Annotated in this window: 53 protein-coding genes and 4 tRNA genes (1 of these 57 running past the window's edge); 26 read left to right on the top strand and 31 right to left on the bottom strand. The window is 60.0% G+C overall.

Translation table 11 applies throughout. The features are described from left to right. The 5 genes from clpB to HYI44_RS13295 form a co-directional block, all read left to right on the top strand. Positions 1–341, top strand: partial view of an ATP-dependent chaperone ClpB gene (gene clpB, locus HYI44_RS13315; RefSeq protein ID WP_122839016.1) — the 3' portion only. 2,224 nt of this gene lie to the left of the window's left edge; only the last 341 of its 2,565 coding nucleotides appear in the window; the start codon falls outside the window, past its left edge; it ends in the stop codon at positions 339–341. Between the two features lie 300 nt (positions 342–641). Then, a tRNA-Asn gene (locus HYI44_RS13310) sits at positions 642–717 on the top strand. 9 nt (positions 718–726) lie between these two features. Continuing rightward, positions 727–803, top strand: a tRNA-Pro gene (locus tag HYI44_RS13305). 5 nt (positions 804–808) lie between these two features. Then, positions 809–884, top strand: a tRNA-Lys gene (locus HYI44_RS13300). 97 nt (positions 885–981) lie between these two features. Then, positions 982–1,058: transfer RNA gene (locus HYI44_RS13295), tRNA-Pro, on the top strand. 133 nt (positions 1,059–1,191) lie between these two features. Here the strand turns inward: HYI44_RS13295 and HYI44_RS13290 are convergent. From HYI44_RS13290 to HYI44_RS13275, 4 genes are all read right to left on the bottom strand, one after another. After that, on the bottom strand, positions 1,192–1,581 hold the full coding sequence (locus HYI44_RS13290) for an EF-hand domain-containing protein (protein ID WP_201148854.1): 390 nt from the start codon (positions 1,579–1,581) through the stop codon (positions 1,192–1,194). A gap of 325 nt (positions 1,582–1,906) precedes the next feature. Then, positions 1,907–3,205, bottom strand: coding sequence for an NAD(P)/FAD-dependent oxidoreductase (locus HYI44_RS13285; RefSeq protein ID WP_122839018.1), 1,299 nt, complete (start codon positions 3,203–3,205; stop codon positions 1,907–1,909). 60 nt (positions 3,206–3,265) lie between these two features. Continuing rightward, positions 3,266–3,439: a DUF3094 domain-containing protein gene (locus tag HYI44_RS13280; protein WP_045059374.1), complete on the bottom strand. Its 174-nt coding sequence runs from the start codon at positions 3,437–3,439 to the stop codon at positions 3,266–3,268. A gap of 93 nt (positions 3,440–3,532) precedes the next feature. Next, entirely contained in the window at positions 3,533–4,159 is a 627-nt protein-coding gene (locus tag HYI44_RS13275; protein WP_045059375.1) for a DUF1780 domain-containing protein, read from the bottom strand. A gap of 234 nt (positions 4,160–4,393) precedes the next feature. On the opposite strand from HYI44_RS13275, the gene HYI44_RS13270 reads away from it, so the two are divergent. The 3 genes from HYI44_RS13270 to HYI44_RS13260 are packed head-to-tail and all read left to right on the top strand — an operon-like array spanning position 4,394 to position 8,246. After that, positions 4,394–5,758, top strand: coding sequence for an aromatic acid/H+ symport family MFS transporter (locus HYI44_RS13270; RefSeq protein WP_122839019.1), 1,365 nt, complete (start codon positions 4,394–4,396; stop codon positions 5,756–5,758). Continuing rightward, positions 5,755–6,960 (top strand): benzoate/H(+) symporter BenE family transporter, encoded by a 1,206-nt coding sequence (locus tag HYI44_RS13265; RefSeq protein WP_225569591.1) that lies wholly within the window; start codon positions 5,755–5,757, stop codon positions 6,958–6,960. Before HYI44_RS13270 ends, HYI44_RS13265 begins: the two co-directional genes overlap by 4 nt. Before the next feature lie 17 nt (positions 6,961–6,977). Continuing rightward, the gene (locus HYI44_RS13260; RefSeq protein WP_225569590.1) at positions 6,978–8,246 is read left to right on the top strand and encodes an OprD family porin; all 1,269 of its coding nucleotides are present in this window, start codon (positions 6,978–6,980) and stop codon (positions 8,244–8,246) included. Between the two features lie 8 nt (positions 8,247–8,254). On the opposite strand, the gene HYI44_RS13255 is transcribed toward HYI44_RS13260, so the two are convergent. Further along, positions 8,255–8,491: a DUF2790 domain-containing protein gene (locus tag HYI44_RS13255; protein WP_122839022.1), complete on the bottom strand. Its 237-nt coding sequence runs from the start codon at positions 8,489–8,491 to the stop codon at positions 8,255–8,257. A 187-nt stretch (positions 8,492–8,678) separates the two neighbouring features. Between HYI44_RS13255 and HYI44_RS13250 the strand changes: the two genes are divergently transcribed. Further along, on the top strand, positions 8,679–9,368 hold the full coding sequence (locus HYI44_RS13250; protein ID WP_225569589.1) for an energy-coupling factor ABC transporter permease: 690 nt from the start codon (positions 8,679–8,681) through the stop codon (positions 9,366–9,368). 36 nt (positions 9,369–9,404) lie between these two features. On the opposite strand, the gene yacG is transcribed toward HYI44_RS13250, so the two are convergent. From yacG to pilB, 5 genes are read right to left on the bottom strand one after another with little or no spacing between them, the layout of a single operon-like run. After that, positions 9,405–9,605 carry a DNA gyrase inhibitor YacG gene (gene yacG, locus HYI44_RS13245; protein WP_122839024.1) on the bottom strand — a complete coding sequence of 67 codons (201 nt, stop codon included), beginning with the start codon at positions 9,603–9,605 and terminating at the stop codon, positions 9,405–9,407. Next, on the bottom strand, positions 9,602–10,225 hold the full coding sequence (coaE, locus tag HYI44_RS13240) for a dephospho-CoA kinase (protein ID WP_225569588.1): 624 nt from the start codon (positions 10,223–10,225) through the stop codon (positions 9,602–9,604). The genes yacG and coaE overlap by 4 nt, the downstream gene beginning before the upstream one ends. Beyond that, positions 10,222–11,094: a prepilin peptidase gene (locus HYI44_RS13235; protein ID WP_122839026.1), complete on the bottom strand. Its 873-nt coding sequence runs from the start codon at positions 11,092–11,094 to the stop codon at positions 10,222–10,224. Before HYI44_RS13235 ends, coaE begins: the two co-directional genes overlap by 4 nt. Before the next feature lies 1 nt (position 11,095). Further along, positions 11,096–12,313, bottom strand: a complete 1,218-nt coding sequence (locus HYI44_RS13230; RefSeq protein ID WP_225569587.1) for a type II secretion system F family protein — start codon at positions 12,311–12,313, stop codon at positions 11,096–11,098. A 2-nt stretch (positions 12,314–12,315) separates the two neighbouring features. Further along, on the bottom strand, positions 12,316–14,013 hold the full coding sequence (gene pilB / locus HYI44_RS13225; protein ID WP_225569586.1) for a type IV-A pilus assembly ATPase PilB: 1,698 nt from the start codon (positions 14,011–14,013) through the stop codon (positions 12,316–12,318). Positions 14,014–14,238: 225 nt separating this feature from the next. On the opposite strand from pilB, the gene HYI44_RS13220 reads away from it, so the two are divergent. Together HYI44_RS13220 and HYI44_RS13215 are read left to right on the top strand one after the other, a co-directional pair. Further along, entirely contained in the window at positions 14,239–14,646 is a 408-nt protein-coding gene (locus HYI44_RS13220; protein ID WP_225569585.1) for a pilin, read from the top strand. A 319-nt stretch (positions 14,647–14,965) separates the two neighbouring features. Beyond that, complete coding sequence (locus tag HYI44_RS13215; protein WP_045059387.1) at positions 14,966–15,322, top strand: BON domain-containing protein; 357 nt, start codon at positions 14,966–14,968, stop codon at positions 15,320–15,322. A 256-nt stretch (positions 15,323–15,578) separates the two neighbouring features. Here the strand turns inward: HYI44_RS13215 and HYI44_RS13210 are convergent, their stop codons facing one another. The 16 genes from HYI44_RS13210 to dksA form a co-directional block, all read right to left on the bottom strand. Beyond that, positions 15,579–15,875, bottom strand: coding sequence for a DUF2845 domain-containing protein (locus tag HYI44_RS13210; RefSeq protein WP_122839064.1), 297 nt, complete (start codon positions 15,873–15,875; stop codon positions 15,579–15,581). Next, complete coding sequence (locus tag HYI44_RS13205) at positions 15,875–18,826, bottom strand: DUF748 domain-containing protein (protein ID WP_225569584.1); 2,952 nt, start codon at positions 18,824–18,826, stop codon at positions 15,875–15,877. Before HYI44_RS13205 ends, HYI44_RS13210 begins: the two co-directional genes overlap by 1 nt. 93 nt (positions 18,827–18,919) lie before the next feature. After that, on the bottom strand, positions 18,920–19,936 hold the full coding sequence (locus HYI44_RS13200; RefSeq protein WP_225569583.1) for a class I SAM-dependent rRNA methyltransferase: 1,017 nt from the start codon (positions 19,934–19,936) through the stop codon (positions 18,920–18,922). 143 nt (positions 19,937–20,079) lie between these two features. Further along, positions 20,080–20,952, bottom strand: a complete 873-nt coding sequence (locus HYI44_RS13195) for an oxygenase MpaB family protein (protein ID WP_045059390.1) — start codon at positions 20,950–20,952, stop codon at positions 20,080–20,082. 100 nt (positions 20,953–21,052) lie between these two features. Next, complete coding sequence (gene acs / locus HYI44_RS13190) at positions 21,053–22,990, bottom strand: acetate--CoA ligase (protein WP_225569582.1); 1,938 nt, start codon at positions 22,988–22,990, stop codon at positions 21,053–21,055. A 160-nt stretch (positions 22,991–23,150) separates the two neighbouring features. Continuing rightward, entirely contained in the window at positions 23,151–24,815 is a 1,665-nt protein-coding gene (pgi, locus tag HYI44_RS13185) for a glucose-6-phosphate isomerase (protein ID WP_122839035.1), read from the bottom strand. A gap of 230 nt (positions 24,816–25,045) precedes the next feature. Next, positions 25,046–25,426, bottom strand: a complete 381-nt coding sequence (gene panD / locus HYI44_RS13180; RefSeq protein WP_003228271.1) for an aspartate 1-decarboxylase — start codon at positions 25,424–25,426, stop codon at positions 25,046–25,048. Between the two features lie 93 nt (positions 25,427–25,519). Continuing rightward, positions 25,520–26,380, bottom strand: coding sequence for a pantoate--beta-alanine ligase (gene panC / locus HYI44_RS13175; protein WP_225569581.1), 861 nt, complete (start codon positions 26,378–26,380; stop codon positions 25,520–25,522). Then, complete coding sequence (gene panB / locus HYI44_RS13170) at positions 26,377–27,177, bottom strand: 3-methyl-2-oxobutanoate hydroxymethyltransferase (RefSeq protein WP_045059395.1); 801 nt, start codon at positions 27,175–27,177, stop codon at positions 26,377–26,379. The genes panC and panB overlap by 4 nt, the downstream gene beginning before the upstream one ends. 375 nt (positions 27,178–27,552) lie before the next feature. After that, positions 27,553–28,038, bottom strand: coding sequence for a 2-amino-4-hydroxy-6-hydroxymethyldihydropteridine diphosphokinase (gene folK, locus HYI44_RS13165; protein ID WP_225569580.1), 486 nt, complete (start codon positions 28,036–28,038; stop codon positions 27,553–27,555). A 3-nt stretch (positions 28,039–28,041) separates the two neighbouring features. Further along, on the bottom strand, positions 28,042–29,442 hold the full coding sequence (locus tag HYI44_RS13160) for a polynucleotide adenylyltransferase PcnB (protein WP_045059397.1): 1,401 nt from the start codon (positions 29,440–29,442) through the stop codon (positions 28,042–28,044). 794 nt (positions 29,443–30,236) lie between these two features. After that, complete coding sequence (locus tag HYI44_RS13155) at positions 30,237–31,676, bottom strand: sigma-54-dependent transcriptional regulator (protein ID WP_122839038.1); 1,440 nt, start codon at positions 31,674–31,676, stop codon at positions 30,237–30,239. A gap of 22 nt (positions 31,677–31,698) precedes the next feature. Further along, on the bottom strand, positions 31,699–34,653 hold the full coding sequence (locus HYI44_RS13150) for a sensor histidine kinase (protein ID WP_163019399.1): 2,955 nt from the start codon (positions 34,651–34,653) through the stop codon (positions 31,699–31,701). Continuing rightward, a complete protein-coding gene (locus HYI44_RS13145) occupies positions 34,637–34,813 on the bottom strand; it encodes a hypothetical protein (protein ID WP_003176118.1) in 177 nt (58 codons plus the stop codon). The genes HYI44_RS13150 and HYI44_RS13145 overlap by 17 nt, the downstream gene beginning before the upstream one ends. A gap of 77 nt (positions 34,814–34,890) precedes the next feature. Beyond that, positions 34,891–35,787, bottom strand: a complete 897-nt coding sequence (gene gluQRS, locus HYI44_RS13140) for a tRNA glutamyl-Q(34) synthetase GluQRS (protein WP_122839040.1) — start codon at positions 35,785–35,787, stop codon at positions 34,891–34,893. A gap of 226 nt (positions 35,788–36,013) precedes the next feature. Continuing rightward, a complete protein-coding gene (gene dksA / locus HYI44_RS13135) occupies positions 36,014–36,454 on the bottom strand; it encodes an RNA polymerase-binding protein DksA (RefSeq protein WP_045059401.1) in 441 nt (146 codons plus the stop codon). 332 nt (positions 36,455–36,786) lie between these two features. Between dksA and HYI44_RS13130 the strand changes: the two genes are divergently transcribed. Together HYI44_RS13130 and sfsA are read left to right on the top strand one after the other, a co-directional pair. Continuing rightward, the gene (locus tag HYI44_RS13130) at positions 36,787–37,959 is read left to right on the top strand and encodes a pyridoxal phosphate-dependent aminotransferase (RefSeq protein ID WP_225569579.1); all 1,173 of its coding nucleotides are present in this window, start codon (positions 36,787–36,789) and stop codon (positions 37,957–37,959) included. Then, positions 37,959–38,672 carry a DNA/RNA nuclease SfsA gene (gene sfsA / locus HYI44_RS13125; protein ID WP_225569578.1) on the top strand — a complete coding sequence of 238 codons (714 nt, stop codon included), beginning with the start codon at positions 37,959–37,961 and terminating at the stop codon, positions 38,670–38,672. Before HYI44_RS13130 ends, sfsA begins: the two co-directional genes overlap by 1 nt. Here the strand turns inward: sfsA and HYI44_RS13120 are convergent. Next, on the bottom strand, positions 38,669–38,986 hold the full coding sequence (locus tag HYI44_RS13120) for a Rieske (2Fe-2S) protein (RefSeq protein WP_225569577.1): 318 nt from the start codon (positions 38,984–38,986) through the stop codon (positions 38,669–38,671). The genes sfsA and HYI44_RS13120 overlap by 4 nt on opposite strands. A 159-nt stretch (positions 38,987–39,145) precedes the next feature. Between HYI44_RS13120 and HYI44_RS13115 the strand changes: the two genes are divergently transcribed. From HYI44_RS13115 to HYI44_RS13100, 4 genes are read left to right on the top strand one after another with little or no spacing between them, the layout of a single operon-like run. Continuing rightward, positions 39,146–40,018, top strand: a complete 873-nt coding sequence (locus HYI44_RS13115; RefSeq protein WP_225569576.1) for a heme/hemin ABC transporter substrate-binding protein — start codon at positions 39,146–39,148, stop codon at positions 40,016–40,018. Positions 40,019–40,068: 50 nt separating this feature from the next. Beyond that, positions 40,069–41,052 carry a FecCD family ABC transporter permease gene (locus HYI44_RS13110; protein WP_201147312.1) on the top strand — a complete coding sequence of 328 codons (984 nt, stop codon included), beginning with the start codon at positions 40,069–40,071 and terminating at the stop codon, positions 41,050–41,052. After that, entirely contained in the window at positions 41,052–41,819 is a 768-nt protein-coding gene (locus tag HYI44_RS13105) for a heme ABC transporter ATP-binding protein (RefSeq protein WP_201147309.1), read from the top strand. The genes HYI44_RS13110 and HYI44_RS13105 overlap by 1 nt, the downstream gene beginning before the upstream one ends. 21 nt (positions 41,820–41,840) lie before the next feature. Then, a complete protein-coding gene (locus HYI44_RS13100) occupies positions 41,841–42,725 on the top strand; it encodes a ChaN family lipoprotein (protein ID WP_201147310.1) in 885 nt (294 codons plus the stop codon). Positions 42,726–42,971: 246 nt separating this feature from the next. On the opposite strand, the gene HYI44_RS13095 is transcribed toward HYI44_RS13100, so the two are convergent. The 3 genes from HYI44_RS13095 to HYI44_RS13085 all read right to left on the bottom strand — a co-directional run bounded on the left by HYI44_RS13095 (position 42,972) and on the right by HYI44_RS13085 (position 45,445). Continuing rightward, positions 42,972–43,244: a TfoX/Sxy family protein gene (locus HYI44_RS13095; protein ID WP_007971093.1), complete on the bottom strand. Its 273-nt coding sequence runs from the start codon at positions 43,242–43,244 to the stop codon at positions 42,972–42,974. Between the two features lie 209 nt (positions 43,245–43,453). After that, the gene (locus HYI44_RS13090) at positions 43,454–43,798 is read right to left on the bottom strand and encodes a pentapeptide repeat-containing protein (RefSeq protein WP_122839047.1); all 345 of its coding nucleotides are present in this window, start codon (positions 43,796–43,798) and stop codon (positions 43,454–43,456) included. Between the two features lie 90 nt (positions 43,799–43,888). After that, positions 43,889–45,445 carry an AAA family ATPase gene (locus tag HYI44_RS13085; protein ID WP_225569575.1) on the bottom strand — a complete coding sequence of 519 codons (1,557 nt, stop codon included), beginning with the start codon at positions 45,443–45,445 and terminating at the stop codon, positions 43,889–43,891. Positions 45,446–45,562: 117 nt separating this feature from the next. Between HYI44_RS13085 and mrcB the strand changes: the two genes are divergently transcribed. From mrcB to HYI44_RS13070, 3 genes are read left to right on the top strand one after another with little or no spacing between them, the layout of a single operon-like run. Next, entirely contained in the window at positions 45,563–47,887 is a 2,325-nt protein-coding gene (gene mrcB / locus HYI44_RS13080) for a penicillin-binding protein 1B (protein ID WP_122839049.1), read from the top strand. A gap of 16 nt (positions 47,888–47,903) precedes the next feature. Next, positions 47,904–48,641: a tetratricopeptide repeat protein gene (locus HYI44_RS13075; protein WP_225569574.1), complete on the top strand. Its 738-nt coding sequence runs from the start codon at positions 47,904–47,906 to the stop codon at positions 48,639–48,641. Then, positions 48,641–48,976, top strand: a complete 336-nt coding sequence (locus HYI44_RS13070; protein WP_045059413.1) for a YqcC family protein — start codon at positions 48,641–48,643, stop codon at positions 48,974–48,976. The genes HYI44_RS13075 and HYI44_RS13070 overlap by 1 nt, the downstream gene beginning before the upstream one ends. Before the next feature lie 122 nt (positions 48,977–49,098). On the opposite strand, the gene HYI44_RS13065 is transcribed toward HYI44_RS13070, so the two are convergent. Continuing rightward, the gene (locus tag HYI44_RS13065; RefSeq protein ID WP_225569573.1) at positions 49,099–49,512 is read right to left on the bottom strand and encodes a DUF4124 domain-containing protein; all 414 of its coding nucleotides are present in this window, start codon (positions 49,510–49,512) and stop codon (positions 49,099–49,101) included. Positions 49,513–49,912: 400 nt separating this feature from the next. On the opposite strand from HYI44_RS13065, the gene HYI44_RS13060 reads away from it, so the two are divergent. The 6 genes from HYI44_RS13060 (at position 49,913) to msrQ (ending at position 55,890) form a co-directional block, all read left to right on the top strand. Beyond that, on the top strand, positions 49,913–51,637 hold the full coding sequence (locus HYI44_RS13060; RefSeq protein WP_045059421.1) for an acetolactate synthase 3 large subunit: 1,725 nt from the start codon (positions 49,913–49,915) through the stop codon (positions 51,635–51,637). Between the two features lie 2 nt (positions 51,638–51,639). Beyond that, positions 51,640–52,131, top strand: coding sequence for an acetolactate synthase small subunit (ilvN, locus tag HYI44_RS13055; protein ID WP_003176102.1), 492 nt, complete (start codon positions 51,640–51,642; stop codon positions 52,129–52,131). Positions 52,132–52,179: 48 nt separating this feature from the next. Beyond that, on the top strand, positions 52,180–53,196 hold the full coding sequence (gene ilvC, locus HYI44_RS13050) for a ketol-acid reductoisomerase (protein ID WP_007948647.1): 1,017 nt from the start codon (positions 52,180–52,182) through the stop codon (positions 53,194–53,196). Positions 53,197–53,341: 145 nt separating this feature from the next. After that, positions 53,342–54,196: a CDP-diacylglycerol--serine O-phosphatidyltransferase gene (gene pssA, locus HYI44_RS13045; RefSeq protein ID WP_225569572.1), complete on the top strand. Its 855-nt coding sequence runs from the start codon at positions 53,342–53,344 to the stop codon at positions 54,194–54,196. Between the two features lie 60 nt (positions 54,197–54,256). Next, positions 54,257–55,270, top strand: coding sequence for a protein-methionine-sulfoxide reductase catalytic subunit MsrP (gene msrP, locus HYI44_RS13040; RefSeq protein ID WP_122839052.1), 1,014 nt, complete (start codon positions 54,257–54,259; stop codon positions 55,268–55,270). Further along, positions 55,270–55,890 (top strand): protein-methionine-sulfoxide reductase heme-binding subunit MsrQ, encoded by a 621-nt coding sequence (msrQ, locus tag HYI44_RS13035; protein WP_225569571.1) that lies wholly within the window; start codon positions 55,270–55,272, stop codon positions 55,888–55,890. Before msrP ends, msrQ begins: the two co-directional genes overlap by 1 nt. Positions 55,891–55,937: the final 47 nt, after the last annotated feature.

The raw sequence follows: 55,937 nt of genomic DNA, 5'->3' as shown, positions 1-55,937 counted from the left end.
CGATCTCCACGCACTTCCGGCCGGAGTTCATCAACCGGGTCGACGAAGTGGTGATTTTCGAGCCATTGGCTCGCGATCAGATCGCCGGTATTACCGAGATCCAGTTGAGTCGTCTGCGCAGCCGCCTGACCGAACGTGAGCTGAAGCTCGAACTCAGCCCGGAGGCGATGGACAAGCTGATCGCTGTCGGTTACGACCCGGTATATGGTGCGCGGCCGCTTAAACGGGCCATCCAGCGCTGGATCGAGAACCCGCTGGCACAGTTGATCCTGTCGGGTCGGTTCATGGCTGGGGACACTGCCAAGGGTGTCGTGGAGAACGACGAAATCGTGTTTGTCTGAGCCACGGTGGCAACAAAACCTGGGAGGCCTCGCTTTGCGAGGCCTTTTTTTCGTTAGGCTGTTGAACTCAAAGGAAAAGGCTTGTAAAGTGCGCCCCGCAGTAAGTCACCCGCCAGGGTTTCTGCTCCCCAAGCAGGAATCTGAAATAAGTTGCAAATCATTAACTTGAATGCAAATTAGGGGGTTGACAGAGGTGCTTAAGATTGTAGAATAGCGCGCCTCAGACACACGAACGCAGCGATGCAGACGGGTCGAAGAGACGCAGTAAAAGCTTCAAATGTTGTCATTGAAATATGCAGTTCCGTGATAGCTCAGTCGGTAGAGCAAATGACTGTTAATCATTGGGTCCCAGGTTCGAGTCCTGGTCACGGAGCCAATTTCATACCGGGGTATAGCGCAGTCCGGTAGCGCGCCTGCTTTGGGAGCAGGATGTCAGGAGTTCGAATCCCCTTACCCCGACCATTTTTGGGTCGTTAGCTCAGTTGGTAGAGCAGTTGGCTTTTAACCAATTGGTCGTAGGTTCGAATCCCACACGACCCACCATTTTTGAAACCAGTTAACGCTGGGATCGAATCTTAAGATCAGAGGCCAAAAGCCCTGATCGAAGAAGGCGATCTTTGAAAGGTCGCCTTTTTTTTACCGGGGTATAGCGCAGTCCGGTAGCGCGCCTGCTTTGGGAGCAGGATGTCAGGAGTTCGAATCCCCTTACCCCGACCATATTAAAAATCCTCGTATCGAAAGATACGGGGATTTTTTTTGTCTGCTGATAATTGCCGGGCAAAAAGCGCCTGCAAAAAAGGCCCCGCTTTTCGCTGGCGAGAAGCCGGGCGCAGGTTCGATGCTTCAGGACTCAGCTGTTGTCCTTGAGATGCTCGAACAATCCCTTGGGCATTTTCTTGCCATTGGCTTCGTAGTTGGCCTTAACGTTATCAAAGGCTTCCTGCTCGTCGATCTGGCCGTCATGGTTGGTGTCGATCTTGTCGAAATCAGCCTTGGGAGCCACTTTCAGGAATTCCGCACGGGACACTTTGCCGTCCCCATCGGTATCAGTCTGGGCCATGGACTCATCACCGCATTTGCCTTCGCCACATTTGCCTTCCGGGGTTTTCACCACCTGGTCAGCCGAGGCCAGCAAATAGCCCTGGGCCAGGGGCTGGGAGGCAAACACGGAGCCAGACAACGCCATGCCACCGGCCAGAACCGCGCCGAGCAAGCCAAAGGTGTTAGCAGTACGGGACATTTCAATTCTCCTGGGTTGCACGACACAACCGCTCGTTAAGGGGTCTGATCACCGGAGCAGGCAGGATGCCTTGCCCGGGTGTGGCCATTTAGCGGGTTGGGTGTATCGCTACTGTGTCGTGCAAGGGGGAGTTTGTATGCGAAGGGGCTGAATCGGGGAGGGGGATACAATGGGACACGGAAGTTTTCGCAGGTTTTACCGAGGCACCTGTATCGCGGGCAAGCCACGCTCCCACAAGTTGAGTGTCGAACCCGGATTCCAGGGTCGACACAATAACCAGTGGGAGCGGGCTTGCTCCCGATCAGGCCCTGACGGGACCGAATACTTAATGCAGTTTCAGGCGTGGCTCGGTGCCGCGGCCGATCTTGCTGCCCAGCATGAGCATCGCAGTACGAAACGCGCCGTACAGCGCCATCTGGTGCATGCGATACAGCGACACATAGAACATCCGCGCCAGCCAGCCTTCCAGCATCACGCTACCGGTCAGGTTGCCCATCAGGTTACCCACAGCCGAAAACCGCGACAGCGAAATCAGTGAGCCATAGTCGGTGTACTTGTACGCCGGCAAGGCCTTGCCTTCGATGCGCAATTTCAGGGATTTTGCCAGCAAGGATGCCTGCTGGTGCGCTGCCTGGGCCCGTGGCGGCACGTTGCGATCAGTGCCAGGTTGCGGGCAGGCGGCGCAGTCACCGAAGGCGAAGATATTTTCGTCGCGGGTGGTCTGCAGCGTAGGCAGTACTTGCAGCTGATTGATGCGGTTGGTTTCCAGGCCGTCGATGTCCTTGAGGAACCCCGGCGCGCGAATCCCGGCGGCCCAGACTTTCAGGCTGGCGTTGATGACTTTGCCGTCGGCAGTAATCAGGCTGTCGGCCGTCACTTCGCTCACCGCGGCATTGGTCATGACGTTGACCCCAAGCTTCTCCAGGGTTTTATGCACAGGCCCGCCAATGCGCTCCGGAAGGGCTGGCAAGACGCGTGGCCCGGCTTCGATCAGGGTGATGTGCATGTTTTCCGGTTTGATCCGGTCCAGGCCGTAAGCCGCCAGTTCATGCGCGGCGTTGTGCAGCTCTGCTGCCAGCTCGACCCCGGTGGCCCCGGCGCCGACGATGGCCACGCTGATCTGCTCGACTTTGTCAGTCTGCCCGGCATGGGCTCGCAGGTAGTGATTGAGCAGTTGCTGGTGAAAGCGCTCCGCCTGTTTGCGGGTGTCGAGGAACAGGCAATGTTGCGCCGCACCCTGGGTGCCGAAATCGTTGGTGGTGCTGCCGACCGCGATCACCAGCGAGTCGTAACCCAGTTCCCGTGCGGGCACCAGTTCGATGCCGGCTTCGTCGTAAGTGGCGGCCAGCTGGATTTTCTGCTGGGCGCGGTCGAGCCCGCTCATGCGCCCCAGCTGAAACTCGAAATGGTTCCATTTCGCCTGGGCAACATAGTTGAGTTCGTCTTCGGAGGAGTTCAGGGAGCCGGCTGCCACTTCATGCAGCAACGGTTTCCAGATGTGGGTCAGGTTCGCGTCGACCAGCATCACACTGGCCGTGCCGCGCTTGCCCAGAGTCTTACCCAGACGGGTAGCCAACTCCAGACCGCCGGCGCCGCCGCCAACGATGACAATACGATGAGTCATGGGGATATCTCGCAAGGCTAAAAGAAATCGGTGCAGTCACCCTCGCGAGCGCAACGCGGCTCATAGCGCCAGGTAACTGATAAATCGGCTCAACAGGCCCAAACCAATGGTCACTGCCAATACCATCACCAGGAGCATCCACGGCCGGAATGGCCGGCGCTCGACTCGGTGCTGGGACAAGTGCAGGTACTCTTCGACATGCTTTTGGTCGTCGGGGTTCAGGCGGCTGGTCATAAAGCCCTCGTCAGATAGACGTTGGTGAATGTATGAAAGCTACAGCTGATTCAATAAAGGTTGCACGCAGCATAGCCGATGGGGGCAGGCGACTCACAGGCTGATGCCGACATCGAAGACGATGCTGCGCCCCAGGTTGCTGCGCAGGAAGTCGGGAGCATCCGGATGGGCGAACAGCACCCTGGCGAAGGTCGGCCCCACCAGTGATAACGAGCGCCAGCCCTGGCGCAAGTATTCGGTGGGGGGTGGAAAATGGCTGTTGAGGTCCAGCACTTCGCGCTTGAGGCTGGCGAAGGCGATGATATCGAGCTCCCCAAGGTCCATGCCCCGCTCTTTGTAGTTGTGCGCTTTCTTGCGCAAGGTCGGTGCGAGCCTGAGCAGGAACTCGTTGGCGGGAATGCGCTTGGGCTTCGCCTCCCGACGCACCAGCGAGCTCAGGGAAAACGCACTGCGCCGACGCTGCAATTCATCGCGCCACTCATCGTTGAGGCGCCGACCTTCGTCCAGCACAAAGAACACCTCGAAACTGGCGTCCCGAAACAGCACATCAGGCGGCTCCCCGGCAGGCGCAAACTCGTCCACTCGGTAGGGAATGTTCAGCCCTTGCAGCAGGCGCTGGCACACCCAACGCTCGCGCTCCCATTTGCGGGCATTGGACAGGAACGCGTTGGCTTGCTCGGCCGCAATGGTCAGCAGGCGTAAGTAATCAGAGTCATCCATAAGCCCAAGCTTAGCGTTCAAATGCGCTGGCAAAGAAGACAATTTGTTGTACGGGGGCAACGGCCATCGGCAAGACAGCCTCTTTTCGCGCCCGCTCCAGGGCCCTGCAAAAAACGGATAGTGATCTGCGCGCAGCGGATATTTCCACGCGTCCGCCAGCTTTACCCTCGGCTTTACGGGACGTTAGCCGCTTTTGCGACGCTCTGAAATAACAACAACAAGAGAAAAAACGCCATGCGCAAAATTGACGTACATGAGGTTATCGACAACGCACGCTTCAATCGCTTCCACTGGATGGTGCTGTTCTGGTGTGCCCTGATCATCATCTTCGACGGTTACGATTTGGTGATATACGGCGTGGTGCTGCCGATGCTGATGAAAGAGTGGGGGTTGACGCCCCTGCAGGCTGGAGCGCTGGGCAGTTACGCTTTGTTTGGCATGATGTTCGGCGCGCTGTTTTTCGGACCGCTGTCGGACCGCATCGGCCGCAAGAAAGCCATCACGATCTGCGTGATGCTATTCAGCGGGTTTACCGTACTCAACGGGTTTGCCCGTAATCCCACCGAGTTCGGTGTGTGCCGCTTCATCGCCGGCCTCGGCATCGGCGGGGTCATGCCCAACGTCGTGGCGCTGATGAACGAGTACGCGCCGAAGAAAATCCGCAGCACGCTGGTGGCGATCATGTTCAGCGGTTACTCCGTGGGCGGCATGCTCTCGGCGGGGCTGGGTATTGTGTTGATCCCCAGCTTCGGTTGGCAGTCAGTGTTCTACGTCGCGGTACTGCCGTTACTGCTGTTGCCGCTGATCATGTACTTCCTGCCTGAATCGGTGGGTTTCATGCTGCGCCAGGGACGCAATCAAGAAGCACGCAACATTCTTCAGCGGGTCGATCCGGCCTACGTCGCGCACATCGACGATCAACTCGACATGAGCGAAGTGAAGGGCACCGGCACTCCGGTGTTGCAATTGTTTCGCGAGGGCCGGGCACTGCGCACGCTGATGCTGTGGCTGGCATTCTTCTGTTGCCTGCTGATGGTGTACGCCTTGAGTTCGTGGCTGCCGAAGCTGATGGCCAACGCCGGTTACAGTCTGGGTTCGAGCCTGTCTTTCCTGCTGGTGCTCAACTTCGGGGCGATTTTCGGCGCGGTCGGAGGCGGTGTGCTGGGTGACAAACTGAACCTGCCACGGGTGTTGGCGGTGTTCTTTGCCATGGCGGCCGTGTCAATCACCTTGCTTGGCTTCAACAGCCCGATGCCGTTGTTGTACCTGCTGATCGCCATCGCCGGCGCCACCACCATCGGCTCGCAGATTCTGTTGTACGCCTGCGCGGCGCAATTCTATTCGATGACGATTCGCTCCACCGGTCTGGGCTGGGCCTCGGGTATCGGGCGCAATGGCGCGATCGTGGGCCCACTGCTGGGGGGTGCCTTGCTTGGCATCAACCTGCCACTGCAGCTCAACTTCATGGCGTTTGCCTTGCCCGGTGCGGTGGCGGCGATTGCCATGACCGTGTTTGCCATCAGCAGTCAGCGCAGCGCCAGGCACGCCCAGTCCATGCGCGCCGTTGAGCCTGCCGGGGCCGTCGGCGAAGCGTCATGAAATCATTGCTACGGGACTTCTCCCTGTCGGCCGCTGTCGCCGGTTTTATCGCCACGGTTATTTCCTACGCGGGCCCACTGGTGATTATTTTCCAGGCCGCCGACAGCGCACAGCTTTCGCGAGAAGTGCTGTCGTCGTGGGTCTGGGCAATTTCCATCGGCAGTGCGGTGCTGGGGATCGGCTTGAGCCTGCGTTACCGCGTGCCGGTGATCATTGCGTGGTCGGCGCCGGGTTCGGCGTTGCTGGTGGCGCTGCTGCCGGGTATTTCCATGCCGGAGGCGGTGGGCGCGTATCTGGTCAGCAGCCTGATTATATTTCTGGTCGGGGTGTCGGGGGCGTTTGACCGGATCATCAGCAAACTGCCGGCGGCGATTGCCGCAGCGATGCTGGCGGGGATTTTGTTCAGCTTCGGCACCGGGTTGTTCGTCTCGTTGCAGGGCAAGCCGCTGCTGGTACTGGCGATGTTCGTCACCTACCTGGTCTGCAAGCGACTGCTGCCTCGGTATGCGGTGTTGATGGTGCTGCTGGTGGGCTGCTCGATAGCCTTTGCCGCTGGCGATCTGCGCAGCGAAGCACTGGTCATTGGCTTGGCGACACCGGTCTGGATCACGCCCGAGTTTACCTTGAGCGCGACCCTGAACATCGCCTTGCCCCTGGTGATGGTGGCACTGACCGGCCAATTTGTGCCCGGCATGGCGGTCTTGCGCGCCAGTGGGTACTCCACGCCTGCCGGGCCGATCATCGCCAGCAGCGCGTTGGGCACGGCGTTGTTGGCACCGTTCGGTTGCCATGGGCTGAACCTGGCGGCGATTACGGCGGCCATCTGCACCGGTCGCGATGCCCATGAAGATCCGCACAAGCGCTACGTGGCCGGCGTGGTCGGCGGCCTGTGTTACCTGGTGCTGGGGATCTTCGGTGCCACCCTGGTTTCGTTGTTCTCGGCGTTTCCCAAGGAGCTGATTGCGGCGCTCGCAGGCCTGGCGTTGTTCGCTGCGATTGCCGGGGCTTTGGCCGGCGCAATGGCCGTGCCGGGTGATCGCGAGGCGGCGTTGGTCACCTTTCTTGCTACGGCTTCGGGCATGTCGCTGTTCGGACTGTCTGCGGCATTCTGGGGCCTGATTTTCGGCATGGCCACCCACCTTCTGTTAAACGCCCGCCGCGAAAATGCAACGGCTGAAGCACTCCCGACTGTCGATCAATAAAAACAAGAGAAAAGACGATGAAACAGATTGTTCCAACAACCGGTTCGGTGTTGTCCATGGCGCTCGTCTCGAGTTTCTCCGTCGGTGCGCTGGCGGCAGAGGCTGGCTTTATCGAAGACACCACGGCCACCTTGCAAGCGCGCAATTACTACTTCAGCCGGGACTTCTCCGACATCGTCGGCGCAAACCGGCAGTCGAAGGCTGAAGAGTGGGCGCAGGGCTTCATGCTCAACGTCAAATCGGGCTACACCCAGGGGACCGTGGGATTTGGCGTGGACGTGATCGGCCTGCTCGGCCTCAAGCTCGACAGCAGTCCCGACCGGGTCAATACCGGTTTGCTGCCGGTGAAAGATGATGGGCGCGCGGCCAACGATTACAGCCGACTCGAAGCAGCCTTGAAGGTCCGCTACTCGAAAACCGAAATCAAGGTGGGGGAGTTGCAACCTAATGTGCCGGTGCTGGCGTTCAGTGATATCCGCCTCCTGCCGCCGAGCTATCAGGGTGCGAGCATCAGTTCGAGTGAGATCAACGGCCTGACATTGCAGGGCGGTCACTTGAACTCCACCAGTCTGCGCAACGAAGCGGGCGACGAAAAAATGCAGGCCATGCTGGGTCACGTGCCGCAGCGTCAGGTCAGCAGCGACGGTTTCAATTTTGCCGGTGGCGATTACGCCTTCAACGATAAACGCAGTTCCGTCAGCGCCTGGTACGGGCAGTTGGAAGATATCTACAACCAGCGTTTTCTGGGCCTCAAACACAGTCAGCCGACGGGTGACTGGATTCTGGGCGCCAACATTGGTTATTACGATTCACGCGAAGATGGCAAAAAACTGCTGGGTAATATCGACAACCAGGCGTTCTTTTCGCTGTTGTCGGCCAAGCGTGGTGGCCATACGTTCTATGTCGGTTACCAGGGGATGTTCGGTGACAGCGCCTTTCCACGGGTGTTTGCCAACATATCGCCGTTGGGCAACGAGGTGCCAACCTATGAGTTTGCCTACACTGACGAGCGCTCGTGGCAAGCGCGTTACGACTACGACTTCGCCGCTTTAGGCGTGCCGGGTTTGACGAGTACCGTGCGTTACATTTCCGGTAATAACGTCGACACCGGGCAAGGGTTCGAGGGCAAGGACCGCGAGCGTGATCTTGACCTTGGCTATGTCGTGCAAAGTGGTAGCCTCAAAGGCGTTGGGGTTCGTGTGCGCAATGTAATGGCGCGCTCAAACTACCGCAGTGACATTGACGAGAATCGCCTGATCCTCAGCTACACATGGACCTTGCTGTGATGCGTTGATTACAGGTCGCAATTGCCCATGACTTGATAGGTGACTCGCTGAGTCTGGCCCTGATGATCGATGTAGACCATGGTGGCCGGTACGACATCGCAGCCGGTCGGGGTGTCGCTGACGGAGACTACCTTGGCGATATCCAGCGGGTGTGCCGGGTCGTAGGGAGTGGCAGCGGGTTCGTTGTTGGCGGCCATGGCCGAGGTGGCGACGAAGGCCAAAAGCAGGGCAGTGAGGGTTTTCATCTGGATTCTCCTGGTTGATTCTGTTGGTTGAATTTTAGTCTTTGCCTCCATTGGATAAAGGGGGGCGGGGCCGATTCAGCGTTGCAGGGTACGTAACAATCGATGGTGTCCACTTCGATCGGTGCGGTGCAACCAGCACGGTGTAGACTGAAAATCCTCCCGGTACGGAAAAGGAGCAAGCACAGCCATGATCGGCGCCGAGCTACTGTCAGCCGAAACCCTGACCATCGGATGGGTGATCTACGTTCCGATTCTGCTCTGGGCCATTGCGCGCTCGCCCTGGGTCGAACTGTTCAGCGATCGCCGCCGCCAGCACCTGTTGTTTGGTACTGTGTTCGCCCTGTTCATGCTATGGCTGGTCAGGCGGGATTTTGATACGGGCGTGTCCTATCACTTTCTCGGCATGACTGCGGTGACCCTATTGCTCGACTGGCCACTGGCAATAGTCGGCGGGTTTGTTGCGCAAGCGGGGTTGATCATGCTCGGGCGCCAGGACCTGGCGGCGATGGGGGTGAACGGTGCGTTGCTGATCATGCTGCCGGTGTTGATTACCGAGTGCTGCGCCATCCTGGTCGAGCGCGCACAACCGCGTAATCCCTTCGTCTACATCTTCGTATCCGGGTTTTTCGCCGCAGCGCTTTCGGCCCTGCTGTGCCTGCTGCTGGCGCTGTGGTTGCTGTGGTTCGACGAGCGCTTCGTGATGCCTTACTGGCTGGAGGATTTCATCGGTTACCTGTGGCTGATCATTTTTCCCGAGGCGTTTATCAACGGCATGATCGTCAGCGCACTGGTGGTGTTCAGCCCCGAGTGGCTTGAAACCTTCAATCGCACGCGCTACCTGTCCGCGCCATGGAAAGACGACGACCCCAAGGCATGATCCTCACCTGGCGGCCGACGTCGTGCAGGCCGGCCATCAATGACGAGGTTCAAAGTCCTCGCTGAACAGGTCATCTTCGGCATCCGGGCTCACCGGAATCTTGTGTTCTTCCGACGCCCAGGCGCCCAGGTCGATCAGTTTGCAGCGGTCCGAACAGAACGGCCGGAAGGTGCTGTCAGCACTCCATTCGACCGGGGCGCCGCAGGTGGGGCAGTTGACGGTTGGGGTTTGGCTCATGACTGGCCTCCACGCAATGTTAGGTAAAAGTGATGCAGGCGCTCGACCTCGCTGTGCAGCCAGGCGAGGTCGCGGTCGTTGACCACCACATCGTCGGCATGGCTCAAGCGGTCCTGGCGACTGGACTGTGCCTTGAGGATCGCCTGGACTTGCTGTTCGCTGGTCTGGTCGCGCTGCAAGGTGCGTTCTATCTGCAGCTGCTCGGGCGCATCGATCACCAGCACCCGCTGGGTCATGGCGTACTGGCCGGACTCGATCAGCAATGGCGAAACCAGAATCGCATAGCGCGATTGTGCCTTGGCCAGGTGATCGCTGATTTCCCTGGCGATCAGCGGATGCAGCAGCGCCTCGAGCCAGCGACGTTCTTCGGGAACTTCGAAGATCAGTTTACGCAACGCCGCGCGGTCGAGTTGGCCGTCGGCTTGCAGCACGCCGGCACCGAAGTGCCCGGCGATCTGCGCCAGCGCCGGGCGACCGGGTTCAACCACCCAGCGCGCGGCATGGTCGGCATCGATCACGTGCACGCCCAGGTCAATGAAGTGCTGGGCGGCCGCGCTTTTGCCGCTGCCGATGCCGCCGGTCAGGCCAAGAATCCAGGGTTTTTCCACAGGGGTACTCATTTCAAACCGACAAACTGCCAATAGAAGTCGGTTATTTGACCACCCCAGAGCAAGGCAATCCAGCCGGCAATTGCCAGATAGGGCCCAAAGGGCATCGGCGTCGAGGTTTTTGCGTTACGCATACGCAGCATGGCCACGCCAATGATGGCGCCAACCAGGGAAGACAGGAGGAGCGTCAGGGGCAGGATTTGCCAGCCGCCCCAGGCGCCGAGCATCGCCAGCAGCTTGAAATCACCGTGGCCCATGCCGTCCTTGCCGGTCACCAGCTTGAACACCCAGAACACCGACCACAGCACCATGTAACCGGCGATCGCGCCCCACAGCGCTTCGTGGAGCGGCACGAACAGGGTAAAACTGTTGGCGATCAAACCCAGCCACATCAGCGGCAATACCAGGACATCCGGGAGCAATTGATGCTCCGCGTCGATCAGGCTCATGGCCAGCAGGCCCCAGGTCAGGAAGAGCACCAGGCAGGCCGGCCAACCGAAGCCAAAATGCCAGGCGATGAACCCTGACAGCAGGCCACAGGCCAGCTCGGTCAACGGGTAGCGCTTGCTGATCGGCGCAGCGCAGCCGGAGCAGCGGCCGCGCAAAAACACGTAACTGATGACCGGGATATTCTCCCACGCCCGGATCGAATGGCCACAGTGCGGGCACTGGGAGTGAGGCAGCATCAGGTTGTAAGTCGGCAGTGGCGCAGGAGCGGGATGGCCGAGCATGTCTTGTGCTTGCAGGCGCCATTCACGCTCGAGCATTTTGGGCAGCCGCCAGACCAGCACATTCAGGAAGCTGCCCACCAGCAAGCCAAGCACCAGGGCCAGAGCGACGAAGCCCAGTGGGGAGTGCTGCAGAATTTCATTCAAGGGCATGTCAGATCGCTGCGCCGAGTTGGAAGATAGGCAGGTACATCGCAACCACCAGGCCGCCGACGACAACCCCCAGCACCACCATGATAAACGGCTCCATCAAGCTGGTGAGGTTATCGACCATGTTGTCGACCTCGTCCTCGTAGAAGCTCGCGACTTTGTCGAGCATGTCGTCGAGGGCGCCCGACTCTTCGCCGATGGCTGCCATCTGGATGGCCATGTTGGGGAAAACCCCGGAAGTACGCATGGCGAAGTTCAGCTGCATCCCGGTCGATACGTCCTGCTTGATCCGCAGCACCGCACGCTTGAACACGATGTTGCCGGTGGCGCCGGCCACCGATTCCAGGGCCTCCACCAGCGGCACACCGGCGGCGAAGGTGGTGGAGAGGGTGCGGGCGTAGCGGGCCACGGCCGATTTATACAGCAGGGTGCCGACCAGGGGCAGCTTCAACAGCCAGACGTCGGTGCGATCACGCAATGCCTGGGAAGTCTTGAAGGCGCGGCGCACCCCGAAGAACCCCGCAATCAGGACGCCGAGCAACAGCCACCACCATTGCTGGAGGAATTCGGAGAGACCGATGACCATCACGGTGAACGCCGGCAACTCGGCGCCAAAGCCCTTGAACACCGATTCGAACTGCGGCACGACCTTGACCAGCAGAATTCCGGTGACGATGATCGCGACGAACACCACGGCCAGCGGATAGGTCATGGCCTTCTTGATCTTGGCCTTGAGGCTCTCGCTTTTTTCCTTGTAGGTCGCCACCCGTTCCAGCAGGGTGTCCAGGGCGCCGGCCTGTTCGCCCGCGTCCACCAGGTTGCAGTAGAGCTCGTCAAAATATTGCGGCTTTTTGCGCAGGGACGCGGCAAAGCTGTTACCCGCCGCGACCTCCTGTTTGACCTCGTCCACCAGCTTGCGCATGGCCGGGTTCTCGAAGCCCTCGCCGATGATGTCGAACGATTGCAGCAGCGGTACGCCGGCTTTCATCATCGTCGCCATCTGCCGGGTGAACAGGGCTATATCCTGGGCCGTGATGCGTTTACCCAGGTTGAGAATCGACACCGACTTCTTGCGTACCTTGCCCGGGTTGATGCCTTGCTTGCGCAACTGCGCCTTGACCAGCGCCGGGCTCTGACCGTTCAGTTCGCCGGTCATCTTCGTGCCTTTCCTGTCCGTGCCTTCCCAGGCGTAGACGCTGAGTTTCGCTGCTTTGACCGCCATGTTCAGTCCTTGGTGACCCGGTTGATTTCTTCAAGGCTGGTAATACCCTGCATGGCCTTGTGCAGCCCGGAAGTACGCAGGTCATCAAAACCGTCCTTGCGCATCTGGATATCGATTTGCAGCGAGTTGCCTTCGGCCATGATCAGGTGTTGCAGCGCCGGGGTGTTTTTGACCACTTCGTAAATCCCCACCCGGCCCTTGTAGCCGCCATTGCACAGATCGCAGCCAACCGGCTCATAGATGGTGAAGGAGCCGATGCGGGCCTCGGGAAACCCTTCCTTGATCAAGGCCTCCCGGGGAATATCAATGGGTTTCTTGCAATGGCTGCACAGTTTGCGTGCCAGGCGTTGGGCGATGATCAGGCTCACCGAGGTGGCGATGTTGAAACCCTGTACGCCCATGTTCTGCAGGCGGGTAAGGGTCTCTGCCGCACTGTTGGTGTGCAGGGTCGACAACACCAGGTGTCCGGTCTGGGCCGCCTTGATGGCAATTTCCGCGGTCTCGAGGTCGCGAATCTCGCCGACCATGATCACGTCCGGGTCCTGGCGCAGAAAGGAGCGCAGGGCCTGGGCGAAATCCAGGCCTTGCCGGGGATTGACGTTCACCTGGTTGATACCTTCCATGTTGATCTCCACCGGGTCCTCGGCGGTGGAGATATTGATGTCCACCGTGTTGAGGATGTTCAGCCCGGTGTAGAGCGACACGGTCTTGCCCGAGCCCGTGGGCCCGGTGACCAGGATCATGCCCTGTGGCTGCTTCAGCGCGGCCATGTACAGGTCTTTTTGTACCGGCTCGTAACCCAGGGCGTCGATGCCCATCTGGGCGCTGGAGGGATCGAGGATCCGGATCACCACCTTTTCGCCCCACAGGGTCGGCAGGGTGTTGACCCGGAAGTCGATGGACTTGCTCTTGGACAGGCGCATCTTGATCCGCCCGTCCTGGGGTTTGCGGCGCTCGGAGATGTCGAGACTGGCCATGACCTTCAGGCGTGCGGCGATACGTCCTGACAGTTGAATCGGCGGCTTGGCGACTTCGCGCAGCATGCCGTCGGTGCGCATGCGCACGCGGTAGCTCTTTTCGTAGGGCTCGAAGTGCAGGTCGGAAGAACCGCTCTTGATCGCGTCGAGCAGCATCTTGTGAACGAAGCGCACCACGGGCGCGTCATCGGCATCCTGCCCGCCTATAGGGTCCTGGCGGTCGTCAGCGGATTCGATGTCCAGGCCGTCGAGGTCGACGTCGGCCATATCTTCCAGCCCGGTGGACTGGGAGTCGAAGAGCTTGTCGATGGCATCGCTGAGCTTGTCGTCCTCGACCAGGATGGCTTCGGTGGTCAGCCCGGTACTGAACTGGATGTCATTGATGACCTGGTGATTGCTGGGGTCGGACACGCCAATGAACAGCTTGTTGCCGCGCCGCCACAGAGGCAGCACGTGGTGCTGGCGAACCAGCTTCTCGCTGATCAGCCCTTTGGGCAGGGCTTCCTTGTCGAGGGCATTGAGATCGAACAGGGCCATGCCGAAATGTTCGGAAGCAATTTCGGCGACTTGTCGACTCTTCACCAGCTTGTTCTGCACCAGATGGGTGACCAGCGAGGTACGGTTTCTTTGGGCTTGCTGATACGCCTGTTGCGCGCTTTTATCAGTCAGCAGTTCGGCCAGGACCAATTGTTTGGCCAGGCCGCTAAGAGCGATGTCATTCATTGGGATACCGGACGCAGACAGTTCATGACTTATAGCCTAGTCAAGGGACGGAGCCAAACCATGGCTGTAGAAGTGACAAAAAATGTCAGTTAGTGCGGTTTTCCAGGGCTTCGGAAGGGCCTGACAGAAGCCGGCGCCCAAGCCAGCGGGGGAGTCGGCAATTGGCATGGGCTGTGCTGGAGATAATCCAGATCATGAGATTCCGACTCATGCATGGAGTTTTCTATGAATAACCAAAAAGGTTTTACCCTGATCGAGCTGCTAATCGTGGTGGCGATAATCGGGATTCTCGCGACGTTTGCCATTCCGGCTTATTCGAAGTATCAGGCTCGGGCGAAGATGACAGCAGCTGCAGCTGAAATCTCAGCACTGAAGGTTGCGTATGAAGATGCAGTCAACTCGGGGACAGCATCTCCTAGCGTTGACACTTTTGCGCCCAATGCTTCCGCTTCGCAAAATTGCACGATCACTGCCGTTACCGGTACTGCTTCGGGCATCCTTTGCACAGTAAAGAGCCCACCTGCAGCCATTTCTGGTGCGACGGTGACGCTGACCCGAGATGCTGCCAAAGGGTGGACGTGCGCTACAAGCGTAACTTCCGAATTCGCACCGGCAGGCTGCACGGCTTCCTGACTGCTAGTTAAAAGCTGGTATCTGAATGCCTCCGTCGAAAGACGGGGGCTTTTTTTTTGAGAATTCGCCAGCGATCAGGCGTAGATGGAAAACCTCCCACAATTCATGGCCTTAGGCCCACGTCAAAACCCGCAACTTGCATGTCGATATATTCCAACTCATGCAATTTGCATGATTTCGAAAATCGTCAAAAATACCAAGCCATTGATATATAACGATTTTTTTTACGTTTCAAAGTTGGCACAGCGTTCGCAATATACCCAGTAACCCTGCTGACAAGACATGCAGCAGACTTTCCAGAAAAACAGGAGTTACTCGTATGAAGAAGTTCGCTATCACTGCCGCTGCTGCTACCGCGCTGACCCTGACCATGGCCGGTTCCGCATTTGCACAAACTACCCAGGCTACCCAGGCACCTATGGTGCTGGCGGCTGGTGAAATGACCGAAGCCAAAGAAGCTACTTCCGATACCTGGATCACCACCAAAGTCAAAGCTGACCTGGTTACCGAAAAAGGCATTCCTGGTACCGACATCAAAGTCGAGACCAACAAAGGCGTAGTATCCCTGTCGTCCACCGTTGCTGTGACTGACGCTCAGAAAGATATGGCCGTAGCTATCGCCAAGAAAATCAAAGGCGTCAAAGCGGTCTCCGCTGACGGCCTGAAAGCCGAGTAAGGCAAGGCTTCTCGCCTGGACCGGGAGAAGGCGCGACAGGCGGGCTGAGCGATACGTCTGTTGCTGCTTTGGAGTTCATGCGAAAGGTCATAAGGATGTGACCATTACAGGCCCCGGCATTCGTGTCGGGGCCTGTTTTATTGTGTCGGCAGGAAAGGATTTCTGTTCTGTCTGGAGGAAAAGATCGCAGCCTCGTTTCACTCGACAGCTCCTACACAGCTCCTACACAGGTTCCTACGCCCTGCGCCCGCGCCCTCTACAGGCCGCGTTTGCTGGTGATCTGCACCAGGCGATTACCTTCAAATCGCAAGAACTGATACATCCCGCCGTTCGGCCCGTAGGTCCATTCCTCTACCTGGTACTCCTCGCGCCGGTTCACGCTGCGCTTGTAGCCCAGCGAGTCCCGGGCGACCGGCTCGCCGCATTTTTGCAGAACCTCTGCAGTGCGGTCGCCGACGCTGATCAGTTGGCTGCCGCAGCGCAGGGTGTCGGCTGCCCAGGCCTGCCCGGCGAATATCAGCAGAGCCAGGCCAAGTGCGTGTATTCGGATCATCATTCGGCATCCAGGTGCAGGGGCGTAATGACTCGGCCGTCGCTCTGCGGTTCGCCGAGCGTGGCGTCGATGAAGTACACACGGTCGTCGGCCAGTTGGCACTTGTCGACCAGGTAATCCTTGATGCTGCTGGCGCGATCCTGACCAAGCTGACGCAACAGCACGTCGTTGGAACTCCAGAACCTGATCACGGCCTCGCGCATCTTCGCAGTGCGCTCTTCCTTGCCCAGGTCTTTCCATTCGGCAGGCGGCTGGGTCTTCAGGCGAGTGCGGTAGATGCCTTCCAGCAACGGACCTTTCTCGCTGTCCGGTACCTGCAGCAACCCGGCGTTGGCCGGTACTTTGTCGCCGCGACGCTGGAGCATCTTGTAGTAGTTGTACTGGTATTCCCGCTCAAGCCGTTGCTCGGCGATCAGTGGGCCGTCGCTGCGGGCGGCCGCAGTGCCTTCAATTTCCAGGCGTAGCGCCGGGCGTTCCTTGAGGGCTTGCGAGAGCTTGACCAAAGCGGCCTCGGCGTCCTTGCTCAGCTCACTGGAACCTGGGGCAAAGGAGACGGTGCCCAGGTCCTGGGAGCCGCCACCGCTGACCAGGCCGCCGATCAGCTTGAATGGCGCGGCAGCGGCTTTCACGATCAGGTTGCGCAGGGTTTGCCAGACAATCGGCATCACGCTGAACTGCGGATTGTTCAAATCGCCGGTCACCGGCAGCTCGATGGAAATCTTGCCGTCGACGTCCTTGAGCAGGGCGATCGCCAGTTTCAACGGCAGACTGACGGCGTCGGGGCTGTCGACTTTTTCGCCCAGTTGCAGTTGCTCGACCACCACCTTGTTTTCGGCCTTCAGCTGGCCTTTGGTGATCATGTAGTGCAGGTCGAGGTTGAGCCGGCCCTTGCGAATGCGATACCCGGCGAATTTGCCGGAGTAGGGCGTCAGCGTGGTCAGTTCCACTCGCTTGAAACTGGTGGCGATGTCGAGGCTGGCCATCGGGTCGAATGGGTTGACTGCACCCTTGATGGTCACCGGCGCGTAGCGATCGACCTTGCCCTTGACGTCAACGCTGGCGGGTTTCGCCTGACGGCTGTCGATGGTGCCGATGGCACCGTTGAGCTGCTGGACGGCCGTGGCGAAATTCGGGGTCAGGCTGAAGTCGGCAAAGTTGGCCGAACCATCATTGATGGCGATGCCGCCCACATGGATGCCCAGCGGCTTGTCCTTACTGGCCGGTTTGGCGGCTGCACCCTTGGTGCTGGCATCGGCCGGTTGCGGGATCAGCAGGTCATCGACGTTGGTGGTGCGGTCATCATTGATCATGAAACGCACGTACGGCTGGAACAGGTTGACCTTGTCGATCGACAGGCTGTCGCCATGCTGGTAGTTCAGGCCTTCGACCACCACCTGTTGCCACTTGAGGAAGTCGCGGGTCTTGAGGGTGTCGAGGGTATGCAGCTGATCGACCTGGGCGCGGCCGGTGACGCTGAAGGCGAGCGGCTCGGTGCTTTTCAGGTCGACCGCCAGATCACTGCCCAGCATGCCGCTGCGCAGTTCCAGGCGAATGAACGGGTTGATGTAAGACTGGGCGACCCGCAGGTCGATGTCCTTGGTCTGCACCTTCAAATTGGCAGTGACCGGGGCCAGGTTGACCACGCCGTCTGCGGTGAGCTTGCCTTGCTTGCCGACGCCGGTGTCGAGCTTGAGGTTGAAAGGCGCGCCATTGAGGCTGTCGAAATTCTGCAGGTCGACGTTCAGCGGGCTCAGGTCCAGCTCTACGGCGGGCTGTGCCTTGCGGTCCGCCAGATGCACCTGGTAATTGCGCAGTTGCACGTCCTTGAGCAGCACTTGCCAGGGTTTGCCCGGCGCTGCCGGCTCGGGTTTCGGCGAGTCCGCGGCCGCCGGGGTGCTGGCGGGTTCGGCCTTGGCTTTGGCGGCCGCTTTGGACGGTTGGCTGGCGAACAGTTTTTGCCAATCGAGTTGCCCATCGGACTCCAGCGCGGCCCATGTTTCCAGTTTGTTGCTGCGGATCTTGCCGACGACAACCTGTTGTTTGGCCAGATCGATGGTGGTTTCAGTGACGTCCAGTCGTTCCAGCTTTGCCAATTGCCGCCCGTCCGGGGCCTTGATGGCGAAGGGGGAGACACTGAGCGCGAGGTTACTCAGCAGCAGCTCGGTTTGCTTGGACAGGTTGAGCTTGTAGTCGGTGCTCAGGCTGTAGACGCCGTCTTCGAGCACCAAGGGTGCCGAATCGCGCACATAAGGCCAGAACGCCTTCATCCTGCCGTCGGTGATCTTCAGTTTGCCTTCGGAGGCGATCGGGATGAGGCTGAAGTTGCCTGTCCAGTCGATCTGCCCGCCGTTGGGACCGGCGGCCACCAGCGTCATGTCGGCACTGTCTTCGGGCAGGGTGCTGAGGTTCTTCAGTTCGAAGTCGAGTTTGTCGTAGAGAAACTCGATAGGTTCGCTGGGCCGGGCATCTTTGAAATGCACCACGCCATCAGCCAGTTTGATCCGTTCAATTCGCAGCGGAAACGGCTTTGCATCCGGATCCGGCGGGACCGGTTCGCTGGCGGGAATTTTGAAGAGACCGAGCAGATTGAGTTTGCCTTCCTTGTCGAACAGGATTTCGCTCTTGGGTTTGTTCAGCTCAATGTCGGACAGGTGCAGCGCCTTGGTCCACAGGCTGTCGATCTGCAGGTTGGCGTAGAGCCGTTCGAAACCGACCTGCTCCTTGCCCGGTTCGCCAACGATCAGTCCCCACAGCGTTAATTCCAGGCTGAACGGATTGAGTTCGATGCGCTGGATGTGCGCAGGCACCGTTGCGTAATTGGCCAATTGTTGATTGGCGACCCGCAACGCGATGCCCGGCAAAATCAGAAACCCCAGCAGGCTGTAGAGAGCCAGAGCAGTCAACAAGGCGCCAATGGCGCGGATCAATCCTTTGGGCATGTGCGGCTTCATCTGTCGGAATCGGAGTGCCTTGGAGTATGGCACGCGATTCTGGTTCCGAAGTGGTCGCGCTTTGCAGGTTTGATATGAAAAAGTCGAAGAATTTCAGAGTTGCAGGATCAAGGTCTTCAGCGGCGGCTGCTGATCCATCGACGGAAAGTCCACGCCGGGGGTCATTACGGTCCATTCGCGAACCGGTCGGCCGGCTTTCTGCGCGCAGCGCAAAACCTGTTCGCGCCAGTCCTCCATGCTGACTTTCGCCAGGTTGTTGCAGCAGATCAGCACACCGTTATCAGCCGTGCTCAGCAGCGCCGGCTTGAGCAGGCTCTGGTAGTCGCGCAGCAGGTCGACGGTGCCGAAAGCGCTCTTGGCCCAGGCAGGTGGGTCGAGCAGCACCAGGTCGTATTGACGCTGCTCCAGGCGCAGGTAAGCGGGAAGCTTGTGGCCGCGACGCTGGCTGATGGGCAGGCCCGCGAGTTGGCGGATCGCCGGGAAATAATCGGACTGGATGAATTCCATGGTCGGCAGTTGCGGGTTAAGCAGACCATTCTCGCGCCCGACCGCCAGGTTACCCTCGGCGAAGTCCAGGTTGCACACCTCCCGCGCGCCGCCGGCTGCGGCGCTGAGGCCGACGCCACAGGTGTAGGCGAACAGGTTGAGTACGCTTTTGCCTTGGCTGTGCGCCTTGACCCAGCCGCGGGTGTTACGCAGGTCGAGGAACAGCAGCGGATCCTGTCCGGCATGACGGCCGCGAACTCGATAGTTGAGGCCCCACTCGTGGCCGATCAGGTCCTGCAGCGCTGCTTCGTCGGCCCGGTAGACGGTGTCTTCGCGATCAATGCGCGAATTGCCCCGGGAGCGGTCGTTGTAGACCAGCAGAGTCTCCAGGCCCAGGTGCTGGTTGATGGTCGCGTGCAGGCCAAGCAGGGCTTCGCGTTCCAGCGCCTGGTGGAAGCTTTGGACCAGCAGTTGCGGGCCATAGCGGTCGATGGTCAGGCCGCCGGCGCCTTCCTGACTACCGTGGAACAGGCGGTAGCAATCGGTGCCTTGTTGATGCAGCTCGGCGAGCAGGTCCTGGCGATGATCGAGGGCGGCGCGCAGCGCCTGATTCAAGGAAGACATGCTGTGCGCCTTGCAGAGGGAATTTGGCGCGGGAGTTTAACAGCTTGGCTGTTAACCGAGGTGCTGCCATTGCGAGCAGGCTCACTCCCACGTTGGATTTTTGACTATTTTTCCCTGTGGGAGCGAGCCTGCTCGCGATGCTTTTAGCTGAGCAATCCCATCCGCCGCTTTGCCCGCTGCACCGAACCATTACGCACGGCCCAGCGCAGCATCGGCGCACTTCGATTGATGCTGGCGCGGATCAGCTTGCGTTGCAGCGGGCTTTGACTGACGCCTAGCATGTCACTGGCCCAATCGGGCAGCAGGTCAATTCCGGCCTGCATCATCAGGCCGCCAAAGGGCTTGGCCAGGCGGCTCGGAGCTGGGGCGTTGAGCAGCAACTGCAACACTTCGCGACTGCGCTCATCGCACAATAGTTGCGGGCGAATACTCTCCAGGTAGTGGGATATTTCCAGCCGGGAGCGGGGCACATCCCGGGCACCCAGGCGTTCGGCGATCAGCGCGATCTCGGCGTAGTAACGGTCCTGATCGGCCAGCGACAACTGTGGGTTGCGGTAACGCAGATGCGCCGCAAGAAAGTTGCTGACTTCCGCCACATGCACCCATGTCAGCAAAGACGGATCGCTGGCGGCGTAAGGCCGTCCATCGGGTGCCGTGCCTGTGACCTGCAAATGGATGGTGCGAACCTTCTCGATCAGCCAGTCGGCATCCTTTCGCGAGCCGAAAGTAGTGCCAGAGATGAATTGGCCCGTGCGGCGCAATCGACCCAGCATGTCTTCACGAAAATTTGAGTGGTCCCATACTCCGGCCAGCGCCAGGGGATGCAGGGCTTGCAACATGAGTGCACTGATACCGCCGATCAACATGCTGCTGAAGTCGCCATGCACCTGCCAGCTCACCGAGTCGGGGCCAAACAAGCCAGGATCGCCCTTGGGGTTCTCCAGGTCGAGCGTGCCAAGTGACAGGCCCGTGAGGCTCATGATCTGCGTTTCGATGCGGGTGCGGATGAATTCCATGGTGACTCTGAGGCAAAAAAATGGGTGTGCGCGCGCGTACTGTAGGAGCAAGCTCGCTCCTACAGGGCGGATCCCACCACACGCGGTAACAGGCAATACGTTATTGGTTCAGGCGTTTATCCACCAGATCCTCAACCACGCTCGGGTCGGCCAGGGTCGAAGTGTCGCCCAGGCTGTCGAGCTCATTGCAGGCGATCTTGCGCAGGATACGCCGCATGATCTTGCCTGAACGGGTTTTCGGCAAGGCCGGAGCCCACTGGATCAGGTCCGGTTTGGCGAAGCTGCCGATTTCCTTGCTGACATGCTCCAGCAGTTCCTTCTTCAGTTGATCATTGGCTTCGGTGCCATTCATCGGCGTGACGAAGGCGTAGATGCCCTGGCCCTTGAGGTCGTGCGGGTAACCGACCACCGCCGCTTCGGCAATGCTGTCGTGGAGCACCAGGGCGCTCTCGACTTCTGCGGTGCCAATACGATGGCCCGACACGTTGATCACGTCGTCGATGCGCCCGGTGATCCAGTAATCGCCATCCTCGTCCCGCCGCGCGCCATCGCCGGTGAAATAGTAGCCGGGGTAGGGCTTGAAGTAGGTGTCGACCATGCGCTGCGGATCGCCGTAAACGCTGCGGATCTGCGCCGGCCAGCTGGACTTGATCGCCAGCACCCCGCTGCCGGCGCCTTTGATTTCCTTGCCGGTGTCATCGAGCAATACCGGTTGCACGCCAAACATCGGTTGAGTGGCGCAGCCGGGCTTGATCCGCTGGGCGCTGACCAGGGGGCTGAGCATGATGCCGCCGGTCTCGGTCTGCCACCAGGTATCAACGATCGGGCAGCGCTGTTCGCCCACGGTATTGAAATACCAGTCCCACGCCTCAGGGTTGATCGGCTCACCGACGCTGCCGAGTAATCTGAGGCTCGCGCGGGAGGTTTCCTTCAAAGGTTCGGGGCCTTCACGCATCAGCGAGCGCAGGGCGGTGGGTGCGGTGTAGAAGATATTGACCTGGTGTTTATCGATCACCTGCCAGAAGCGCGAACTGCTGGGATAACTCGGCACACCTTCGAAAATCAGCGTGGTCGCGCCATTGGCCAGCGGCCCGTAGACGATATAACTGTGGCCGGTGACCCAGCCGACATCAGCGGTGCACCAGAAGACTTCTTCGTCGCGATAATCGAGCACGTACTTGAACGTCATCGCCGCTTGCAGCAGATAGCCCCCGGTGGTGTGCAGGACGCCTTTGGGTTTGCCGGTGCTGCCGGAGGTATAGAGGATGAACAGCGGGTCTTCGGCGTCCATTGGCTCGGGCGGGCAATCGTCGCTGACCTCGCGCACGGCCTGGTGGTACCACAGGTCACGCCCTTCAACCCATTCAACATCGCCCTGGGTGCGCTCGACGACGATGACCGTGCTGACGTCAGGACAACTTTGCAGCGCCTTGTCGACTTTCGCTTTCAGCGGCACGACCTTGCCGCCGCGCACCCCTTCATCGGCGGTGATCACCGTGCGGCAATCAGCGTCGAGGATGCGATCGCGTACGGAGTCGGGAGAGAATCCGCCAAATACCACCGAGTGCACCGCGCCGATTCGCGTGCAGGCGAGCATGGCGTAGGCGGCTTCCGGAATCATTGGCATGTAGATGCACACCCGATCGCCTTTCTTCACGCCACGGCTCTTGAGCACATTGGCCAGGCGGCAGACGTGGTGGTGGAGCTTGCGGTAGGTGATCTGGAGGGAGTCGACCGGGTCGTCGCCTTCCCAGATGATGGCGACCTGATCGCCGCGTTGTGCCAGATGACGATCGATGCAGTTGTAGCTGACGTTCAACCGGCCCCCGGCAAACCAGCTGGCTTCGCCGGTTTTCAGGTTGTAGCGCTGCACGGTCTCCCATGGCGCGCTCCAGTCGAGGAAGCGTGTCGCTTGTTCTGCCCAGAAGATGCTGGGGTGTTCGATGGATTGGCGGTACAGGCGCTGATAGTCGTCTTGACTGAGATTCGCAGCCCGGCGGACGGCATCGGCTTTGGGGAGCGTGCTGATATCGAACATGACGGTTCCTTATTCTTGTTTGCACGACAAGAGGGGAGCAGCGCGACCCTCGTAGGAGCTGTCGAAGGCTGCGATCTTTTGATTGTCAAAAGCACAATCAAAAGATCGCAGCCTTCGGCAGCTCCTACAAGGTTAGTACCCCCGCAGGAACGGCGTCAGGTTAACCGCGGTGACGACCGCGGAAGTAGTTGATCAAACCCTGGGTAGAGGCATCGTCAGCCGGCGTTTCTTCGCTGCCAACCAGGCGGTTGTAGACGCCTTTGCCCAGCTCCTTGCCCAGCTCCACACCCCATTGGTCAAAGGCATTGATGCCCCAGATCACGCTCTGCACGAAGACTTTATGCTCGTACATCGCCACCAGCGCGCCGAGACGACGCGGGCTGATGCGCTCTACCACGAGGGTGTTGCTCGGACGATTGCCCGGGATCACCTTGTGCGGCGCGATCTTGTGTACGTCTTCTTCGCTCACGCCTTTGTCACGCAGCTCGGCTTCGGCTTCGGCGAGTGTCTTGCCGAGCATCAGTGCCTGGCTCTGGGACAGGCAGTTGGCGTACAGCCACTGGTGATGGTCGGATACCGGGTTGAAGCTGACGATCGGCACGATGAAGTCCGCCGGGATCAGTTGAGTGCCCTGGTGCAGCAGCTGGTGATAGGCGTGCTGGCCGTTGCAACCAACGCCGCCCCAGATGACCGGCCCGGTGTCAGTGTTAACCGGCGTGCCATCCTGGCGGACGCTCTTGCCATTGGATTCCATGTCCAGCTGCTGCAAGTGCTTGGTGATGTTACGCAGGTAGTGGTCGTACGGCAGGATCGCGTGGCTCTGCGCGCCCCAGAAGTTGCCGTACCAGACGCCGAGCAATGCCAGCAGCACCGGCATGTTCTGTTCGAAAGGTGCGCTCTGGAAATGCTGATCCATGGTGTAGGCACCAGACAGCAGTTCCTTGAAGTTCGACATGCCAATGGCGAGGGCAATCGGCAGGCCGATGGCCGACCACAGCGAGTAACGCCCGCCAACCCAGTCCCACATCGGGAAGATGTTTTCTTCGCGAATGCCAAAGGCCACGGCAGCGGCGTTGTTGCTCGAGACCGCGATGAAGTGGCGATACAGCTCGGCTTCCGAACCACCCTGGGCGAGGTACCAGGCGCGTGCAGCCTGGGCGTTCTTCAGGGTCTCGAGGGTATTGAAGGATTTGGACGAGACGATGAACAGCGTGGTCTCGGCCCGCAGCTTCATGGTCAGTTCGTGAAATTCGCTGCCGTCGATGTTCGCCAGGTAATGGCAGCGCACGCCTTTCTGGGCGTAGGACAACAGTGCTTCGGACACCAGCTCCGGGCCGAGGAACGAGCCACCGATGCCGATGTTCACCACGTCAGTGATTGGCTTCTCGGTGTAACCGCGCCACAGACCGTCGTGGATGCGGCCCACGAGATCGGTGATCTGGTTCAACACCTTGTGTACTTCCGGCATCACATTGACGCCGTTGACCGACAACTTGTCGCCCACGGGGCGACGCAGGGCGGTGTGCAGCGCAGGGCGCCCTTCGGACGAGTTGACGATTTCGCCTTCGAACAGCGACTTGATCGCGCCCTTGAGGTCGACCTCATTGGCCAGGCCCACCAGCAGGTTGCGGGTCTCGGCGTTGATCAGATTCTTCGAATAGTCGAGAAACAGGCCGCAGCTGCTGAGGGTGAATTGCGTGAAGCGCTGCGGATCGGCATTAAACGCTTCGCGCATGCTGAAATCCTGCATGGCTTGGCGGTGATCATTCAACGCTTGCCAGGCGGGCAGAGCGGTCACGTCGTGAGGAGTGCGGTAGTACGCCATCGCTGCGGGTTTCCTTTTTACTTGAACGGCTTTTGAACACTAAAAATACCGGATCGCTGCGGGTGGGCGTCCGGTCAACTGCGTCGTCACGTTTTCGTGGCGCAGGGCGAATACAGTAACCCTCGCGCTGCGATCTGTCTTGACTTTGTCTGACCCGTCCCCGGTACTTTTTTATACATGAAGACTGGGGACGAGCCGACAAACGGAAGGAAAAGGTGTTTCTGGTTCGATCAGGCGACCTGAACCGGGATGGCGTTGCTGGTGTGGCTCAGTTCGTTACCTGGTGCCATGTAGAGCATGCGCGGCTTGAAGTTGAGCAACTCGGCTTCGCTGTAATGGGCGTAGGCGCAGATGATCACGCGATCGCCAACCTTGGCCTTGTGCGCTGCGGCACCATTGACCGAAATCATGCGCGAGCCTTCTTCCCCGCGGATCGCGTAGGTGGTGAAGCGCTCGCCGTTGTCGACGTTGTAGATCTGGATCTGTTCGTACTCACGGATGCCGGACAGGTCCAGCCATTCGCCGTCGATCGCGCAAGAGCCTTCGTAATCGAGAACAGCGTGGGTGACTTCGGCGCGATGCAGCTTGGCCTTGAGCATGATGGCGTGCATTTTTTTGTTATCCCGGGTCGAAATTGGGTAGTGAAAGCTGAGGCAGATCCCCTGTGGGAGCGAGCAAACCCGCTCCCAGGGGAGGCGCGGTGCTCAGGCGAGCGCGTCCAGGTTCAGGTGCAGGTTGTCGATCAACCGGGTTGTGCCCAGGAACGCTGCGACCAGAATCACCACATCCCGATCCTCGGAAGTCGCGGGACGCAAGTTTTGCCCCTGGCGAATTTCCAGGTAATCAGGGCGCAGCCCGGCCGCTTGCAGTTGCTGCAACTTGGCGTGGATCAGCCCCGGATAGTCGCGATCACCTTGCTTGATCGCCTCGGCGATCTCGCTCAGCGTGCGATACACAACCGGCGCGACGGCCCGCTGTTCTTCACTGAGGAACCCGTTACGCGACGACAGTGCCAGACCGTCGGCCGCACGCACGGTCGGCTCGCCGATGATCTGGATCGGCATATTCAGGTCATGTACCAGTGACTTGATCACCGCCAGTTGCTGAAAGTCTTTCTGGCCGAAGATCGCCAGGTCCGGCTGAACCATGTTGAACAGCTTGCTGACGACCGTTGCCACGCCTTCGAAATGCCCAGGGCGGCTGGCGCCACACAAGCCTTCGGACAGTTGCGGCACACTGACCCGCGTCTGCCCGGCCATGCCATCGGGGTACATTTCCTCGACGCCAGGCGCGAACAGCAGGTGGCAGCCGGCCTGGAGCAGTTTCTCCTGGTCGGCGGCGAGGGTGCGCGGGTATTTGTCGAGGTCTTCGCCGGCGCCGAATTGCAGCGGATTGACGAAAATGCTCGCGACCACAAAATCCACCCGCTGGGTGGCCTTGGTAACCAGTGCGACATGGCCGCTGTGCAGGTTGCCCATGGTGGGCACAAAGCCGATACGTTTGCCTTCACTGCGGGCCCGCGCCACGGCGGCCCGGAGTTCGCGTACGGTTTTTACGGTGTTCATGCAGAGAATCCGTGTTCGATGCCTGGGAAAGTCGCCGCTTTGACTTCAGCTACGTAGGCGCTCAAGGCCGCCTGGATGCTGGGTTGTCCGGTCATGAAGTTCTTCACGAACTTGGGCACGCGCCCGGTGATGGACAGGCCCAGCATGTCGTGCAGCACCAATACCTGGCCGTCGGTCGCGTGACCTGCGCCGATGCCGATCACCGGGATTTTCACGGCGTGGGTGATTTCCTCGGCCAGCTCGCTCGGCACGCATTCCAGCAGCAGCATGGCCGCGCCGGCCTGTTCCAGGGAGATGGCGTCGGCACGCATCTGCCGCGCCTGATTTTCGCTCCGGCCCTGGACCTTGTAACCGCCGAGCATGTTCACCGACTGCGGCGTCAACCCCATGTGCGCGCACACCGGAATACCGCGTTCAGCCAGCAGGCGAATCGAATCCGCGAGCCACAATGCGCCTTCGACTTTGACCATATGCGCACCGGCCTGCATCAACAGGGCGCTGTTGGTCATGGCTTGTTCAGTGGTGGCGTAGGCCATGAACGGCAGGTCGGCGAGGATCAATGCGTCCGAATTGCCGCGTTTGACGCAGGCCACGTGGTAAGCCATTTCTGCGGTGCTGACCGGCAGGGTGCTGTCGTGCCCTTGCAGGACCATGCCGAGGGAATCGCCCACCAGCAGCACTTCAACCCCGGCCTCATTGCAGGCGTGGGCGAATGTCGCGTCATAGCAGGTCAGCATGGTGATTTTTTCACCTTTTTGCTTGAGACCTTGCAGGGTGGTCAGGGTAATGGCTGGCATCAAAAGGTTCCTCATTCAGGCGCTGTGGAAACTACTGCGAGTAACGCGCGTGATTCTTCGTTGAATACAGGCGCACGGTCTGTTGTCGTGCTTTTATGGCCTGAATTGCGCCCTGTAACGCCGTGTTGACGGCGGCGGGACGCCTATAGTCGTGAGGAGAACCCGGGAAGTCAATTGCATGTGTTACCGGGTTGTTACGGCAGGGGTGTTACCGGGGTAACTGATGCGATTCAGCAAGTTTTTATGCTGCAGATCGGTGAAGCGACATAAACCATTGTGAGAGCGGGCTTGCCCGCGATAGCGACTTCGAATTCAACATCAATGTTGACTGACGGTCCGCCTTCGCGGGCAAGCCCGCTCCCGCAGGGATCTTTATCAATTTGGGGGGAGACGTTCCAGGCCGACGAACGGGCAGGCGAGAAGCAAGTCCTTGAGGCAGCGACCATCGGCCAGACGCAAATCCGCCGGTGCCAGTTCGGCCAGCGGATAAAGAACGAAGGCCCGTTCCTGCATCTGGTAGTGCGGCACTTTGAGGCGAGGTTGGTCGATCAGGCGGTCGCCAAACAGCAGGATGTCGAGATCCAGCGTGCGCGGGCCCCACCGTTCCAGGCGTTCGCGGCCTTGTCCGTTCTCGATGGCTTGCAGGGCATCGAGCAGTTGCAGCGGCTCGAGAGTGCTGTCGAGGGCTGCGACCGCATTGGTATAACGCGGTTGCCCGGGTAACAGCGAATCGCTTTGATAGAACGCGGAAACCCCGGCCAGCGTGCTGTGCGGCAATTGCGCCAGCGCCTCGACGGCGCTGCGCAGTTGTTCGGCGGGGGCGGCCAGGTTGCTGCCCATGCCGATGTAGATGCGTTCCATCAATTACTCGCCGGTAGCGCTCGGGGCATCGGCCGCGCGTTTGCGCTTGGCGCCACCGCTGCGACGACGTTTGCGTGGGGCGCCTGTGCCTTCATCCTTGCCGCTGAGGTCGCGGATCATGTCGCGACGCTCGCTGTCGTTGGCATCCTGGTAGTCCGTCCACCATTCACCCAGGCCATCGGTCTGCTCACCCGCGCTTTCGCGCAACAGCAGGAAGTCGTAGCCGGCGCGGAACCGCGGGTTGTCGAGCAACAGGTCGGCACGTTTGCCGCTGCGGCGTGGCAGGCGTTCCTGCATGTCCCAGATCTCGCGGATCGGCATGGTGAAACGCTTCGGAATAGCGATCCGCTGGCACTGCTCGGCGATCAGCTCGTGGGCAGCTTCCTGCATCGCCGGAATCGGTGGCATGCCGCGCTCTTGCAGGCGCAGTACGCGGGCGGGGAGGGCCGGCCACAGCAGCGCGGCAAACAGGAACGCCGGCGTCACCGGCTTGTTCTGCTTGATGCGCAGATCAGTATTGACCAACGCCTCGCTGATCAGCGTGTGGGTGTAGGTCGGGTTGTATTCCAGCGCCTCGGCACTGGCCGGGAACAACGGATCGAACAGCTGCAGGTCCACCAGCATCTCGAAGGTGTCTGCGGCGTGCCCGGAGAGGAACAGCTTGAGGACTTCCTCGAACAAGCGTGCCGACGGGATTTCCCGCAGCATCGGCGCCAGCTCGCGAATCGGCGCGGCGCTGTGCTTTTCGATGCCGAAATTGAGTTTGGCGGCGAAACGCACGGCTCTGAGCATCCGCACCGGATCTTCCTGATAGCGTTGCTTGGGGTCGCCAATCAAGCGAATCAGGTGATTGCGAATGTCGTGGACGCCGTTGGCGTAATCGAGGATGCGCTCACTGACCGGGTCGTAATACAGGGCATTGATGGTGAAGTCGCGACGTTGCGCGTCTTCTTCAAGGGTGCCGTAGACGTTGTCGCGCAGGATTCGCCCGGACTCGTTGCGGGAGGATTGATTGCTGTCTTCTTCCTCGTCGTTTTGCGGGTGATTGGCACGGAAGGTCGCGACTTCAATGATTTCGCGGCCAAAGTGGATATGCACCAGCTTGAAACGGCGGCCAATGATCCGCGCATTGCGGAACTCGGCGCGGACCTGTTCTGGCGTGGCGCTGGTGGCGACGTCGAAATCCTTGGGCGTGATGCCGAGCATCATGTCCCGCACACAACCGCCTACCAGGTAGGCCTGGTAGCCGGCGTTTTGCAGGCGCTCGACGATATTCACCGCGTAACGGCTGAACTGACCCTTTTGCAGCGAGTGTTGGCCGCTGTTGAGCACTTCAGGCGTACTGCGAATGTGTTGCGTATGACGCTTGGGAGAACGGAATGACTGGAACAGCTTCTTCAGCATGGGATGCACTGTTTGAAGGAATGTTCGGCCATAACGAAGAATGACCGCATGATGGGCCGGGATTCTAGCATTTAGTCGAGGGATGGTGTAGGACGCAGGCGATATGACCTGTAGGAGCGATCTTGCTCGCGAAAAATGTGATCGGTAACGCGGTGAGCCAAGGGCCCCATCTGTGCCTGAAGGTTCATCGCGAGCCAGCTCGCTCCTACAGGTCAGGCAAATCGCAGAAACCACAAGGGGAGCCGAAGCTCCCCAAGAAGTAGTTGCATGCTCTATTTTTATTATTGGTTTCGGGCTTTTTGTTTTTATTAAGTGCCCTCGCCATGAAGTTTTTCCTTCATGACCCTCCCAATCGGGAGCCAAGAGCAAACGGATTGCTTTGGTCGCTGTGCTGCAGTGATCTATCGATCCAACCAGTTCAGGCTCTGTCTTAGGACAGTTTTTGTTGTTCTCGGCCTGGTCGTGGGGCAAGCCCCAAATACAACGCCTCTCCAAAAGAATCAGTTAGCTGCGCCTCTCGCCGTCTTGTTTTTATTGTGCGTGAGTCGATTCGTCTTATTTTTATTGTCTTGTGCATTGCTTGTTATTGTTCTTGTACCAGACATATAGCAGGGTGCGTGCCAACTTTTGTGAAGCCCAGCAAAACAAGGGGTTAGGCTGGCTATCGGGCTTTTCGAGGGCCCAAAAAAACCGGGGCTTCGTTACCGTAAGCCCCGGCTTCTGTTACGCGATAAACCTCAGGTAACAGTTTTTTCACCTATTCGCCTGTTACCCGCACACTCGACAGCGGTCATTCAGCTCTCGCTGGCTACCCCGGTCTTGCGCCGCGGAATGCCCAGGCGTTGCCGGCGTTCCCACAGGCATTTACGGCTAACGCCGAGTTTGCGAGCCAGTTCGGTCTCGGTCATGTGGTCCTGGTGCTCGAGCACGAAGTGCTGGAAGTAGTCTTCCAGTGACAGGTCCTCGGTCGGCTCATGGCTGGTGTTACCCGCGCTATTGCCCTGCTGCGGCGCCAGGCCGATGAATTCATCGTCGTCGAGGTCGTTCAACTCGATGTCAATTCCCAGCAGCTCGGCGGAAATTTCCGGGCTCTCGCACAGAATCACTGCGCGCTCCACCGCGTTTTCCAGTTCACGAACGTTACCGGGCCAGGAGTAGTGTCGAATGGCCTGTTCGGCATCCGGGGCGAACTTGAGATCGGTGCGATTGACCCGCGCACTCTGGCGAGCCAGGAAGGCGGTGGCGATCTCGTTGACATCGGCACCCCGTTCGCGCAGCGCCGGCAGTTTCAAGGCGATAACGTGCAGGCGGTAGTACAGGTCCTCACGGAACTGGCCAATTTTAGCCAGGCTCTTGAGGTCCCGGTGGGTCGCGGCGATCAGGCGTACATCGACCTTTTGCGACTGAACGGAACCGACCCGGCGGATTTCGCCTTCCTGCAACACTCGTAACAGGCGCGCCTGGGCTTCCAGCGGCAGTTCGCCGATTTCATCGAGGAACAGGGTGCCGCCATCGGCGGCTTCGACCAGACCGGCACGACCGGCACTGGCGCCGGTGAATGCGCCTTTCTCGTGACCAAACAGCTCGGACTCGATCAAGCTTTCCGGAATCGCAGCACAGTTCACCGAAATCATCGGTGCCTTGGCACGTCGGGACAGGTTGTGCAGGGCCCGCGCCACCAGTTCTTTACCGGTACCGGACTCACCCTGGATCAGGACATTGGAGTCGGTTGGCGCCACTTTGCGGATTTTGCTGTAGAGATCCTGCATGGGCGGGCACGAACCGATGATGCCGATCTCGCCATTGCTGTTGTCGGCTCCGTTTTTCGCCGCGCCAGGCGTCGCCTTGCCGGTCACCGGCTCAGCGCCACTGCTCTGCGGCGATTGGCGGTCGCGCAGGATACGCGCGACAGCCTGGAGCATTTCGTCGTGATCGAAAGGCTTGGCGATGTAGTCCACCGCGCCCATCTTCATCGAGTCGACTGCCGAGCGCAGGCTTGCGTAACTCGTCATGATCAGCACGGGAGTGCCCTGGCCGAGCTTGATCAGCTCGGTGCCCGGTGCGCCCGGTAAACGCAGATCACTGACGATCAGGTCGAATGTGGGGATAGTGAATCGTTCTTGTGCTTCCTGCACAGAACCGGCTTCGCTGACCTGATACTGGTTACGTTCCAGCAGGCGGCGCAAGGCGGAGCGGATAATTGTTTCGTCTTCGACGATCAAAATGTGCGGCATTGATTCGATACTCTCGACGGTCTCAGTTCACAGCGGACGTCGCTTCGACATGACGCGGCAAGGTCACCCGGATACGGGTGCCGCGCTGGCTTTGAACATCAGCCGGGCTGTCGATGGTGATTTGTCCATAATGCTCTTCAACGATGGAATAGACCAGTGCAAGGCCCAGACCGGTGCCTTCGCCAGGGTCCTTGGTGGTGAAGAAGGGTTCGAACAATCGGTCCATGATGTTCTTCGGAATGCCGCTGCCTTCGTCCTCGACGATCAGGTCGACCGTGTGTTCGCCGGCTTCGCTTTTGACCCGCACGGCACTGCCGGCAGGTGAGGCGTCGCGGGCGTTGGAGAGCAGGTTGATCAACACTTGAGCAAGGCGCTGGGGATCACCTTCGACCCAGTGATCGGGGTCGCACAGGTTATAGAACTGCACCTCGAAATTGCGCCGGTTCAGGGCCAGCAGGCCGATTGCATCCTGGGCCACTTCGGCCAGACAGACGGGCTCGTCGCTATGCTGATGGCTGCCGGCGTGGGCGAAGCTCATCAGTGACTGGACGATGCGCGATACACGCTTGGTCTGTTCGAGAATCTGCCCGCTGATTTCCTTCAGCTCGCCATCGTCCTCGCGCTCCTCGCGCAGGTTCTGCGCCAGGCAGGCGATGCCGGTGATCGGGTTACCGATCTCATGGGCGACGCCGGCTGCCAGGCGACCAATGCTGGCCAGGCGCTCGGAATGCACCAGTTTGTCTTCGAGCATCTGGGTTTCGGTCAAGTCTTCCACCAGCAACACCAGGCCGCTGTTGCCCGGTGCCAGCGGCTCGTCGATGGCCGCCTTGTGCAGGTTCAGCCAGCGGGTTTGGCCATCCAGGGCCAGGTGCTGCTTGTGCAGGTGCTCGTCCGGAAGGTTGATGAAGCCTTGCAGCAGTTCTTTCCAGGGATCGGCGATGGTGCTCAGCCGCGATCCGACGACGCGCTGCGCGGCAATCCCGGTCAACTCCTCCATGGCTTTGTTCCACATGAGGATTTCCTGGTCCTTGGCCAGGGAGCAGACGCCCATGGGCAATTCCTGCAGGGTCTGGCGGTGGTAGCGGCGCAGGGCATCGAGTTCCGCAGCAAGGCCGGTGAGGCGCGAGTGGTAGTCCTCGAGGCGGCTTTCGATGAAATGGATGTCTTCGGTGACGTAGTTTTCGCCGCCCGCCTTATAGGGCAGGAACGTCTCGACCATGTCCTGGGCAACGCTTGGTCCCATCAGGCCGGAAAGATTCGCCTCGATGCGGTCTCGCAGTCGACGCAGCGCATAGGGGCGGCGCTCGTCGAATGGCAGGTACAGATCGCGCAGGGCCTGCTCGACTTCCTTTTGCGCAGCCTTGGCACCCAGCGGCTTGGCCAGTTGCGTGGCGAATTCCTGGGGCGAGGCGGCGTGCAGTTCGCGCCGCTGCGGCCGGCGGACGTTATCTACGGCACAGGCTTCGGCGGCGCTGGCTTCTTCCGGGCTGGCATTGGTGAACAATGAAATCAGGGTGAACATCAGCACGTTGGCCGCCAGCGACGCGATGGCCGCCATGTGCCAGCTGGTGTCATCCAGCACATAGATCATGTTCAGCAGCGGAATGTAGAAGCCCTGGAGATTGCCGACCAGCGGTAACAGCATGGTCACCAGCCACACCAGGATGCCCGCGAGCAGGCCGGCGATGAAGCCGCGGCGGTTGGCGGTTGGCCAATACAGGACTGACAGCACCCCCGGCAGGAATTGCAGGGTGGCGACAAAAGCGACGATGCCGAGATTGGCCAGGTCCTGTTCCGCGCCCAATAAGAGGTAGAAACCGTAGCCGGCCATGATGATCGCGACAATCAACGCCCGGCGCGTCCATTTCAGCCAGCGGTAGATATTGCCCTCGGCCGGCGGCTGGTAGAGCGGCAGCACCAGGTGGTTCAGGGCCATTCCGGACAAGGCCAGGGTCGTGACGATGATCAGGCCGCTGGCCGCAGACAGGCCGCCGATATAGGCCAATAGCGCCAGTGCCTTGCTGTTGGCAGCAATGCCGATGCCCAGCGTGAAGTATTCAGGGTTAGTGGTGGCGCCGAGTTTCAGTCCGGCCCAGAGAATCAGCGGAACCGCCAGGCTCATCAGCAGCAGGAACAGCGGCAGGCCCCAGCTGGCACTGACCAGCGAGCGCGGGTTGAGATTTTCGGTAAAGGTCATGTGATACATGTGCGGCATCACGATCGCCGAGGCAAAGAACACCAGCAGCAGCGTGCGCCACGGACCTTCCTGCAGCGGCGTGTGCAGGGCGGCGAGGGCGGTCTGGTTTTGCAGCAACCACAGTTCGAGTTGCTGCGGGCCGTCGAACACGCCATACAGCGCATACAGGCCAACGCCGCCAATCGCGATCAGCTTGATCACCGACTCGAAGGCGATGGCGAACACCAGCCCTTCATGTTTTTCTCGGGTGGCGATGTGGCGCGAGCCGAAGAAGATCGTAAACAGAGTAATCAGCGCGCAGAAGCTCAAGGCTACGCGATGCTGCACCGGCTCGCGGGTGAGGATGCCGATGGAGTCGGCCACCGCCTGGATCTGCAATGCCAGCAACGGCAGTACGCCGATCAGCATGAAGATGGTGGTGAGCGCGCCGGCCCAGGTGCTGCGAAAGCGAAACGCGAACAGGTCAGCCAGCGACGACAGTTGATAGGTACGAGTGATTTTCAGGATCGGATAGAGCAGCACCGGCGCCAGCAGGAACGCCCCGGACACCCCGAGGTAGCTGGAAAGAAACCCGTAGCCGTACTGATAGGCCAGGCCCACCGTGCCGTAAAACGCCCAGGCGCTGGCGTAGACCCCCAGCGACAGGGTGTAGGTCAACGGGTGGCGAATGATCGCCCGGGGGATCATGCCCCGTTCGCTGATCCAGGCTACGCCGAACAGCACCGCCAGGTAGGCGGCGCTGATCAGGATCATCTGGGTCAGGCTAAAGCTCATCGGCATCTTTTTGGCTCTGCAGGATGAAGGTCACGACGATCAGAATCAGCCAGAGCAGATAAGGGCGATACCAGGCGCCAGTGGCGTCGATCCACCAGTCCATGATGGCCGGGGAGAACAGGTAGATCCCCACTACAAGAAGCAGGACCAAGCGATAGATGTACATCCCGGCCTCTCTTTTTTATGCGCGTGCCCGAAAACGTGCGGCGATGGTAACGGATGGCGGCGCGACTGCAAGCCTCATCACTGCAGTTGTGCCTCGGGCAGGTGCAGTGTGCGCGGGATCTTCAGCGCATCCCAGTGGGCGATGCCCCAATCCAGCACCTCTCGCGGGGTGGCGTACGCGAGTTCGCTACCGGGCGTTTGCCCCAGTGCGCGCAGCGCCCGCAGGAGCAAGGGGGTTGCCTGATCTTCTGTCAGTGGCGGGGAGCGATAGGATTTGCCGAGCTTGTGGCCATCGGGCTGGGTGATCAGCGGAATATGCAGGTAGCGCGGTTGCGACAGGCCGAGCAATTCCTGCAGGTAGAGCTGACGCGGCGTGGAGTCGAGGAGGTCGGCTCCGCGCACGATATCGGTGATGCCCTGCCAGGCGTCATCGAGGACCACAGCCAGTTGGTAGGCATACAGGCCGTCGCGGCGGCGGATCACAAAATCGCCGACCTCACGGCCCAGGTGCTGCCGATATTCGCCTTGTACGCGGTCGACGAAGTGGTATTCCAGTTCGGGGGCGCGCAAGCGAATCGCTGCATCCTCGGTTCCATGGCCAGCATTGCGGCACAGCCCCGGGTATATGCCGTGATAGGGCTCGAGTTGTTTGCGCGAACAGGTGCAGGCGTAAGCCAGGCCGTGGTTGAACAGGCGACTGATAATCTCGGCATAGGCATCGTGGCGGTCGCTCTGGCGCACCACCGCGCCATCCCATTCAAAACCGTAGCTCTCCAGTGCCTTGAGAATTGCCGCCTGGGCGCCGGGCTCTTCCCGGGGCGGGTCCAGGTCTTCCATGCGCATCAGCCAGCGCCCGCCCACCGAGCGCGCGTCGAGGTAGGACGCCAGCGCGGCGACCAGCGAACCGAAGTGCAGGTGACCACTGGGCGTGGGGGCGAAGCGTCCGGTGTAGGTGGGAGAGGCGATGGCAGTCATGGGGTAACGTTACTTTTTCCTGGCTGGCGCCAAACAACCTGTAGGCGCTCGCTCGCGAAGGTCGTCAACGATAACGCTGCGAGCCTGATACCTCGCGGCGTTCTCAGGTTCATCGCGAGCAAGCTCGCTCCTACAGTGATGGCGATTTTATAGGCGTATCAGGTAACACAAACATCAGAAACAAAAACGGAGCGTTCGCACGCTCCGTTCTTTATCCAGGTCGCAATTACTTGCCGACTTGTTTTTCCTTGATTTCCGCCAGGGTCTTGCAGTCAACGCACATGTCGGCGGTAGGGCGGGCTTCCAGTCGCTTGACGCCAATCTCGACGCCGCAGGACTCGCACCAGCCATATTCTTCGTCTTCGATCAATTGCAGCGTCTTGTCGATCTTCTTGATCAGCTTGCGCTCGCGATCACGGGCGCGCAATTCGAGGCTGAACTCTTCTTCCTGGCTGGCACGGTCTGCCGGGTCAGGGAAGTTGGCCGCTTCGTCTTTCATGTGATCAACCGTACGGTCGACTTCCTGCATCAAGTCCTGTTTCCACTTGTTCAGGATCTTGGTGAAGTGAGCGCGCATGGGCTTGCCCATGTACTCCTCGCCCTTTACTGCCTGGTAGGGTTCGAAGCCGCTGATCGACTGGTTTTGCTGCTTTGCTTGGGTGGGCATGAAATGGACCGCCTCTACTCTTGTAATCCATTGCGCAGGATTGCTCCATCACCGACACCTGCCGGCCCTGCGGCTGCAAGCGGGCGAACTTACCAGATCAAATCGGACCGCGCTACTCCCGGATGTCGAGGTAGTGGCTCAATGGGCTTGCAAATGATTGCAAAGCCTTGTCTGGTGGTGCTGGAGACCTGATCAAATATTGATTTTAGTCAAACCTGGGGCACACGCTTGAGTCGATTGAGACCAGCGTTATAACGCTCTGACCGCTTTAGGTTCTCGCTCGTTCCTGCGCTTGGGTAGAATCAGTTTTTTCTCCCGTTGAAGGAAGGCCGATGGCTCAGTCCTACAGTGCCCGCAGTCGCGCGATCGAACCGTTCCACGTCATGGCCCTGCTGGCCCGCGCCAATGAGTTACAGGCTGCAGGCCACGACGTGATCCACCTGGAAATCGGTGAGCCGGACTTCACCACGGCCGAGCCGATCATCCAGGCAGGCCAGGCCGCCTTGACCGCCGGCAAGACCCGTTACACCGCCGCGCGGGGGATCCCCGAGCTGCGCGAGGCTATTTCGGGGTTCTATCAGCAACGTTACGGCCTGGATATCGACCCTCGGCGAATATTGATCACGCCGGGTGGCTCCGGGGCACTGTTGCTGGCCAGCGCCTTGCTGGTCGATCCGGGCAAACACTGGTTGCTGGCGGACCCGGGGTACCCGTGCAACCGGCATTTCCTGCGGCTGGTGGAGGGTGCCGCGCAGTTAGTGCCAGTTGGCCCCGAGGTGCGTTACCAATTGACCCCCGACCTGGTGGCGCGGCATTGGGACCAGGACAGCGTCGGCGCGTTGGTGGCATCGCCCGCCAATCCGACCGGAACCATTCTGACCCGCGACGAGCTGGCGGGCCTGTCCAATGCGATCAAGGCGCGGCACGGCCATCTCGTGGTGGACGAGATCTATCATGGCCTGACCTATGGCACCGACGCGGCCAGTGTGCTGGAAGTGGACGACAGTGCCTTTGTCCTGAATAGTTTTTCAAAGTATTTCGGAATGACCGGCTGGCGTCTCGGTTGGCTGGTAGCGCCCGAAGCCGCCGTCGGCGAGCTGGAAAAACTTGCGCAAAATCTCTACATCAGCGCCCCAAGCATGGCTCAGCACGCTGCCCTGGCGTGCTTCGAACCGGCCACCCTCAGCATTCTCGAAGAACGCCGTGCCGAATTCGGCCGCCGCCGCGATTTCCTCCTGCCCGCTTTGCGGGAATTGGGTTTCGGCATTGCCGTAGAACCGGAGGGCGCTTTCTACTTGTATGCCGATATCAGCAAATTCGGCGGTGATGCCTTCGCGTTCTGTCGGCATTTCCTTGAAACCGAGCATGTGGCAATTACGCCGGGGCTCGATTTTGGGCGTTACCAGGCTGGCCATCACGTGCGCTTTGCCTACACGCAAAACTTGCTGCGCCTGCAGGAAGCCGTCGAGAGAATTGCCCGTGGTCTGCGGAGCTGGCAAGGCTGATGCGCTTTGATCCTCCACTCGAAGAAGGCCGGCTGATCCGTCGCTATAAGCGTTTTCTCGCCGATATCGAGACCGTGAATGGCGAGTTGCTGACCATTCACTGTCCCAATACCGGCTCGATGCTCAACTGCCAGGTCGAGGGCGGGCAGGTCTGGTTCAGTCGCTCCAATGATCCGAAACGCAAGTTGCCTGGTACCTGGGAGATTGGCGAAACGCCCCAGGGGCGCTTGTTCTGCGTGAACACCGGGCGCGCCAACGGCTTGATCGAGGAAGCGTTGCGCGGTGGGGTCATCACCGAGCTGAACGGTTTCACTGAGCTCAAGCGTGAAGTGGCTTACGGTCAGGAAAGCAGTCGCATCGATTTCCGCCTGGATTACCCTGGCGGGCCAGCTTATGTCGAAGTCAAAAGTGTCACGCTGGGTTTCGATGGCTCATCGGTAGCGGCCTTTCCTGATGCAGTCACCCAGCGCGGGGCCAAACATCTTCGGGAATTGGCGCACCTGGCGCGGGACGGGATTCGCGCGGTGCAGCTGTATTGCGTGAACCTGACCGGCATCGAGGCGGTGCGTGCGGCCCACGAAATTGATCCAGCCTACGCCGAGGCACTGCGTGAAGCGGTGGCCTGCGGGGTGGAAGTACTGGCCTACGGCGTGTGCTTGAGTCATGAGGGGATGCGGGTCGATCGGCGCCTGGCCGTGCTGCTCAACGGCTAAAGGTTGACCCATATTCCCTGAGCGTCTTCTCGGCAGGGGACCGGTGTCAGGGACTGCCCGGCGCACGGGCCGGACACGCATTCGCCGTCCTCGATCAGAAACAGGGCGCCGTGGGTGGCGCACTGGATAAGGCTGTTGCTGGGGTCGAGAAACTGGTCGGGCTGCCATTCCAGGCCGACGCCGCGGTGCGGGCAGCGATTGAGGTAGACGTAGACCCGGCCGCTGCGACGCACGGCAAAGAGTTTGCGGCCTTCGATCTCGAAGCCGCGGCTGCTGTCATCGGGCAGCTCGGTGCCTGCGCAAAAAAACTTCATGGCTATCCTCGAATGCCGAAACCTCTGACAGATGTGTCCGAGCTTGACGTGCAAATGCAAACAATTATCAAATGCCGGCTTCGCCCGCTGGAGGCCGGATGTCGAGGATACTTGGCCTGCCGCCTCCCTGTCCGGGAAAAACCTTAAAGGAAGCTATTCATGCGCCTGAGTACCCGCGTTGCTGCGCTCTGTATCGGACTTCTCGCCAGTCATCATGCGACGGCGGCCGAGTTGCCCCAGCGGTGGGTCAGCGCAGGTGGCGCGGTATCGGAATGGGTCAGCGTGCTGGGGGGAGAGTCGAAGCTGGTCGGGGTCGACACCACCAGCCAGCACCCGCCAGCGCTCAAGGCGTTACCGAGCATTGGCTATCAGCGCCAGCTGTCGGCGGAGGGCATTCTGAGCCTTCGCCCACAGATTCTTGTGGGGACCGAGGAGATGGGGCCACCACCGGTGTTGTCGCAGGTGCGCACTGCGGGGGTGCAGGTCGAATTGTTCTCGGCCCAGCCTGACCTGGCGGCATTGCAGGGTAATTTGCAGCACCTGGGCAAATTGCTGGGTGCTGAGGAGCAGGCGTCCCGGGCGTTCCAGTCCTATCGCTCGCAACTTGACGAGCAACAGCTTCGGGTGACCCAGGCGCAGCTCAGGCAAAAGGCTCCCGGAGTGCTGTTGCTGGTCGGTCATGCCGGTGGCAAACCGTTGATCGCCGGCCAGGGCACGGCCGCAGACTGGATGCTGAAGATGGCCGGCGGGCACAACCTGGCAACTCATACCGGCTACAAGCCGTTTTCCGTCGAAGCGTTGGCCAGCCTCAATCCGCAGGTGCTGGTGTTCGCCGATCGCGTACTGACAGGTGAAGAGGCCCGCGCGGCGTTGTTCAGGGAAAACCCGATTCTTTCCTCGACCCTTGCCGCCAAGAACGGGCGGGTCATCCAGCTGGATCCGACCTTGCTGGTAGGCGGGCTGGGGCCGCGCTTGCCCGATGCGTTGAGGTCGCTCGCTGACGGCTTCTACCCGGGTATGTCCGCGCAATGACCGTACTGGTCAAACCCCGAACCCTGTTCATCGGCTTGAGCCTGTTGTGCCTGCTGGCTATCTGGTTGTCGTTGGCACTCGGGCCGGTCAGCCTGCCCTTGGTCGATACCTTGCGCGCCGGCTTGCGCATGGTGGGCGTGCCCATTGCGCCTGAGGGCCTGGAGCAGGCTGAATTGATCCTCGGCCAGATTCGCCTGCCCCGAACCCTGCTGGGCCTGGCGGTAGGCGGGGTGTTGGCGCTGTCTGGCGTGGCGATGCAGGGTTTGTTTCGCAACCCGCTGGCCGATCCAGGGCTGGTGGGGGTCTCCAGTGGCGCTGCCTTGGGGGCGGCCATCGCGATTGTCGGCGGCTCGGCATTTGGCGGGCTACCAGAGTCCTTCGGGCCGTATCTGTTATCGCTGTGTGCCTTCCTCGGTGGGCTGGGGGTGACCGCGCTGGTGTATCGACTGGGCCGGCGCAACGGTCAGACAAATGTCGCGACCATGTTGTTGGCCGGTATCGCCCTGACAGCGTTGGCGGGTTCGGCCGTCGGGCTCTTCACTTATATGGCCGATGACGCCACCCTGCGCACTCTGACTTTCTGGAACCTGGGGAGCCTCAATGGCGCCAGTTACTCGCGACTCTGGCCCTTGTTACTGGTCAGTGTCGGCGTGGCGCTATGGTTGCCACGCCGGGCGAGGGCGCTGAACGCGTTATTGTTGGGCGAGTCCGAAGCCGGCCACCTGGGCATCGACGTCGAAAGGCTCAAGCGCGAGCTGGTGTTTTGCACCGCGCTGGGGGTCGGCGCGGCGGTGGCGGCGGCCGGCATGATCGGCTTTGTCGGGTTGGTCGTGCCGCACCTGGTGCGACTGCTGGCCGGTCCCGACCATCGGGTGCTGTTACCGGCTTCGATACTGGCCGGTGCCAGCCTGCTGTTGTTTGCCGATCTGGTCGCCCGTCTGGCCCTGGCGCCGGCCGAGCTGCCGATCGGGATAGTCACCGCGTTCATCGGCGCCCCGTTCTTTCTATTGCTACTGGTCCGGAGGCGCGTGTGATGCTGCGTACGCAGAATCTGCAAATCCGCAGGGGCACCAAGGCGGTGCTGACGGACATCACGCTTGAGCTCAAGCCTGGAGAGGTGCTCGGCGTGCTGGGCCCCAACGGTGCCGGCAAAAGTACTTTGCTGGGGGCGTTGTGCGGTGAGTTGAAGGCTGATCACGGCAGCGTCTGGCTCAATGAGCTGGAGTTGAGCCAGTGCACGGGTGTCCAGCGAGCCCAGCGATTGGCCGTATTGCCGCAAGTCTCGACGCTGGACTTCGCCTTCCGTGTCGAGGAAGTTGTCGGTATGGGCCGTTTGCCTTATCAAACCGGTCGAGTGCGCGATGACGAAATCGTCACTGCCGCCTTGCAGGCCGCTGACGCCGGTCACTTGAGCGGCCGCAGCTACCTGGCACTGTCGGGTGGCGAACGCCAGCGGGTGCATCTGGCCAGGGTGCTGGCGCAGTTGTGGCCGGGGCAGGCAGGACAGACCTTGTTGCTCGATGAGCCGACCTCAATGCTCGATCCGCTGCACCAGCACACCACGTTGCAAGCCGTGCGCGAATTTGCCAACCGGGGCGCGGCAGTGCTGGTGATCCTGCATGACCTGAACCTGGCCGCGCGCTATTGTGATCGCCTGTTGCTGCTCGAAGGCGGCCGGCAGGTGGCGCTGGATACGCCCGAGCAGGTATTGCGCCCGGAGCCGCTGAAGGCAGTGTTCGGGCTCGAAGTGCTGGTGCAGCCGCATCCGGAGCGTGGACATCCGCTGATCATTGCTCGTTGAATCTGTCATAGGAGCGTAAACATGCGCGCAGTCTTGATTCTGGTGGTGCTCCTGCTGGGGGCCTGTACGCATGTTTCCGCGCCGCCACCTGCTCCACCTCCGCCGCCTCCTGTGGCCGGGGAGATTCGTGACCTGCGCACTGGCCAGGTGTTGACGGCAGAGCAACTGCTGGCGGCGCTGGCCAGGCCATCGCGGCTGATCGTGGGCGAGCAACACGACAATCGTGATCACCACGCCTTGCAGTTGTGGTTGCTGCAAGCCTTGGGTGAGCAACGAACCCAAGGCAGCCTGCTGCTCGAAATGCTCACCCCGGACCAACAACCGCATGTCGATCAGGTTCGCCAGGCCTCCAAGCCCCCGGCGGATTTGCGCGATGCATTGGCCTGGCAGGAAGGTTGGGACTGGGCGCTGTACGGGCCCATCATTCAGTTTGCCCTGACCCAGCCGTATCCCTTGCTTGCCGCAAATCTGGACCCGCTGGAAGTCCGTGCGGCGTATACCCACCCGGCGATGCCAAGCGGTTCTCGGTCCAGCGCAGAGGCCGTAAAGGATGAACTGCTCAAGCAAGTCCGCGACTCCCATTGCGGCCTGCTGCCCAAGTCGCAACTGCCCGCGATGCTGGCGGTCCAGCAACAACGGGACCGACGCATGGCCGAACGCCTGCTCGCAGCGCCGGAGCCTGCCTTGCTGTTCGCTGGCGCTTTTCATGCGCGCAAGGATGTCGGCGTGCCAATCCATCTGATGGATCTGGGGGCGCAGGAGGGAGCGACGGTGTTGATGCTGGCTCAGCAGGGCAGTGAGGTCACGGTGGGGATGGCGGATTATGTCTGGTATACGCCGAAGGTGAAGGCGCCGGATTATTGTAAGCAGATGCGCAAGCAGCTCGGGAAAACCCGCAAAAAATGAAAGGCCGGGCATGTTTCAGCGGGCAAAAAAAGACCCGGCAAGAGCCGGGTCAAATAACCGTGATTAGCCTGATGAGGAGATATCTGAGAGTCCGAACCAAGGGCTGTTCAAATATCGACCAGTCTCGCGACCAGTTGTGATAATCATAGCGATTCTCATTACCATGTCAACAGCTGATTGATCGTTAATTTGTAATTGCCCTGAAAGCCACGTAGTCAGAGGCTTCCAGGCCAGTCAGCGGGCAATTCAGTTCTTGTGCCGTGAAGAGATGGCCTCCAGTTGCTTGTTCAATGCTTCCTTTCGCTCCGCAGGAATATCGTTCCAGTGCACGTCCATCAGCGCACCTTCGATCGCATACAACAACACCTTGGACGCTCGAAACCCGCGCGTGCGCACGGCGCGATAGGCATCCACCGCCCCGAGGCGACGCAAGTCCGAGGCGCTGTGAATGCCCACGGCATGCAACCACTGCGCTGACGTCTTGCCAAGATTCTTCAGGTGTTGCAGTTCATCATTCATCAAGCCTCCTTGCGACGGCCGAATGGGAGCGTGGGCAAGCTTCTCAGGAGTGTAGCCATCAGCAGGAAAAGCGTGATTGTTTGGTCGGTTTCAGGGCAAAAGCTTCTAAGCGGTCCTGATGCAGGACTGGGCAGTTGGCCTTTTGCGCGGGCAGGCGTAAGCAGTCCAGCGCAGAGCGGGGGGCGCCGGACGGGCGTTCATGCGCGATTTCAGCGGGTGCGATAGCGCAGGCGCGTACCGAAATTCATCGACATCAGGATTTCATCTGCACTCAGTTCGGGCGGAAAGTAAGCGCCCGAGATCTGGGCGTGAGCCAGGCTCGCACCTTCCATGGAGGATTTGCGAAAGTCGATGCCGCGCAAGTCGGCGGAGCGGAAGTAGGCGTCGGTGAAATCCACGCCGTCGGCATTCAGTTCGCGCAGGTCCAGGCCGCGAAAGTCGCCTCCGACCATGTCTATGACGCCCTCGACTGGGCGTTCGCTGTTGAAGCCTGTGATGTCGTCCTTGTGCAGCAAGGCATAGAGCGGAGTGTCGAGGAGTTTGGGCTGGCTCATGTCACATCACCTGTTGGATTTATGACGCCAGTATAGTGCCACTATCGGGCGCCCGTGAGGTCGGCGAAGACCTCACAGACGAAATGCCCCTTACAAGCCTGGCAAGCGCTGGCGAATCTGCGCTACCACGGTATCCAGTGTGCCGCTTTCATTGGTCTGGACGCGTTTGCTGCAGAGAATCTCCGCTGGCGTCAGCGGCTCTCGGTTAGCCTGCTGGGCTTCGATAACGGCCAGGGTTGCGTCGGATGGGTCAGTGTTGTCCGCCTGGCGCAGGGCCAGCCAGGTCTCGATGACAGCTTGCGGCGCATTGCAGTCCAGGATGAGGAAGGGCGCACCGGTAGCTTCGGCGATTTGGGCTGCACCGTCGCGTTGCTCGTGCTTGAGGTAAGTGGCGTCGACCACGACCGGGAAGCCGGCACGCAGGATGATCCCGGCAATTTCATGGAGACGGGCGTAGGTCGCGGCACTGGCTTCAGCGCTGTAAATGCCGGCCTGTGGCTCATTTGCAACGGTCTGCTCACCGAACAGGCGTTTGCGCTCTACGTCGGAGCGCAGGCGGATGGCGCCCAGTGCTTCTACCAGGCGCATGGCTACTCGACTTTTACCTACCGCGGAAACACCATGGGTGATAGCCATGAAGCGAGACGGGATGGTGCTGTAGCTTTCCGCCAGGTTGGCGTAGTTGCGGTATTGGCGCAGGGCGGTCGCACGTTGCACGGGGTCGGCGGCGGCCGGCATGCTGAACAGGGTGACCTTGGCCCGAACCAGGGCGCGGTAGGCCTTGTAGAAGTTCAGCAGCTCCAGGCCCTGGTAGTCACCGGTCAGTTCCAGGTACTGGCTGATGAAACGGCGCGCCAGGCTCTTCAGTCCACGATCTTCCAGGTCCATAGCCAGGAAGCCGGTGTCGGCATAGACGTCGGTGAAGCGGAACGGCTCATTAAATTCGATGCAGTCGAAGATCACGACCTTGCCGTCGATCAGCGTTGCGTTGCCCAAGTGGATATCACCGTGGCACTCGCGAGTGAAGCCGTCGGCCTTGCGCTGGGCCATCAACGGTTTGAGGCGTTCGAAGCTGCTTTCGGCCCAGGCTTGCAGCGCGTCCAGTTGCAGGAGGTCGGTCTTGTCGCTGAGGAACGGGCGGATTTGCTCAAAGTTCTGGCTCACCGGTGCCATCACGGCGTCCGGCGTACCGGCTTCATGTTCGGCCGGGACTTTAGGCGCCGCGAGGTGGAATTGCGCGATCTGCGCGGCCATCTCGTCGATGTGCGCGGTGGTCAATTCACCATTGGCTTGCAAGGTGCTGAGCAGATTACTTTGCGGGAATTGACGCATTTTCAGCGCGAACTCGATCACCTGCCCGTCGCCACCCCATTGCGGCGCTTCGGCGCTGCCGGTAATGGGCAACACTTCAAGATACAAATCATTGGTCAAACGCTGGTTAAGGCGCAGCTCTTCGCCGCAGAAGTGCTCGCGAGCGTCCAGGCTGGTGAAGTCAAGGAAGCCGAAATTCACCGGTTTTTTCACTTTGTAAGCAAAAGGGCCGGTAAGCAGGACCCAGGAAATGTGGGTCTCGATGACCTGGAACCCGTCTACGGGATGCGGGTAGAGGGCCGGGTTTTGCAGGGCAGCGATCAGGGACTGGCTCACAGGCGATCCTTCAGAGTCTGGGAAAATTCACGGTCGCCATTATGGCCGCAAGTCCGCTCGACGCAAACCTCGGAGGCCTCCTGTTGAGTATGAAAAAAGTGCGTATAATCCGCCGCCATGACTCGTACTCGATCCCCCCGCACTCCAAAAAAACCACCTTCCAGGGGCCTGCGCCCGTGGCTGGGCTGGGCCCTTAAACTCAGTCTGGTCGGCCTCGTGGTGCTCGCCGGATTTGCGGTTTACCTTGATGCAATTGTCCAGGAGAAGTTCTCCGGCAAGCGCTGGACCATTCCGGCCAAGGTCTACGCGCGCCCGCTCGAGCTGTTTACCGGGCAGAAGCTGAGCAAGGAAGACTTCCTCACCGAGCTCGACGCCCTGGGCTACCGGCGCGAGAGCGTGAGCAATGGTCCTGGCGCTGCGGCGGTCAACGGTAACACCGTCGACTTGAATACCCGAGGCTTCCAGTTCTATGAAGGTATGGAGAAAGCCCAGCCCGTGCGCGTGCGTTTCTCCGGCGATTACGTGGCGGAACTGTCGGCCACCAATGGCTCGAAGCTTTCGGTGGTGCGCCTGGAGCCGCTGCTGATCGGCGGGATTTACCCGAAGAATCTCGAAGACCGCATCCTGATAAAAATCGATCAGGTTCCGCCGTATCTGCTGGAAACCCTGGTCGCCGTGGAAGACCGGGACTTCTATACCCACTGGGGTGTGTCACCCAAGTCGATTGCCCGTGCCGTCTGGGTCAACACGTCCGGCGGCAAAATGACCCAGGGCGGCAGTACGCTGACGCAACAATTGGTCAAGAACTTCTACCTGACCAGCGAACGCAGCCTGACCCGCAAACTCACCGAAGCCATGATGGCGATGTTGCTGGAGTTGCATTACGACAAGCGCGAAATTCTTGAGGCTTACCTCAATGAAGTGTTCGTCGGCCAGGACGGCCAGCGTGCGGTGCACGGTTTTGGACTGGCCAGCCAGTTCTTCTTCGGCCAGCCTCTGTCCGAGCTGAAACTGCATCAGGTGGCCTTGCTGGTGGGCATGGTCAAGGGCCCTTCCTACTACAATCCGCGTCGTAACCCCGAACGCGCCCTGGAGCGCCGCAACCTGGTGCTGGATGTCCTTCAGGAGCAGGGTGTCGCCACTGCAGAGCAGGTCGCCGCCGCGAAGAAATTGCCACTGGGTGTGACTACCCGCGGGAAACTCGCCGACAGCTCGTTCCCAGGCTTCCTCGATCTGGTCAAGCGTCAGCTGCGCCAGGACTATCGCGACGAGGATTTGACCGAAGAAGGCCTGCGGATTTTCACCAGCTTTGATCCGATCCTGCAGATGAAAGCCGAAGCGTCGGTCAATGACACGTTCAAACGTCTGTCCGGGCGCAAGGGCTCCGATGAGGTTGAAGCGGCGATGGTCGTGACCAATCCGGAAACCGGCGAAGTCCAGGCCATGATCGGCAGCCGCCAGGCCAGTTTTGCCGGATTCAACCGCGCGCTGGATGCGGTTCGACCGATCGGCTCGCTGATCAAACCGGCTGTTTATCTGACGGCCCTGGAAAAGCCAAGCCAGTACACCCTCACCAGTTGGCTGTCGGACGACTCCTTCTCGGTGAAGGGCGCGGACGGCCAGGTCTGGAAACCGCAGAACTACGATCGCCGCTCCCATGGCACGGTATTCCTTTATCAAGGCCTGGCGCATTCCTACAACCTGTCGACCGCTCGCCTGGGCTTGGCGGTGGGCGTGCCGAACGTGCTCAAGACGCTTGCACGACTGGGTGTGAGTCGCGAGTTTCCGGCATTCCCGTCGATGTTGCTGGGGGCCGGAGGCTTGACCCCGATCGAAGTGGCAACCATGTACCAGACCCTCGCCAACGGCGGGTTCAATACACCGATGCGCGGCATTCGCAGTGTGCTCACCGCCGAAGGCGAGCCACTCAAGCGTTATCCGTTCCAGATCGAGCAGCGTTTCGACCCGGCTTCCATTTATCTGGTCCAGAGCGCCATGCAGCGGGTCATGCGTGAAGGTACCGGCAGTTCGGTTTATAACGTGTTGCCCAAGACCCTGACCCTGGCCGGCAAGACCGGTACCAGTAACGATTCGCGAGACAGCTGGTTCGCCGGCTTCAGCCAGGACTTGCTGGCCGTGGTGTGGTTGGGGCGCGATGACAACGGCAAGACGCCGTTCACCGGCGCCACCGGCGCGTTGCAGGTCTGGACCAGTTTCATGCGCAAGGCCGACCCGTTGCCGCTGGACATGCCGCAACCAGACAACATTGTTCAGGCCTGGGTTGATTCACGCACGGGGCAGGGTTCTGATGCGGGTTGTCCAGGTGCCGTACAGATGCCGTATATTCGCGGCAGCGAACCGCCTCCCGGCCCCGCTTGCGGTGGCGAAAGCCCTGCTTCGGGCGAAACGGTGATGGATTGGGTCAAGGGCTGGATGAACTAAGCAAAGAGGGTTTCAAGTGAACAAGTGGTTGATTCCAGCAGTTACCGCCGTGGCTTTGCTCAGCGGTTGCTCCACCGTACAACGCGGGTCCATTCCGGTGGTGGATTCCGGCAGCGCCGTTTCGAACAGCGAACGTGTGCAGGCCAATGGCGGTTTCCGGCAGGCGACGGTCAAGCGTCCGGTACAGGCGCAGGCCCAGGCGATACCGCAAGGTGATACTGGGGTGGTGGTGATGATCCCAGGCGGTGGTGCGGTGGCTTCAGCGCCTATCAGCACTTCGCCGATCACGCCGGGGCCGATCACGCCAGGTCCAATCGATACGGCGCCCGTGCAGTCGGCGCCGATCAACCAGGGCAGCTACAGCATGCCGGCGACTCCGAGCGGAATTCCGTCAGCCAGTACCGGCGGTGGCTTGTCGGCCGATGAGCAACTGGACGGTCCAGTGCTGGCGCTGTTGACCACGGCCCAGCAGCAACAGGCGGGCGGTGACCTCAATGGCGCGTCGTCGAGCCTTGAGCGTGCCCAGCGGGTGGCGCCACGTGAGCCGCAGGTGCTTTATCGCCTGGCCCAGGTGCGCATGGCCCAAGGTGATGCAGCACAGGCTGAGCAGTTCGCCCGCCGGGGCCTGACCATGGCCAATGGCCGACCGGACCTGCAGGCCAGCCTGTGGGGGCTGATCGCCCAGGCGCGTGAGAAGCAGGGTGATTCCGCGGGCGCTGCGCTGGCCCGTCAGAAGGCCAAGGTCACGCTGTGATGGACGCACGCTTTCCGAAGATCGCCGAGCAACTGCTTTTGATCGAGCGCGAACTGCGAGTGCAGGGATGGTGGGACGACGTCTCGCCCTCCACTGAGGCGCTTTCCAGCGTTGAGCCTTTCTCGGTCGATACGCTGGATTTCGAACAGTGGCTGCAATGGATTTTCCTGCCGCGGATGAAAATGATCCTCGAACAGGATCTCCCGTTGCCCAATGCGTCGGGAATCCAGGAAATGGCCGAAATGGTGTTCGCCGCGCGCAATGTGCAGGGCAAGGATCGGCAATTGCAGGTGCTGCTCAAGGAGTTTGACCTGCTGATCACGGCTGCCCGCTAGCGCCGGATCCGATGTCGGAGCTGTCGAGTGCAACGAGGCTGCGATCTCTTGATCTTGTTGTTCTGGGGTAAAGGTCAAAAGATCGCAGCCTCTGCTTCGCTCGGCAGCTCCTACGCAGGGTTCTATTGGCAGTTATCCCCAATCTGTTTCTGTGTTTCGCTGATGCGCTCCTGACGCTGTTGCTCGTTCAGGCGGCGCATCTCACCGTCGACTTCCTCCCGTAATCTTGGATTGTTCTGTAGCTGGGCCAGGTTCGTGCGGGCCTGTTGGCAGAACGCCTGCAACTGCGCCTGCTGCTCGGCCACCTGTGCCTTCACCGATTTGTCGATCGCCTGCTGGTCGCCAATCGCATGGCTGCGTGGCGGTGGTACCGGCTTGGCCGGGGCCGGTGCCGGAGTGAGCACCGTCGTCGCCTCCTGACCTTGAGGAGGCTGGGCGTCGAAATGAGTCACGCCTTGGGCGTCGACCCACTTGTAGATTTGTCCCGCCAGACACCAAGGGCTGATCAGTAGACCGACCATCAATAAAGTTCGCATGCCATTTCCTTGCCATGAGTTGCGCAATTGAAGCTAACACAGTTGCGGTTTAGCGGTTTTTTCTTGCTTTCTCATGCGCTTACTTCAATAAAGCACATAGACGGCTTGACTTGGAGGGGACGAAACAGAAGAATCCAAAGTCCGCTGTAGAGGGACTGCCAGAAGCAGACCCACTCGGCAGATCATGAGGCGCATACCCGCGCCGACCTGCTACACCCGCAACGCGTTACCTCGCGCTGGGTGGGAAAGCCCCGCAACACTTGGGACGATCCCAATACTTGCTCAGTCAGTGCTGACGTAGTCGGCGACCACCGTCGCTCATGCTCTGCTGAGAAGTAAACCTATTAAGACCCGTCCTTTTGCATGTGGACGGTATTCTGGCGTTTTAGAGGTGAACAACGTGGAGCTTTTATCTGGCGGTGAGATGCTCGTCCGCTTTTTGCGTGACGAAGGCGTCAAGTACATCTACGGGTACCCGGGTGGTGCTCTTCTTCATGTCTACGATGCCCTGTTCAAAGAACCGGAAGTGACCCACATCCTGGTTCGCCACGAGCAGGCTGCGACCCATATGGCTGACGGCTATGCCCGTGCCACCGGCAAAGCCGGCGTGGTACTGGTCACTTCCGGGCCGGGCGCAACCAACGCCATTACCGGTATTGCCACGGCCTACATGGACTCCATTCCGATGGTGGTCATTTCCGGCCAGGTGCCTAGCACCATGGTAGGCACCGACGCGTTCCAGGAAACCGACATGATCGGTATCTCCCGGCCGATCGTGAAGCACAGCTTCATGATCAAGCACGCGTCGGAAATTCCGGAAGTGATGAAGAAGGCGTTCTACCTGGCGCAATCCGGTCGTCCTGGTCCGGTCGTTGTCGATATCCCCAAAGACATGACCAACCCGGCCGAGAAGTTCGAATACATTTTCCCGAAGAAAGCCAAGCTGCGTTCCTACAGCCCGGCCGTTCGCGGTCACTCCGGGCAAATCCGCAAGGCTGCAGAAATGCTCCTGGCGGCCAAGCGGCCAGTGATGTACGCCGGCGGCGGCGTGATCCTCGGTGGTGGCTCTGCGCCGCTTACCGAGCTGGCGAAAATGCTCAACCTGCCAGTGACCAATACCCTGATGGGCCTGGGTGCCTACCCTGGCACCGATCGCCAGTTCATCGGCATGCTCGGCATGCACGGCAGCTACACCGCCAACCTGGCGATGCACCACGCCGATGTGATCCTGGCAGTCGGTGCACGTTTTGATGACCGTGTGATCAACGGCCCGGCGAAGTTTTGCCCGAACGCCAAGATCATCCACATCGACATCGACCCGGCTTCGATCTCCAAGACCATCAAGGCCGATGTACCCATCGTTGGTCCGGTGGAAAGCGTCCTGACCGAAATGGTCGCGATCCTCAAGGAAATCGGCGAGACCCCGAACAAGGAGTCCGTTGCCAGCTGGTGGAAGCAAGTTGATGAGTGGCGCGGTGATCGTGGCCTGTTCCCTTACGACAAGGGCGACGGCGGCGTCATCAAGCCGCAGACCGTGATCGAAACCCTGTGCGAAGTCACCAAGGGCGATGCCTTTGTTGCCTCGGACGTAGGGCAGCACCAGATGTTCGCCGCTCAGTACTACACGTTCAACAAGCCCAATCGCTGGATCAACTCCGGTGGCCTGGGCACCATGGGCTTCGGTTTCCCGGCGGCCATGGGCATCAAGTTGAGCTTCCCGGATGCCGACGTCGTCTGCGTGACGGGCGAGGGCAGCATCCAGATGAACATCCAGGAGCTGTCGACCTGCCTGCAGTATGGCCTGCCAGTGAAGATCGTGATCCTGAACAACGGTGTTCTGGGTATGGTTCGCCAGTGGCAAGACATGAGCTACGGCAGCCGTCACTCGCATTCCTATATGGAATCGTTGCCTGATTTCGTCAAGTTGGCGGAGGCCTACGGTCACGTCGGCGTGCGCATCACCGAATCGAAAGATTTGAAGACGAAGATGGCAGAAGCGTTCGCCATGAAGGATCGCCTGGTCATCATCGATGTTTCGGTAGACACCAGCGAGCACGTCTACCCGATGCAGATCAAAGACGGCTCCATGCGCGATATGTGGCTGAGCAAGACGGAGCGTACTTAATCATGCGGCATATTATTTCCTTGCTTCTGGAAAACGAACCGGGTGCTCTTTCTCGTGTAGTTGGCCTGTTCTCGCAGCGCAACTACAACATCGAAAGCCTGACTGTGGCACCGACCGAAGACCCGACCCTGTCGCGCCTGACGTTGACCACCGTTGGTCATGACGAAGTGATCGAGCAGATCACCAAAAACCTGAACAAGTTGATCGAAGTGGTCAAACTGGTCGACCTGTCGGAGAGTGCTCACATCGAGCGCGAACTGATGCTGGTCAAGGTCAAGGCCACTGGCGCCCAGCGCGCCGAGATCAAACGCACCACCGATATTTACCGTGGACAGATCGTCGACGTCAGCGCCAGCGTGTATACCGTTCAGTTGACCGGTACCAGCGACAAGCTCGACAGCTTCATTCAGTCCATCGGCACCGCATCGATCCTGGAAACCGTCCGCAGTGGCGTAACCGGCATCGCTCGCGGCGACAAAGTACTCAGCATTTAAACCAAATTAGTGAATGGCCTGAACGGCCTGGATATATAGGGGAATTTCATGAAAGTTTATTACGAAAAAGACTGCGACCTGTCCATCATCCAGGGCAAGAAAGTTGCCATCATCGGTTACGGTTCCCAGGGTCACGCTCAAGCGTGCAACCTCAAAGATTCCGGCGTTGACGTAACTGTTGGCCTGCGTAAAGGCTCGGCCACTGTTGCCAAGGCTGAAGCTCACGGCTTGAAAGTGACTGACGTTGCTTCCGCTGTTGCAGCTGCCGACCTGGTCATGATCCTGACTCCGGACGAGTTCCAGTCCGCCCTGTACAAGAACGAAATCGAGCCGAACATCAAGAAAGGCGCCACCCTGGCCTTCTCCCACGGCTTCGCGATCCACTACAACCAGGTAGTGCCACGCGCGGACCTCGACGTGATCATGATCGCGCCGAAAGCACCGGGCCACACTGTTCGCTCCGAGTTCGTCAAAGGCGGCGGCATCCCTGATCTGATCGCTATCTACCAGGACGCTTCCGGCAACGCCAAGAACGTTGCACTGTCCTACGCTGCAGGCGTTGGCGGTGGTCGTACCGGCATCATCGAAACCACGTTCAAGGACGAGACCGAAACCGACCTGTTCGGCGAGCAAGCCGTACTGTGTGGCGGTACGGTTGAACTGGTTAAAGCCGGTTTCGAAACCCTGGTTGAAGCTGGCTACGCGCCGGAAATGGCCTACTTCGAATGCCTGCACGAACTGAAGCTGATCGTTGACCTCATGTACGAAGGCGGTATCGCCAACATGAACTACTCGATCTCCAACAACGCTGAATACGGCGAGTACGTGACCGGCCCGGAAGTGATCAACGCCGAATCCCGTCAGGCCATGCGCAACGCCCTGAAACGTATTCAGGACGGCGAGTACGCCAAGATGTTCATCAGCGAAGGCGCTACCGGCTATCCTTCGATGACCGCCAAGCGTCGCAACAACGCCGCTCACGGCATCGAAATCATCGGCGAGCAACTGCGCTCCATGATGCCTTGGATCGGTGCCAACAAGATCGTCGACAAAGCCAAGAACTAAGTCGCGCACTTGTACGGAAAACGCGGCCTAGGCCGCGTTTTTTCGTTTGGGCGGCCGGTTCTGGTATAAAGCTGCATCGTTTGCGGGCGAACCCTCGTCCCAGACGCCTGTCGAAATTTCTCCACCCTGTTGCAAGGTAATGTCCATGAGCGAACGTCCCGAAGAGCCAAACCAGGCTTCTGACGCCGAAAGCCTGCTGCCCATCGATGAACACATCGAAGAAGGGCATGACGCTGAAGGTCGTAAAGTCCGGCATCGTGGTATCTATCTTCTGCCGAATCTATTCACCACCGCGAATCTCTTCGCGGGGTTCTATTCCATCATCAGCTCGATGAGCGCCCAGGCGGCAGCGAGCGCCGGTGACTCGGTCGGCGCAAGCAAATACTTTGCTTTCGCCGCCATTGCGATCTTTGTCGCCATGGTGCTGGACGGTCTCGACGGCCGCGTGGCCCGCATGACCAATACCCAAAGTGCCTTCGGTGCCGAATACGATTCGCTGTCGGACATGGTCGCCTTCGGCGTTGCCCCGGCGCTGTTGGCGTTCGGCTGGGCCCTGGGTGACATGGGCAAGGTCGGCTGGATGGTTGCCTTCATCTATGTGGCGGGCGCGGCGCTGCGACTGGCGCGCTTCAACACTCAAGTGGGCACCGCAGACAAGCGCTACTTTATCGGGCTTGCCAGTCCGGCAGCGGCGGGTGTGGTTGCCGGTATCGTCTGGGCGTTCAGTGACTACGGCATCCAGGGCTCCAGGATGTCTTTCCTGGTGGCGCTGATGGTTGCCGCCGCGGGTATGCTGATGGTCAGCAACATCAAGTACAACAGCTTCAAGGAGCTGGACCTGAAAGGGCGGGTGCCGTTCGTGGCAATCCTGGCCGTGGTGCTGGTGTTCGCAGTGGTATTCAGTGATCCGCCGCGTATTCTGTTACTGGTGTTCCTTGCTTACGCAGCCTCTGGTCCGGTGCAATATCTATTAAGACTTCGCCGGAACAAAAACGCCTGATATCCCTCATACTCCGCAGTCTAATTTGGTGCATCTGTCCTCCAAAACTGCGGAGTAGCCATGCTGATCAAGATCCCCCAGGCGTCTGACTGCCATGAGTCGGACGTCACGCCTCAATCCCTGTATTTATCTCGACGTAACGTCCTTGGCGCTGCCGTTGCCGGATTGGCCGTTGGCAGCCTGCCGCGTTGGGTCAGCGCCGAAGAGGCGTCCCGCTACGCCGACGTCGAGCCTGGCAAGGCGCCTTCCTGGTTCTCCGAGAAACTTCCCGCTACGCGTTGGGGTGCGGTGACAGTCAAGGATGAGGCGATCACGCCATTCAAGGATGCGACCCACTACAACAACTTTTATGAGTTCGGCACCGAAAAAGGCGACCCCGCGGCGAACGCAGGCGCGCTGAAGACCGAACCCTGGAGTGTGGTTGTAGACGGGGAGGTGGGTAAGCCGGGGCGGTACGCGCTGGAAGACTTCATGAAGCCCTATCAGCTGGAAGAGCGCATTTACCGCCTGCGTTGTGTGGAAGCCTGGTCGATGGTCATTCCCTGGCTTGGCTTTCCCCTCTCGGCATTGCTCAAACAGGTGGAGCCGAGCGCCAGTGCCAGGTACATCCGCTTCGAAACCTTGCAGGACCCCAAGACCATGCCCGGCCAGCGTTCCGGTTTCGCCTTGATCGACTGGCCCTATGTCGAAGGTTTGCGCCTGGATGAGGCAATGAATCCGCTGGCAATTCTTGCGGTGGGCATGTATGGGCGCGAGTTGCCCAACCAGAACGGTGCGCCGCTGCGGTTGGTGGTGCCCTGGAAGTATGGCTTCAAGAGCATCAAGTCCATTGTGCGGATCAGCCTGGTCAGCGAGCAGCCCAAGACGACCTGGCAGAGTCTTGCCGCAGATGAATATGGCTTTTACGCGAACGTGAATCCAACGGTCGATCACCCACGCTGGACCCAGGCCCGCGAGCGGCGCCTGCCCAGTGGCCTGTTCAAGCCGAACGTGCGGGACACCCAGATGTTCAACGGCTACTCGGAAGAAGTCGCTTCTCTATATACAGGGCTCGATCTGCGGAAGAACTACTGATGCGTTTCCCGTACTGGCGAAGCGGCGTGTTCATCGCCGCCGCCGTCTGGCCGGTCTTGTGGTTGTACCAGGCCTGGGCAGATGTGCTTGGGCCTGATCCCGGTAAGGTGCTGGTTGATCGCCTGGGGCTGGGTACCCTCATACTGCTGCTGGTCACGCTGGCGATGACGCCACTGCACAAACTCAGCGGTTGGGCGGGGTGGATCGCCGTGCGCCGCCAGCTCGGATTATGGTGTTTTGCCTACGTGGTCCTGCATCTGTGCGGGTATATGGCATTTATCCTTGGGTTTGACTGGTCGCAGCTGGGTGTCGAGTTGCGCAAGCGGCCTTACATCATTGTCGGGGCCCTGGCATTTCTCTGCCTGCTCGCAATGGCCGTGACGTCGAACCGATACAGCCAGCGCCGATTAGGCGCTCGCTGGAAGAAGCTGCATCGATTGGCTTATGTGGTGCTCGGGCTTGGTTTGCTGCATATGTTGTGGATTGTGCGTGCTGATCTTGAAGAGTGGGCCATCTACGCATCTATAGGAGGGCTGCTTTTGGTAATGCGGCTGCCTGTTGTGTCCCGTCGAATACCGCGGTTATGGGCTAAAAAGGCCTCTTCTGCCAGGAAGGCGTAATTAGGCCTTGACGGCAGATTTCAGATGTCTATAATTCGCCCCACTTC

The sequence above is a fragment of the Pseudomonas sp. Y24-6 genome (genome assembly GCF_020295325.1).
GTDB classification, from domain to species: Bacteria; Pseudomonadota; Gammaproteobacteria; order Pseudomonadales; family Pseudomonadaceae; genus Aquipseudomonas; species Aquipseudomonas gregormendelii.
This window is presented reverse-complemented; position numbering and strand designations above follow the sequence as displayed.

Bases quoted from the DNA above. Each gene is read 5' to 3' on its own strand.
- HYI44_RS13290 (WP_201148854.1), bottom strand. From the start codon at position 1,581: ATGTCCCGTACTGCTAACACCTTTGGCTTGCTCGGCGCGGTTCTGGCC.
- HYI44_RS13285 (WP_122839018.1), bottom strand. From the start codon at position 3,205: ATGACTCATCGTATTGTCATCGTTGGCGGCGGCGCCGGCGGTCTGGAG.
- HYI44_RS13280 (WP_045059374.1), bottom strand. From the start codon at position 3,439: ATGACCAGCCGCCTGAACCCCGACGACCAAAAGCATGTCGAAGAGTAC.
- HYI44_RS13275 (WP_045059375.1), bottom strand. From the start codon at position 4,159: ATGGATGACTCTGATTACTTACGCCTGCTGACCATTGCGGCCGAGCAA.
- HYI44_RS13270 (WP_122839019.1), top strand. From the start codon at position 4,394: ATGCGCAAAATTGACGTACATGAGGTTATCGACAACGCACGCTTCAAT.
- HYI44_RS13265 (WP_225569591.1), top strand. From the start codon at position 5,755: ATGAAATCATTGCTACGGGACTTCTCCCTGTCGGCCGCTGTCGCCGGT.
- HYI44_RS13260 (WP_225569590.1), top strand. From the start codon at position 6,978: ATGAAACAGATTGTTCCAACAACCGGTTCGGTGTTGTCCATGGCGCTC.
- HYI44_RS13255 (WP_122839022.1), bottom strand. From the start codon at position 8,491: ATGAAAACCCTCACTGCCCTGCTTTTGGCCTTCGTCGCCACCTCGGCC.
- HYI44_RS13250 (WP_225569589.1), top strand. From the start codon at position 8,679: ATGATCGGCGCCGAGCTACTGTCAGCCGAAACCCTGACCATCGGATGG.
- yacG (WP_122839024.1), bottom strand. From the start codon at position 9,605: ATGAGCCAAACCCCAACCGTCAACTGCCCCACCTGCGGCGCCCCGGTC.
- coaE (WP_225569588.1), bottom strand. From the start codon at position 10,225: ATGAGTACCCCTGTGGAAAAACCCTGGATTCTTGGCCTGACCGGCGGC.
- HYI44_RS13235 (WP_122839026.1), bottom strand. From the start codon at position 11,094: ATGCCCTTGAATGAAATTCTGCAGCACTCCCCACTGGGCTTCGTCGCT.
- HYI44_RS13230 (WP_225569587.1), bottom strand. From the start codon at position 12,313: ATGGCGGTCAAAGCAGCGAAACTCAGCGTCTACGCCTGGGAAGGCACG.
- pilB (WP_225569586.1), bottom strand. From the start codon at position 14,013: ATGAATGACATCGCTCTTAGCGGCCTGGCCAAACAATTGGTCCTGGCC.
- HYI44_RS13220 (WP_225569585.1), top strand. From the start codon at position 14,239: ATGAATAACCAAAAAGGTTTTACCCTGATCGAGCTGCTAATCGTGGTG.
- HYI44_RS13215 (WP_045059387.1), top strand. From the start codon at position 14,966: ATGAAGAAGTTCGCTATCACTGCCGCTGCTGCTACCGCGCTGACCCTG.
- HYI44_RS13210 (WP_122839064.1), bottom strand. From the start codon at position 15,875: ATGATCCGAATACACGCACTTGGCCTGGCTCTGCTGATATTCGCCGGG.
- HYI44_RS13205 (WP_225569584.1), bottom strand. From the start codon at position 18,826: ATGAAGCCGCACATGCCCAAAGGATTGATCCGCGCCATTGGCGCCTTG.
- HYI44_RS13200 (WP_225569583.1), bottom strand. From the start codon at position 19,936: ATGTCTTCCTTGAATCAGGCGCTGCGCGCCGCCCTCGATCATCGCCAG.
- HYI44_RS13195 (WP_045059390.1), bottom strand. From the start codon at position 20,952: ATGGAATTCATCCGCACCCGCATCGAAACGCAGATCATGAGCCTCACG.
- acs (WP_225569582.1), bottom strand. From the start codon at position 22,990: ATGTTCGATATCAGCACGCTCCCCAAAGCCGATGCCGTCCGCCGGGCT.
- pgi (WP_122839035.1), bottom strand. From the start codon at position 24,815: ATGGCGTACTACCGCACTCCTCACGACGTGACCGCTCTGCCCGCCTGG.
- panD (WP_003228271.1), bottom strand. From the start codon at position 25,426: ATGCACGCCATCATGCTCAAGGCCAAGCTGCATCGCGCCGAAGTCACC.
- panC (WP_225569581.1), bottom strand. From the start codon at position 26,380: ATGAACACCGTAAAAACCGTACGCGAACTCCGGGCCGCCGTGGCGCGG.
- panB (WP_045059395.1), bottom strand. From the start codon at position 27,177: ATGCCAGCCATTACCCTGACCACCCTGCAAGGTCTCAAGCAAAAAGGT.
- folK (WP_225569580.1), bottom strand. From the start codon at position 28,038: ATGGAACGCATCTACATCGGCATGGGCAGCAACCTGGCCGCCCCCGCC.
- HYI44_RS13160 (WP_045059397.1), bottom strand. From the start codon at position 29,442: ATGCTGAAGAAGCTGTTCCAGTCATTCCGTTCTCCCAAGCGTCATACG.
- HYI44_RS13155 (WP_122839038.1), bottom strand. From the start codon at position 31,676: ATGCCGCACATTTTGATCGTCGAAGACGAAACAATTATCCGCTCCGCC.
- HYI44_RS13150 (WP_163019399.1), bottom strand. From the start codon at position 34,653: ATGCCGATGAGCTTTAGCCTGACCCAGATGATCCTGATCAGCGCCGCC.
- HYI44_RS13145 (WP_003176118.1), bottom strand. From the start codon at position 34,813: ATGTACATCTATCGCTTGGTCCTGCTTCTTGTAGTGGGGATCTACCTG.
- gluQRS (WP_122839040.1), bottom strand. From the start codon at position 35,787: ATGACTGCCATCGCCTCTCCCACCTACACCGGACGCTTCGCCCCCACG.
- dksA (WP_045059401.1), bottom strand. From the start codon at position 36,454: ATGCCCACCCAAGCAAAGCAGCAAAACCAGTCGATCAGCGGCTTCGAA.
- HYI44_RS13130 (WP_225569579.1), top strand. From the start codon at position 36,787: ATGGCTCAGTCCTACAGTGCCCGCAGTCGCGCGATCGAACCGTTCCAC.
- sfsA (WP_225569578.1), top strand. From the start codon at position 37,959: ATGCGCTTTGATCCTCCACTCGAAGAAGGCCGGCTGATCCGTCGCTAT.
- HYI44_RS13120 (WP_225569577.1), bottom strand. From the start codon at position 38,986: ATGAAGTTTTTTTGCGCAGGCACCGAGCTGCCCGATGACAGCAGCCGC.
- HYI44_RS13115 (WP_225569576.1), top strand. From the start codon at position 39,146: ATGCGCCTGAGTACCCGCGTTGCTGCGCTCTGTATCGGACTTCTCGCC.
- HYI44_RS13105 (WP_201147309.1), top strand. From the start codon at position 41,052: ATGCTGCGTACGCAGAATCTGCAAATCCGCAGGGGCACCAAGGCGGTG.
- HYI44_RS13100 (WP_201147310.1), top strand. From the start codon at position 41,841: ATGCGCGCAGTCTTGATTCTGGTGGTGCTCCTGCTGGGGGCCTGTACG.
- HYI44_RS13095 (WP_007971093.1), bottom strand. From the start codon at position 43,244: ATGAATGATGAACTGCAACACCTGAAGAATCTTGGCAAGACGTCAGCG.
- HYI44_RS13090 (WP_122839047.1), bottom strand. From the start codon at position 43,798: ATGAGCCAGCCCAAACTCCTCGACACTCCGCTCTATGCCTTGCTGCAC.
- mrcB (WP_122839049.1), top strand. From the start codon at position 45,563: ATGACTCGTACTCGATCCCCCCGCACTCCAAAAAAACCACCTTCCAGG.
- HYI44_RS13070 (WP_045059413.1), top strand. From the start codon at position 48,641: ATGGACGCACGCTTTCCGAAGATCGCCGAGCAACTGCTTTTGATCGAG.
- HYI44_RS13065 (WP_225569573.1), bottom strand. From the start codon at position 49,512: ATGCGAACTTTATTGATGGTCGGTCTACTGATCAGCCCTTGGTGTCTG.
- ilvN (WP_003176102.1), top strand. From the start codon at position 51,640: ATGCGGCATATTATTTCCTTGCTTCTGGAAAACGAACCGGGTGCTCTT.
- ilvC (WP_007948647.1), top strand. From the start codon at position 52,180: ATGAAAGTTTATTACGAAAAAGACTGCGACCTGTCCATCATCCAGGGC.
- pssA (WP_225569572.1), top strand. From the start codon at position 53,342: ATGAGCGAACGTCCCGAAGAGCCAAACCAGGCTTCTGACGCCGAAAGC.
- msrP (WP_122839052.1), top strand. From the start codon at position 54,257: ATGCTGATCAAGATCCCCCAGGCGTCTGACTGCCATGAGTCGGACGTC.
- msrQ (WP_225569571.1), top strand. From the start codon at position 55,270: ATGCGTTTCCCGTACTGGCGAAGCGGCGTGTTCATCGCCGCCGCCGTC.